This is a genomic window from Bradyrhizobium campsiandrae (genome assembly GCF_014529705.1).
In the GTDB taxonomy this organism is placed as follows: Bacteria; Pseudomonadota; Alphaproteobacteria; order Rhizobiales; family Xanthobacteraceae; genus Bradyrhizobium; species Bradyrhizobium campsiandrae.
In genome coordinates this window covers 1-57,671 of the sequence record NZ_JAANIH010000040.1, presented here as the reverse complement: position 1 = coordinate 57,671, position 57,671 = coordinate 1, and the positions used below count along the sequence as shown (strand labels likewise).

The window sequence follows — 57,671 nt, the reverse complement described above, 5'->3', positions numbered from 1 at the left end:
GCACAAGGCCGAGGATGAAGCCGTTGCGGTCGCGGAGATCATCGCAGGGCAAGCCGGCCACGTGAATTACGACGTGATCCCAGGCGTCGTGTATACCACGCCGGAAGTGTCCTCCGTCGGCAAGACCGAGGAGGAGCTGAAGCAGGCCGGCGTGGCCTATACCGTCGGGAAGTTTCCCTTTACCGCCAACGGCCGCTCCAAGGTCAACCAAACGACGGATGGCTTCGTCAAGATTCTCGCAGATGCGAAGACCGATCGCGTGCTCGGCGTGCACATCATCGGCATCGAGGCCGGCGAAATGATCCATGAGGCCTGCGTCCTCATGGAGTTTGGCGGCAGCGCGGAAGATCTCGCCCGCACCTGCCATGCGCATCCGACCCGCTCGGAGGCCGTCAAGGAAGCCGCGCTTGCAGTCGGCAAGCGGGCCATCCATATGTAGGTTCGCGCCCAGCACCGAATCGGGCGGGAAACACATGCTGCGCCGCCTTCTTCAACCGGTCTGGGTCCTGCTGGCGATCATCTTTCTGATCGAAGCCTGGCTGTGGGACCATCTCGAACCCGTTGTCGCGCGGGTCGTCGCACTGATCCCGCTTGCCCGCTTCAAGGCGTGGCTGGCGGAGCGCGTCGATGCGCTGTCGCCGGCGATGACGCTGATCGTGTTCGCGGTCCCGATCATCCCGCTGTTTCCGCTCAAGCTCGTCGGCCTGTGGCTGCTCACGCATGAATACTGGACCAGCGCGGTCTTCACGATCCTGTTCGCCAAGATGCTCGGCGTCGGCGTCACCGCCTTCGTGTTCGACGTCACGCGCGACAAGTTGCTGGAGATGCACTGGTTCGAGCGGATCTACGATCTCGTGCTGCGTGTGCGCGCCAAGGCAACCGCACTGGTCGAACCGATCAAGCGCCGCATCCGCGAGCTGATCAAGGGCAATCGCGAAGGCTGGTCCGCGCGCACGCTCCGCCTGATCCAGCGCTTCCGCAAGAGCGTGCACGAGGCGCGGTGAGGGCTATCACTAATCTATCACCGTCACCCTGAGGTGGCCGCTTCTTCAGCGGCCCTCGAAGGGCGACGGCCCGGCTGCATCACGGCCGTTCATCCTTCGAGGCTCCCCATGGGACGCGTTGCGTCCCATGCCTCTCACCTCAGGATGACGGATTACGAATTGGTCGCCCCCTACCCGTGCAGATGCAGCAGATGCGGCGCCCAAACGCCGAGCGCGGTCATGACGATGCCGGCGAGCGTCAACAGCCCGCCGATATAGGCGAGCGCGATCATGCCGGTGATGATCGTCGCTGACGCCAGCACGATGCCGATCTGGAAGGCGGCGGAGGCCAGTTCGAAATGATGATATTTCGCGGTCGCCTCGTCGCGCTCATGCTCGGCGTGCTTGGCTTTCTCGGCGAGTTGCTCGGTGCCTTCGCCGGTCTCGGGCTCGGAGCGGTAGCGCGCCGCGGTCTTGGTCCAGTCGTCGATCTGTTTCTGCACCGCCGCCTTGGTGGCGTCGTCGGTGGCCGACCCCAGCGTCAGCTTGCCCTGCTCGGCGGCGGTCTGCACCACGGTGCGGCGAACGCTCTTGGCCTGGAAGAACGCCCACAGATTGGCGGCCTCGACGTTCTTGCTGATCGATTCGGTCTGCGCGCCCTTGCCGAGCGTCTCGGAGATCGCCAGGAACAGCGCCAGCACGGCGATCAAAAGCGCGATCTTCTTGTTCTCGCCGGATGCGTGTTCGGCATGCTCCGCATGCTCCATGCTTTCGTGTGCGCTCATGAAGTCCCTCCTGTCTCGGTGCCGCAACGATTGACCGAACCGTGCGGCTCGCGCAAGTGGTATGCGTGCCAGGCGCGTTCCTGATGACAGCTTGATGTCAGGATTAGGCGAGCCGCTCAGCGCCTCGGATGCGCGCTGGCATAGACTTCCAGCAATCGCTCGGAATCGATGCCGGTATAGATTTGCGTGGTCGACAGCGAGGAATGGCCGAGCAATTCCTGGATCGCGCGCAAATCACCGCCGCGCGAGAGCAGGTGCGTGGCGAACGAGTGCCGCAGCGCGTGCGGCGTGGCGCTGTCGGGCAGGCCCAGCGCGCCGCGCAGCCGCTCCATCGCCAGCTGGATGATGCGCGGGCTCAAGGGCCCGCCGCGCGCGCCGACGAAGATCGGCCCCTCGGGGCGCAGCGCATGCGGGCACATCGCGACATATTCGTCGATCAGCGCCAGCACGTTCTGCAGCACCGGCACCATGCGCGTCTTGTTGCCTTTGCCTGTGACGACCAGCACGTCGCCTTCGCCTGCTTTCGGCACCTCGCGGCGCTTCAGCCCGAGCGCTTCGGAGATGCGCAGGCCCGAGCCATAGAGCAGCGCCATCACGGCGGCGTCACGGACCAGGATCCAGGTCTCGCGCTCCTCGCCGGCGCGCTCGTCGGCATCGGCGAGGCGCTTTGCGGACGCCATCGGCAACGGCTTCGGCAGGCTCTTCGAAACCTTGGGCGCACGGATCGCAGAGAGCGCGCCGACCTTGCCCTTGCCTTCGCGCTCGAGGAAGCGGCCGAACGAGCGCAGGCCCGCGAGCGCGCGCATCAGGGAACGGCCGGCAATGTCGTCGGCGCGGCGCATCGCCATGAAGGCGCGAATGTCGGTGGCCTCGAGCGCGGCGAAGCGTTCCAGCGTGACGCGCTCGCCCCAATGGCCGCACAGGAAATCCAGGCACTGCCTGAGGTCGCGTCCATAGGCCTCCAGCGTCTTCGGCGACAGCCGCCGCTCGGCGCCGAGATGCGACAGCCAGCGCGCCATCTCCTGCGCGATCGAGGGATCGGCGCTGGCGAGCTCGATTTGAGGTACGGCCGCTTTGCTCATGCGCTCTGGACGAGATGATTCCGCACAGTATATCGCATCCCACAGGTTTACTGTTCGCTAAGGTGCCGACGGCGCGCTAGCCTTCAGCCCCGCAAGGTTCCGATTCTCCGCTCATGAATCATACGTCGCGCAGCACCGCCGCCCCCACCAACGCGACCGGCATGGTCGACGTGCTGGTGCCGGTCGCGCTCGACCAGACCTATTCCTACAAGGTGCCTGTGGGCACGGAGCTGAAGGCCGGCGATCTCGTCGGCGTGCCGCTGGGTGCGCGCGAGGTTTTGGCCGTGGTCTGGGGCGAAAACGCCAATCCCGATCCGCGCCTGCACAATCGCCTCAAGGAGGTCAGCGAGAAGCTGGATGTGCCGCCGCTGAAGGGCGAACTGCGTTCGGTCGTCGATTGGGTTGCCAATTACACGTTGAGCCCGCGCGGCATGGTGCTGCGCATGTGCCTGCGCATGGGCGAGAATCTCGGCCCCGAGCGCGTGCGCCCCGGCGTGCGGCTGACGGGCGATCCGCCGCGGCGCCTGACCCCGGCGCGGGCGCGCGTGATCGAGGTGCTGTCGGACCGCCTCCTCCACGGCAAGTCCGAGGCCGCCAAGGAAGCCGGCGTCTCAAGCGGGGTGATCGACGGCCTCGTCGACGAGGGCACGCTCACGGTCGAGCCGATGCCGCAGCCGCCTCCGCCACCTCGCCCCGATCCGGAGTTCGGCCGGCCGGATTTCTCGCCGCTGCAGCGGGCCGGTGTCGATGCGATGCGCGCGCTCGCGGCCAACGGCAGCTTCCACGTTGCGCTGCTCGACGGCGTCACCGGTTCGGGCAAGACCGAGGTCTATTTCGAGGCCGTGGCGGAAACCATCCGCCGCGGCAAACAGTCGCTGATCCTGATGCCGGAGATCGCGCTCACCGGCCAGTTCCTCGACCGCTTCGCGCAGCGCTTCGGCGTGCGCCCGATCGAGTGGCATTCTGAACTGACGCCACGCACCCGCGCCCGCAATTGGGCGGCGATCTCGGAAGGATCAGCGCCGGTCGTGGTCGGCGCGCGCTCGGCGCTGTTTCTCCCTTACGCCAATCTCGGCCTCATCGTCGTCGATGAAGAGCACGACCAGGCCTACAAGCAGGACGAGGGCGTGCACTATCACGCCCGCGACATGGCGGTGGTGCGCGCGCATATCGCAAAAATCCCGATCGTGCTGGCCTCGGCGACCCCCTCGGTCGAATCAGAGGTCAACGCGCGCAAGAACCGCTATCAGCGCATCGCGCTGCCCTCGCGCTTCGGCGGCCAGCACATGCCGCACATCGAGGCGATTGATTTGCGTCGCGAGCCGCCCGCGCGCGGCCGCTACATCTCGCCGCGGCTGGCCGGCGAGATCAAGAAAGCCATCGAGAAGCGCGAGCAGGCGCTGCTGTTCCTCAATCGCCGCGGCTATGCGCCGCTGACGCTGTGCCGTGCCTGCGGCCACCGCTTTGCCTGCACCATCTGCGATGCCTGGCTGGTCGATCATCGCTTTCGTCAGCGCCTCGTCTGCCATCATTGCGGCTTCTCGATGCCGCGCCCGCCGGCCTGCCCGCATTGCGCGGCGGAGGAATCGCTGGTGGCGGTCGGCCCCGGCGTCGAACGCCTGCAGGAGGAGGCGGCCGCGCTATTCCCCGAGGCGCGCACCATGGTGCTGTCGAGCGATCTCATCACCTCGATCGAGACGATGCGCAGTGAGCTCAATGAGATCGCGGAGGGCCGCGTCGACATCATCATCGGCACGCAGCTCGTCGCCAAGGGCCACAATTTCCCGCGGCTCAATCTGGTCGGCGTGGTCGATGCCGATCTCGGCCTCTCCAATGGCGATCCGCGCGCGGCGGAACGCACCTGGCAATTGCTCAATCAGGTGATCGGCCGCGCCGGCCGCGAGCAGGGCCGCGGCGTCGGCTATCTGCAAACGCACCAGCCTGACCACCCTGTCATGAAGGCGCTGATCGCCTGCGACCGCGAAGCCTTCTACGACAGCGAGATCGAGCTGCGCGAGAAGACGCTCTATCCCCCGTTCGGCCGGCTCGCGAGCCTGATCATTTCCGCCGGAGACCGTCCGAGCGCCGAGGGGCTCGGCCGCCGTCTCGTTGCGCTCGCCCCGCGCGACGAGCGCGTCGTCGTGCTGGGCCCGGCCGAAGCGCCGCTCGCCGTCATCAAGGGCCGCTACCGCTTTCGCATTTTGGTGAAGTCGGCACGCGGCTTCGATCTGTCGGATTATTTGCGCAACTGGCTCGCAGTGTGTCCGAAGCCGACGGGTAACCAGAAGCTGGAAGTCGACGTCGATCCGCAGAGCTTTTTGTAAGAGCCGCCACTCTCTCCCCGTCATTGCGAGGAGCCCTTGCGACGAAGCAATCCAGGGTCCCTCCGTGGGAAGATTCTGGATTGCTTCGCGGCGCTCGCAATGACGGCGTGGTGGCAGCGGTGCGCAAGTCAAATCCGTCATCCTGAGGCGTGAGCCTTGCGTCGCGAAGCGGCGCATGGCGAGCCTCGAAGGATGAGCGGCCAAGATGCAGCCGGGCCGTCGTCCTTCGAGGCTCGTCCTGCGTTGCAGGACGAGCACCTCAGGATGACGGTGAGCGGCTGGGGCGCGTTGCATGAAGTCGCGACGACCGAAAGCAAAAAGCCCGCGGTCCCCCAAGACCGCGGGCCTGTTTCACGCGCGCATCAAACTGATGAAAACTGCGCGTGTGAGCTTGAGGCTCGGGAAGCGCCGCTTAAGAGACGACTTCCGCGGTGACGCGGCCGACGCCGGCGCCGGTGAGGCCGATGGCGCGGGCAGCGCCGGTGGAGAGATCGAGCACGCGGCCGCGCACGAACGGGCCACGGTCATTGATGGTGACGATGACGCTCTGGCCGCCATGGGTGACGCGGACCTTGGTGCCGAACGGCAGCGAACGGTGCGCGGCGGTCATGGCGTTCTGGTTGAAGCGCGCACCCGAGGCGGTGCGGCTGCCGGACTCGTTGCCGTAATAGGAGGCCATGCCCGAGAAGGTGTGCCCGGAGCCCGACGACGGCGTCATCGACGCATTGGCGTTGCGCCAATCGGAGGTCGTGTTGGAGGCGTCCTGGCTATGGTGGCGGTGAGAGGCCCGGTGGTGGTGCCGGGATTTGGCGGATGCTTCGGTGGCAGTTCCACCGACGAGGAGAGTTGCAGCGACGAAAGCGATCGCCGTACGCGGCCGGGTCACAGTGCCCAGCGTCTTCAAAGACAGCATTTAGTGGTCCCTACGATAGTATTGCCACATATGTGGCTAATGGAGCCCCCATCAGTTTGTGAGCGGGTTGGCGTTTCGATTCCCAATGAGGCATGAATTGGGCAGTATTTCCGCTATGTGTCGTGCTGAAACATCTTGTGACCTGAATCGATATTCAGCCGATGTTCCGTAATATTTCGCTTTAACGATTTATTAACTGCAGTATTACTTGCGAATACTGTAAAGCGAAGTCATCGCTCGCCCAGTTTAGAATTGGCTAAGTATTCGGCAGGCGCGATCCGCGGGGCCGCGGTCACGCCTCAGCGAGCCGTGTTCATGGCGGCTATGCACTGATGGCAGGAACGAAGGCGCAGGCTACCGCCGTAACAGTCGCGGCAATTCCGTGGCATGGCAGGTTGCCGCTCATGCTGCGCGGGGCCACTCGCGATCTGCGACGAACTGGCGACAGAACCTCGTGCCTTTAATTTGGCGTCATGTTGCACGTGCGCGCCTGCTATGTTAGCAAAGCCGCGATTTTAACGAGCCCGGCACGTCCCGTGCTGGTCGAAAATCGAAGTCCCGCTTGAATTCCAAGGGCTTGGATCGCTAGGCGCCGCTTTGTGGCGACGGTTTTTCCCTTGCGAGTTTGACAGCTAAAAGAGCGCGTCTGTGGCTGCAGAAGATACGTCCGTTTCAGGTGTGTCGGGCCGTTATGCAACGGCCTTGTTTGAACTGGCCCGTGACCAGAAAGTGGTCGACGAGGTCAGGGCCGATCTCGACAAGTTCGAGGCCTTGCTGAACGAAAGCGCCGATCTGAAGCGCCTCGTCCGCAGCCCGGTCTTTGCGGCCGACGCCCAGTCCAAGGCGCTTTCGGCCGTGCTGGACAAGGCCGGCATCGCCGGCATCTCCGCCAATTTCCTCAAAGTGCTGACCGCCAACCGCCGCCTGTTCGCGGTGGCTGATGTCATCCGCGCCTACCGCGCCCTCGTCGCCAAGTTCAAGGGCGAGGCGACCGCTGACGTCACGGTGGCGGAAGCGCTCTCGGACAAGAATCTCGATGCCCTCAAGGTTGCCCTGAAGTCGGTGACCGGCAAGGACGTCGCGCTCAACGTGAAGATCGATCCCTCGATCATCGGCGGCCTCGTCGTGAAGCTGGGCAGCCGCATGATCGATAGTTCGCTTCGCACCAAACTCAATTCGATCAAGCACGCGATGAAAGAGGCAGGCTGATGGACATCCGCGCCGCGGAAATTTCCGCGATCCTCAAGGACCAGATCAAGAATTTCGGCCAGGAAGCTGAAGTCTCCGAGGTCGGACAGGTGCTGTCCGTCGGCGACGGTATCGCCCGCGTCTACGGTCTGGACAACGTCCAGGCCGGTGAAATGGTCGAGTTCGAGAACGGCACCCGCGGCATGGCGCTGAACCTCGAAACCGACAACGTCGGTGTCGTTATTTTCGGTGCCGACCGCGAGATCAAGGAAGGCCAGACCGTCAAGCGCACCCGCGCCATCGTGGACGCGCCGGTCGGCAAGGGCCTGCTCGGCCGCGTCGTCGACGCGCTCGGCAACCCGATCGACGGCAAGGGTCCGATCCAGGCCGAGAAGCGCATGCGCGTCGACGTCAAGGCGCCCGGCATCATTCCGCGCAAGTCGGTGAACGAGCCGATGGCGACCGGCCTCAAGGCGATCGACGCCCTGATCCCGATCGGCCGCGGCCAGCGCGAGCTGATCATCGGCGACCGTCAGACCGGCAAGACCGCGATCGCGCTCGACACCATCCTGAACCAGAAGCCGCTCAACGCGCAGCCCGATGAGAACATCAAGCTGTACTGCGTCTATGTCGCGGTCGGCCAGAAGCGTTCCACCGTCGCGCAATTCGTGAAGGTGCTGGAAGAGCAGGGCGCGCTCGAATACTCGATCGTCGTCGCCGCCACCGCGTCCGACCCGGCGCCGATGCAGTACATCGCGCCGTTCACCGGCTGCACCATGGGCGAGTATTTCCGCGACAACGGCATGCACGCGGTCATCATCTATGACGACCTCTCCAAGCAGGCCGTCGCCTACCGCCAGATGTCGCTTCTGCTGCGCCGCCCGCCGGGCCGCGAAGCCTATCCCGGCGACGTGTTCTATCTGCACTCCCGCCTGCTCGAGCGCGCGGCGAAGCTGAACAAGGACCAGGGCTCGGGCTCGCTGACGGCGCTGCCGGTCATCGAAACCCAGGCCAACGACGTGTCGGCCTACATCCCGACCAACGTCATCTCGATCACCGACGGCCAGATCTTCCTGGAGACCGACCTGTTCTTCCAGGGCATCCGTCCCGCCGTGAACGTCGGTCTGTCGGTGTCGCGCGTCGGCTCGTCCGCGCAGACCAAGGCCACCAAGAAGGTCGCCGGCAAGATCAAGGGTGAGCTCGCGCAGTACCGCGAAATGGCGGCGTTCGCGCAGTTCGGCTCCGACCTCGACGCCTCGACCCAGCGCCTGCTCAACCGCGGCTCGCGCCTGACCGAGCTCCTGAAGCAGCCGCAGTTCTCGCCGCTGAAGATGGAAGAGCAGGTCTGCGTGATCTGGGCCGGCACCAACGGCTATCTCGATCCGCTTCCGATCAACAAGGTGAAGCCGTTCGAGGACGGTCTGCTCTCGCTGCTGCGCGGCAAGAACGTCGACATCCTCAACGCGATCCGCGACAGCCGCGATCTCTCCGACGACGTTGCCGCCAAGCTGAAGACGGTGGTCGAAGGCTTCGCGAAGTCCTTTGCATAAAGCTGCCGTCATGGCCGGGCTTGTCCCGGCCATCCACGTCTATCGGCGTGCGAGGCAGCTACGTGGATGCCCGGGACGAGCCCGGGCATGACGAATGGATAGGGTTGCGGTCAGGCCAAAGGGTCGAACCGCCGGGGTGAACGAAGAATGGCGTCACTTAAAGACATGCGCGTCCGCATCGCCTCGACCAAGGCGACGCAAAAGATCACCAAGGCCATGCAGATGGTCGCGGCCTCGAAGCTGCGCCGCGCGCAGACCGCTGCGGAAGCTGCACGTCCCTATGCCGACAAGATGAGCGCGGTGATCTCCAACATCGCCGCCGCTGCCGCGGGTTCGCCCGGCGCGCCGAAACTGCTGGCCGGCACCGGCCGCGACCAGGTGCATCTGCTGCTGGTCTGCACCGGCGAGCGCGGCCTGTCAGGCGCCTTCAACTCGTCGATCGTGCGCCTCGCCCGCGAGCGCGCGCTGGCGCTGATGGCGCAGGGCAAGGACGTGAAATTCTTCTGTGTCGGCCGCAAGGGTTACGAGCAGCTCCGCCGCCAGTTCGACAAGCAGATCGTCGAGCATCTCGACCTGCGCAGCGTGCGCCAGCTCGGCTTCGTCAATGCCGAGGACATCGCCAAGAAGGTGCTGGCGCGGTTCGACGCCGGCGAGTTCGACGTCTGCACGCTGTTCTACTCGCGCTTCCGCTCGGTGATCGCGCAGATCCCGACCGCCCAGCAGGTCATTCCGCTGGTCGTCGAGGAAGGCGCTGCCGCCAACACGACGTCTTACGAATACGAGCCGGAAGAGGACGAGATCCTGACCCGTCTTCTGCCGCGCAACCTCGCGGTGCAGATCTTCCGCGCGCTGCTCGAGAACAACGCCTCGTTCTACGGCGCGCAGATGAGCGCGATGGACAACGCGACGCGCAACGCCGGTGAAATGATCCGCAAGCAGACGCTGGTCTACAACCGCACGCGTCAGGCGCAGATCACCAAGGAACTGATCGAAATCATCTCGGGTGCCGAGGCCGTCTGATCAAGACGCGTCGGTGCCCATCACACGCAACATCCCGGTCTAGTTGACCGTGGTCTAGAAGTTCGGATCGAAGGAGACATTCAATGGCAGCCCAGTCCGGTCGCGTCACCCAGGTCATCGGCGCCGTCGTCGACGTGCAGTTCGAAGGCCACCTCCCGGCCATTCTCAACTCGCTGGAGACCAAGAACGGCGGCAACCGCCTGGTGCTCGAAGTCGCCCAGCATCTCGGTGAGTCCACGGTCCGCGCCATCGCGATGGACACCACCGAAGGTCTCGTCCGCGGCCAGGAAGTCACCGACACCGGCGCTCCGATCCGCGTGCCCGTCGGCGAAGGCACGCTCGGCCGCATCATCAACGTCATCGGCGAGCCGATCGACGAGGCCGGTCCGGTCAAGACCGAAGGCCTGCGCGCGATCCACCAGGAAGCGCCGACCTACACCGACCAGTCGACGGAAGCTGAAATTCTCGTCACCGGCATCAAGGTCGTCGACCTCTTGGCTCCCTACGCCAAGGGCGGCAAGATCGGCCTGTTCGGCGGCGCCGGCGTCGGCAAGACCGTGCTGATTCAGGAGCTGATCAACAACGTCGCGAAGGCGCACGGCGGCTACTCCGTGTTCGCCGGCGTCGGCGAGCGCACCCGCGAAGGCAACGACCTCTATCACGAGTTCATCGAGTCCAAGGTCAACGCCGATCCGAAGAATCCGGATCCGAGCGTGAAGTCGAAATGCGCGCTGGTGTTCGGCCAGATGAACGAGCCGCCCGGCGCCCGCGCCCGCGTCGCGCTCACGGGCCTGACCATCGCGGAAGATTTCCGCGACAAGGGCCAGGACGTGCTGTTCTTCGTCGACAACATCTTCCGCTTCACCCAGGCCGGCTCGGAAGTGTCGGCGCTCTTGGGCCGCATTCCTTCGGCGGTGGGTTATCAGCCGACGCTCGCGACCGACATGGGCGCGCTGCAGGAGCGCATCACCACCACGCAGAAGGGCTCGATCACCTCGGTGCAGGCCATCTACGTTCCGGCCGACGACTTGACCGACCCGGCGCCGGCGACCTCGTTCGCGCATCTTGACGCGACCACCACGCTGTCGCGCTCGATCGCCGAAAAGGGCATCTACCCGGCGGTCGACCCGCTCGATTCGACCTCGCGCATGCTGTCCCCGCTGGTCGTCGGCGAGGAGCACTACGCGGTCGCCCGTCAGGTCCAGCAGGTGCTGCAGCGCTACAAGGCGCTCCAGGACATCATCGCCATTCTCGGCATGGACGAGCTTTCGGAAGAGGACAAGCTGACCGTGGCCCGCGCCCGCAAGGTCGAGCGCTTCATGTCGCAGCCGTTCCACGTCGCCGAAATCTTCACCGGCTCGCCCGGCAAGTTCGTCGACCTCGCCGACACCATCAAGGGCTTCAAGGGCTTGGTGGAAGGCAAGTATGACCACCTGCCGGAGGCCGCCTTCTACATGGTCGGCACCATCGAAGAGGCGGTCGAGAAGGGCAAGAAGCTGGCGGCGGAAGCTGCTTAACGCGTAACTGCGCTGCGCCGTCACCCTGAGGTGCGAGCGCAGCGAGCCTCGAAGGGTGCTTTTCCTCATCCTTCGAGGGCCGCAAGCGCGGCCACCTCAGGATGACGACCGCCTCGTTCGCACGAAACGGATTTTAGAATGGCCACCTTCCACTTCGATCTCGTCTCTCCGGAGAAGCTCGCATTCTCGGGCGACGTCGACCAGGTCGACATTCCCGGCGTCGAGGGTGATTTCGGCGTGCTGGCGGGACACGCGCCGGTCGTGGCTGCGATCCGGCCCGGCATCCTGACCGTCACCACCGCTGGCAAGCACGAGAAGATCATCGTGCTCGGCGGCCTCGCCGAAGTATCCGAAAAGGGCCTGACGGTGCTCGCCGACGTCGCGACGTCGCTGGCCGAGCTCGACCGTGCTCAGTTCGCCGAGACCATCTCGGAGATGGAAGAAGGGCTGAAGGAGCACGAAGGCTCAGAGCTCGACCAGGCCCTCGCGCGGCTGGATCACTACAAGAGCATCCAGCACGAGCTCAACACCACGGCGATGCATTAAGCCCCGGGGCGTCGCTTCGGGGCTCAAGGCTAAATTCCTGAACAAGTTCAGCGCTCGTCACTGATGTGGCGGGCGCTGAAACTTTGTTGCACCGCGCCGCCGATAGCGGCATTCTGCGCCCGCGAATTGTTCCAGGGCTGGGTGCAGATGAAACGCAAGATCGCGGCGATTTTCGCGGCCGATATTGCCGGTTACTCGAGGCTCGTTGCGGAAGACGAGGAAGAGACGCTGCGGCGCCTCGCCTCCTATCGCGAAGTCATCGACGATTTCATCGCCAAGGCGAACGGCCGCATCTTCAACACCGCCGGCGATGCCGTGCTCGCGGAATTTCCGAGCGCGGTGGACGCGGTGCGCTGCGCGATCGACATCCAGGAGAGCTTGCGAACCCGCAACATGGCCTATCCGCCGAGCCGGCAGATGTCGTTTCGCATCGGCATCACCATCGGCGACGTGGTCGAGCGCAACGGCGATCTACTCGGCGACGGCGTCAACATCGCGGCGAGGCTCGAGGGGCTGGCGGAAGTCGGCGGCATCTGCGTCTCCCGCGCCGTGCACGAGCAGGTCGCCAACAAGCTGTCGGTGCAATTCGCCGATATCGGCGCCCAGGAGGTGAAGAACATTCCGACGCCGGTGCACGCCTATATGGTGGCGATGCGCCGCGAGGACGGCACATACGCGACGCCGCAGCTGAAGAAGGTCGCCAAGGCGGCGCCCGCGCCGAACTGGATGTGGCCGCTGGTGGTCGGCGTGGTCTCTATCGTCGCGATCGGTGTCGGCGGCTTCCTTTATTTCACCAAGCTCGAGACCGCACAGGTCGCCTCCGGCGCGCCGACGTCCACCGCGGCGGCGCCGGCGCCGAGCCCGGTGTCCGTGCCATCACCCGGCCCGACGCCCACGATGGCCGCGAAGGCGCCGGCATCGACGCCGAGTCAAACGGCTGCGGCGACGCCTACGCCCGTTCCGACGCCGCCGGCCGCGTCGAGCGGCAAGTTTCCCGCGGATGCGGTGCCGTTCATCGGCGAACGCCAGCGTTCCTTTCTCAGCGACGTCTATTCGTCCGCCGGAGATTATAAGGCTTACGCCCTGAACATCGGCGGGTTCTACGGCTCCGCGCTCAATCAACCGACCGAAGAGGCCGCGGGCAATGCGGCGCTCGACCAGTGCCAGAAGCGCGCCGACGCCGCGCAATCGCCGCGACGCTGCGAGCTCTATGCGCTCGGCAACAAGGTCGTCTACAGCCATGGCAGCCCGCCAATGCCGCCGCAGCCCTGGTTTCGGCACGACACCGTCACTGAGCGCGCGTTCGTGCCGAAGGATTTTCCGATGCTGCGCGATCAGGCCAGGACCCGGCTCGAAAACATCTTCGCGCCGGCGGCAAAATCACGCGCGGTCGCGCTCGGCCCGGCCGGGCATTATTTCATGACGCTCGGCGCAGCGTCGGTCGACGACGCGGTGCGGCGTTCGCTGGAGTCCTGCGGCGCGATCGCGGGCTCGGCCTGCATGATCGTGGCCGTGGACGACGTCTTCGTCGTGCCGATTCCGACCGTGCTCAGGGCGGTTGGCTTCTTCCACGCCGCCAGCAGTCCCTCGATCGTGGCCGACGCGCGCGACGAGGTCGTGCGCAAGCTCGGCGACGGCACCGGCTGGAATGCGGTCGCCGTCGGCACCTCAGGACGCCCGGGTCTCGGCCTGAAAGCCGCCGACGAGCAGACCGCCGTCAACGGCGCCCTGGCCGACTGCGCCAAGCACGACAGCGACTGCCACGTCATCGCGATCGGCCCGTTCACGGTGGGGCCGGCGAACTGAAAACGGTGCCGGGCTCACACACGACCCCCGGCGAAAATACTCTAACACCTTCAACCCCAGTTCTACTGTGCATGGGGTTGTTTTCGCGCTCTCAACTCGCGAAGCGCACGAACTCGCGCGCCACCGCGCAGTAGACGTCGCGGCGGAACGGCACCACGATGTCGGCGACACGGTCGAGGCGCTCCCAGCGCCAGGCATCGAACTCCGCAGGCTGGCCGTTGCGCGGTGTCAGCGGATCGATCTCGTCGTCATTGCCGGTGAAGCGCAGCGCGAACCATTTCTGCCGCTGGCCGCGAAACTTGGCCAGCCGATGCGTCTGCGGTCCGTCATAGGGCGGGAACTCGTAGGTGAACCAATCGGTCTCGCCGAGATAAGAGGCGCTGACGACGCTGGTCTCCTCCCAAAGCTCGCGCATGGCGGCGTCGCGCAAATTCTCGCCCTCGTCGACGCCGCCCTGCGGCATCTGCCAGTCGAGCCCGGGCAGGATGATCTCGGGGCCGTCGCCCTTGAAGCGATGTCCGATCAGCACGCGGCCTTCGGCATTGAACAGCGCGATGCCGACATTGGGGCGGTAGGGTTTTTCATTCGTCACGCGGAGGTCTCTCGTTGTCAGCCCGGCGACGGCTTAGCACCAAAGCCGGGATGACAATTTGATTTAGTCATCCGCGAGGTCCGAAAATTCCTTCACCACGCGCTCATAGACCGGCCGCTTGAACGGGATGATCAGTCCGGGGAGGTTCTTCATCGGCTCCCAGCGCCAGCTGACGAATTCGGCCTTGTGGCCGCCGCCGCCGGGATTGGCGACGTTGATCTCGCTGTCCTTGCCGGTGAAGCGTACCGCGAACCATTTCTGGCGCTGGCCGCGGTAGCGGCCCTTCCAGGCGCGCCCCGCCACCGTGCGCGGGATGTCGTAAGTGAGCCAGTCCGGGACTTCGCCGAGCCGCTCGATCGAGCGCACGCTGGTCTCTTCATAGAGCTCGCGCTTGGCGGCCTCCCAATTGTCCTCGCCGGGATCGACCCCGCCCTGCGGCATCTGCCAGACATGGCTGTCATCGACATGCTCGATGCCGCCCGCGCGGCGGCCGATGAACACCAGGCCCTTCTGATTGATCAACATCACACCGACGCAGGTTCGGTAGGGCAGATCCTCGTAACGCGCCATTCCGCCGAACCTCTCGCTACTGCCGGCCCGTCATTGGGCGCTCGCGCCCCTGACGTACCAATTCGTTGATTTAGCTGGATTTTGATTTCAGCATCGCTGATGTCAATGGCACCAATAGGATACCCCGGTCGTTCAAGGTCTTGATCCAGGCCCCGATCCGCTCGATCGAGACCGGCAGGGCCGAGGCAGTACCGACGGCGACGCCGCGTTCCCGGGCCGTCGATTCCAGCTTATTCAGGGCGCGGTCGATCTCGGTCGGGGTCGGGACCGCGTCGAGGGCGATGTCGCCCTTGCCGAACGGGACCGCCAGGCTTGCCGCCGCCTGCGGCGCGATGCTGCGCGGCGAGGAGCCGTCGTCGAAGAAGCCGAGCCCCCGCTTGGAGGCCTCGCGGATGATCGGCTGCATCGCCGCGTCCGTCGCGATGAAGCGGGCACCCATGAAATTGGTGATGCCGGCATAGCCCTGCATCCGGCTGAGATGCCAATACAGGCGGTCGGTGTTCTGGTCTGATGTGAGCGAAGTCAGTAGCGTCTGCGGGCCGGGATCGTTGTCGGGGAAGTCGTAGGGCTCCATCGGAATCTGCAGGAAGATCTCATGGCGCTGGGCACGGGCGCGCTCGGCGAGCTTGCCGGGGTCGGCGCCGTAGGGCGTGAAGGCCAGCGTCACGGCGCCCGGCAGCTTCATGATGGCATCCGTGGTCTTGGCGGCGCCGACGCCGAGGCCGCCGATCACGATCGCCACCACCGGCATTTTCGCGGCCTTGGCGCGGTCGGCCTCGGCGGCGTAGACGTTGAACGGTTTCAGATCGCCTGAGACCACCGGGATCATGCCGTAGCGCGACTTCTCCAGCAGCTTCGGGTCGACCCCGGCCACCACGGGCGGGGCTGCGGAAGCCGCCTCGCCCTTGTCGGTGGCCTCGCCCGCGCCGATCACCACGTCGTGGCGCGCGCCGGTCGAGCCGTCGATCATGGTGACGGTCTTCTGGTCGCCGGCCTGCTTCGGCGCCTCCTTGGCCGCGTGCTTGCTCTCGGCGGCGTGCTCTTCGCCGTGGCCGGCGGCCGGCTTCTCCTCGGTCGCCTTGTCGGTGCCTCTGGGATCGCGAATCGCGATCCGTGTCATCGGTTCGCCGCCGAGCGGGTCCTTGTTGAAGATGGCAAAGCCGGCAAAGGCGACCAGGAACAGGCCGAGCAGGACTGCCAGCAGCTGCATGGCCGTGAACGGCAGCCGCAGCCGCCGTTTCCGGCGCGGCTTATCCTGTCCGAGCGGGGCGCTCAGATCATCGGCCGTTTCAGTCATGCGAGATCCCGAATCACTGAAGCCGACGATACCACGCCGAGGTCAAGTGGCGGCAGGCCGGGAGAGGCCGGAGGCACCAGGAGTTCCAAGCAGAAAGGGCGGCTCCAGGAGCCGCCCTTTTCGATATCTCGGATGCTTGCGCCTAGTTCGCTGCTTTGGGCTTGTCGGCGGGCGCAGCCTTGTTGTCGCTGCCCGGCGTCGGCGCCGCGGAGGCGCTGTTCTTGATGCCGTGGAGCAGGTCGTCGGCGAGCTTCAGCGCCTTGTCGTCCTTGGCATCGGGCGGAACGTAGGACTGCGAGCCGGTCTTCTCGTCGCCGTCGTTCTTGAGGTGGCCCCGCAGCGAAGCCTCGCCCTTGGTATCGGTGCGCGACTTCAACTCATCGGGCACGTCCTGCAGCACTTCGATGTCGGGCACGATGCCCTTGGCCTGGATCGACTTGCCCGATGGTGTGTAGTAGCGCGCCGTGGTCAGACGCAGCGCGCCGTTGCCGCTTCCGAGCGGGATGATGGTTTGCACCGAGCCCTTGCCGAACGAGCGCGTGCCGACGATGGTCGCGCGCTTGTGGTCCTGCAGCGCGCCGGCGACGATTTCCGACGCCGAGGCCGAGCCGCCGTTGACGAGCACGATCACCGGCTTGCCCTTGGTGAGATCGCCCGCATGCGCGGTGCGGCGCTGGGTCTCCTCGGCATTGCGGCCGCGGGTCGACACGATCTCGCCCTTCTCCAGGAACGAGTCGGACACGGTGACGGCCTCCTCGAGCAGGCCGCCCGGATTGTTGCGGAGGTCGATGATGTAGCCCTTGAGCTTGTCGCCGATCTGGCCGGAGAGGTTGGCGACCTCCTTCTTCAGGCCTTCGGTGGTCTGCTCGTTGAAGGTGGTGATGCGGATATAGGCGATGTCGTCGGCCTCGACCCGCGCGCGCACCGAGCGGACGCGGATGTTGTCGCGCACGAGCGTGACGTCGATCGGATTGTCCTGGCCCTTGCGGATGATCTTGAGCTTGATCTTGGTGTTGACGGGGCCGCGCATCTTCTCGACCGCCTGGTTCAGGGTCAGGCCCTGCACGGCTTCGTCGTCGAGATTGGTGATGATGTCGTTGGCCATGACGCCGGCGCGCGAGGCGGGGGTATCGTCGATCGGCGAGACCACCTTGATCAGGCCGTCTTCCATCGTCACCTCGATGCCGAGGCCGCCGAACTCGCCGCGGGTCTGCACCTGCATGTCGCGGAAGCTCTTGGCATCCATGTAGCTCGAATGCGGATCGAGACCGGAGAGCATGCCGCTGATGGCGGATTCGATCAGCTTGGTGTCGTCGGGCTTCTCGACATAGTCCGAGCGCACGCGCTCGAAGACGTCGCCGAACAGATTGAGCTGGCGATAGGTGTCAGCGGTCGCGGCTCGCGCGCTGGAGCCCATGAACACCGCGCGCGGCTGCGTCGCGAACAGCGTCAGCGCCGCACCGGTGGCCGCGCTGAGGAGGATAACTGAAGTCTTGCGCATCATCCGCGAACCTTCTCGCCTTCATTTGCGGCCCACCATGGGCCTGGATCGATTGGAGTGCCGTCTTTGCGGAACTCGACATACAGCACAGGTTGACTCGCGTTCGTGGCGAGAATGGAGGCGACTTGAGAGGTCGACCCCATGGTCGCGACCGGCTCCCCCGTGAGCACAAACTGACCGATGTTGACCGAAATGCGCTCCATCCCGGCGATCAGGACATGATACCCGCCACCGGCATTGAGGATCAAGAGTTGTCCATAGCTGCGGAACGGGCCGGCATAGACCACCCAGCCGTCGCACGGCGTCGTGACCTGAGAGCCGGGCTTGGTGGCCAGCGAAATGCCCTTCTGGACCCCGCCGACCCCGTCGGAACCGCCAAAGTCCCTGATCTTGTTACCGTTAACCGGCAAAGGCAGGAGCCCCTTGGCCGAGGCGAACAGGATGGCCGGGCTGGTCCGAGAGCGGTCCTTGAACACGGCCGGGCCCGGCTTGGCGCTGGCGGCCGCTGCGGCCGCCTTTGCTTCGGCCTGCTTTGCGGCCTCGGCCGCCTTCTCAGCCGCCTTGGCCGCGCTTTGCAGGTCCTGCTCCATCTTGGCGATCAGCCCCTGCAGATCGCCGACCTGCTTTGACAGCGTGATGGCGCGTGAATTCTCCGCGTCGAGATCCTTCTCGCGCGAGGCCTGCTGGCGCTGGCGCTCGTCGACGAGGGCCGTGAGCCGGGTCTGGTCGCTGCGGATCTTGTCGCGGTCGGCGGCGAGCTGATCGCGTTCGCTTGCGATGCTCTTGCGCAAGGCCACGAGCTCGCCGAGCTCGCTCGCGATCGTTTCGGCGCGGCCGCGCAATTCCGGCACGACGGCGCCGAGCAGCATGGCGGTGCGCAGCGATTGCAGCGCATCTTCGGGGCGCACCAGCAGCGCCGGCGGCGTCCGCCGTCCGGCGCGCTGCAGCGCCGCCAGCACCTCGACGATGTCGGCGCGGCGCGAATCGAGCGAGCTGCGCGCCTGCTGCTCGCGGCCATTCAGCGTCTTCAGCCGCGCCTCGGCCTCGTCGATCTTGGCTTCGACGGTGCGGACATTGGCCGCGGTATCGATCAATTGCTGATTGAGCTGGGTGCGGTCCTGGCCGAGCGTGGCGATCTCCGCCTTGAGCTTTGCCTGGGCCTCCTCCGCGGCCTTCTGCCGGGCGCGCGCCGCTTCCAGCTCCTGCTCGCGCTGCTTGATGGCGTCGGGTGAGATGGCCGCGGTCTGTGGCGCCGGCGCAATTGCCTGACCTTGCGTCTGAGCTTGCGCGAAGCTTGCGGCAGCGCAGCTCGCCATCAGCAGCAAATTGAGAAACGGCGCTCGCATCTCGTCGCAAAGGTGCTCGTTGTGGCGCGAATCACGCGCGATGATAGGGGTGGCCGGCCAGAATGGTGGCGGCCCGATACAGTTGTTCCAGAAGCATGACGCGGACCATTTGATGCGGCCAGGTCGCAGAGCCGAACGCGATCGCAAGCTTCGCCTTACGGCGCAATTCGGGCGAAAGTCCGTCCGCCCCTCCGATCACGAAGATAGTATGACCGGCGCCCTCGTCGCGCCAGCGCGCGAGATGCCGTGCGAATACGGTGGAGTCGAGGTTTTGTCCGCGTTCATCCATCGCCACCAGGATCGATTTGTCCGGGACATGCGCGGAGATCGCCGCGGCTTCCTCGGTCATCCGCGTCGCGGCGTCGCGCGCGCGGCTCTCGGGAATTTCGTGCATGGTGAGCTCGCGGAATCCGAGCTTGCGGCCGGCATCGTCGAACCGCTCGAAATAGCGGTCGGCAAGCTCCCGTTCGGGGCCCTGCTTCAGCCGGCCCACCGCAATGACAGCAATACGCATGAATCTCTAGGGTCGCGAATCTCTAGGGTCGCGTTTTCAAGGCCGCGCGCGGATCGCGCGCGCACGACGCTAGCATGCGCGTCAGCCGATTCGAAATCGGCTCGAGTGAGCCTAGATCGCCTTCGCCGCCCCTGGGCCCTGCGTGTACAACCTTTCCAGATTGTAGAACTCGCGGACCTCGGGTCTGAACACGTGCACGATCACATCGCCGGAATCGATCAGCACCCAGTCGCAATTGGGCAAGCCCTCGACGTGGATGTTCTTGATGCCGTTTTCCTTCAGGCCCTTGGTGACGTTCTCCGCGATCGCGCCGACATGCCGGTTCACCCGGCCGGTGGTGACGATCATGTAGTCGGAGTATGCCGATTTGCCGCGAAGGTCGATGGTGACCGTCTCTTCCGCCTTCATGTCCTCGAGGCGGGAGAGGATCAGGCTCAGCGTCTTGTCGGCGTCGGGTTGCGCCTTCAAGGCCGCAGCTTTGGTCGATGTTTTACGCGCCGGTTTTGCCTTGGGTAAAACAGACTTGGACAATACAGATGTGGTCAGGGACCATTCCTTTCACTGTATCGCGAACGCCGAATCCGGCGCCCACCGGTTACACTACATCATGTGGGGTTAAGGGTTTCAATATGCCAGAGAGCCCGTAAATCCCCCACATTGCGTCTCACTCCGTACCTTTCCAGCTCCCGTCCGGGTTCCGCAGGCCCGTTGAGGACAGGCGGAGCTTCAGTCCGGTCAGGAACACCCAGGCCGGCGCCGACTGATCCGCAAGCAGAGCTGCCTTATTCTCCGGCAGGCGATAGCGCGCCAGCGCCTTGGCGGCGGGAGAGGCGAGGGCGCGAAAGCTTTGCGGGGGTCGATCGATCACTGCAATCGGCACTTGGCCGGCGATCCGCCGCCAGTCCTGCCAACGATGGAATTGAGCGAGATTGTCGGCGCCCATGATCCAGACAAAGCGCAAGCCAGGGAAGCGGCGGCGCAAGGTGTTGATCGTGTCGATAGTATAGCGGGTCCGAATGACGGATTCGAGACAGCTGACCTCGATCCTGGGGTCGTCAGCAACGTCGCGCGCCGCCTGCATGCGCTCGCCGAGTTCATGCAGATTGCCGTTCTCCTTGAGCGGATTGCCCGGGGTGACCAGCCACCACACGCGATCGAGTTGCAATCGCTTGAGCGCGAAGCGGCTGATCGCGCGATGGGCCTGATGCGGCGGGTTGAACGAGCCGCCGAGCAGGCCGATGCGCATGCCCGGTGTGTGGGGCGGGACCGCTTGCGCCACGAAGCGCGGCACGACGAAGTTGTTGCTCAATGCCCCGCGCCCTGCAACGTTGCTTACGGCCGCGTCTGCCCGGTGCCGTGCACGCGATATTTGAAGCTCGTCAACTGCTCGGCGCCGACGGGGCCGCGAGCGTGGAAGCGGCCGGTGGCGATGCCGATCTCGGCGCCGAAGCCGAACTCGCCGCCATCGGCGAACTGCGTCGAGGCGTTGTGCAGCACGATCGCGGAATCGACCTCGTTCAAGAACTTCTTCGCCGCAGCCTCGTCCGCGCTCACGATCGCATCGGTATGATGCGAGCCATGGTTCTGGATATGCGTGATCGCGCCGTCGACGCCGTCCACCACCTTGGCCGCGATGATCGCGTCGAGATATTCGGTGTCCCAATCGTCTTCGTTGGCAGGCTTTACGCGCGCATCGGTGGCTTGCACCGCTTCATCACCGCGCACCTCGCAGCCGGCCTCGAGCAGCATCTCGACCAGCGGCTTCAGGGTCTTGCCGGCGGCGGCGCGATCGACCAGCAGAGTTTCAGCCGCACCGCAGACGCCGGTGCGGCGCATCTTGGCATTGAGCACGATCTCTTTCGCCATGGCGAGGTCGGCGCCGGCATCGATGTAGACATGGTTGACGCCTTCGAGATGCGCGAAGACCGGCACGCGCGCTTCCTGCTCGACGCGCGCGACGAGGCTCTTGCCGCCGCGCGGCACGATCACGTCGATCGAGCCGTTCAACCCTGAGAGCATCATGCCGACCGCCGCACGGTCGCGCGTCGGCACCAGCGTGATGGCGGCTTCGGGCAGGCCGGCCTCGCGCAGACCCTGCACCAGGCAGTCATGGATGGCGCGGCAGGAGCGGAAACTGTCGGAGCCGCCGCGCAGGATCACGGCATTGCCTGACTTCAGGCAGAGCACGCCGGCATCCGCCGCCACGTTGGGCCGGCTCTCGAAGATCACGCCGACGACGCCGAGCGGCACGCGCACGCGCTCGATGGTCATGCCGTTGGGCCGCTGCCAGCTCTCGGTGACGATGCCGATGGGATCGGCGATGCCGCGCACGATGGCGATGCCTTCGGCCATGCTCTCGACGCGCGCCGGCGTCAGCGTCAGCCGGTCGATGAAGGAGGCGGTCATGGTGCCGGAGGCGCGGGCTTCCCCGACGTCCTCGGCATTGGCGGCGAGAATCGCCGCGACGTTGCTGCGGATCGCCCGCTCCATGGCCTCAAGCGCCCGGTTCTTCTGCTCCGGCGGCGCCAGCGCCAGCACGCGCGCGGCGGCGCGCGCACGGATGGCGAGATCGGACATCAGCGCCTGGAGATCGGCATTGCCGTCTACGGCTTTGAGGGGGGCGGCCATGGGGTCAAAACCTTCTGCTAAGGTGGTGTCCTAGCACGGAAATCCCGCTTTTGCGAAGGGCGGGGAGGGTATGGCAGGGCTTCGGGAGGCGGGTTCGGGATCGGCCATTGGCCCATCTCCGGCGTCATGGCCGGGCTTGACCCGGCCATCCAGGTCTTAGCCGGGCCAAGAAGGACGTGGATGCCCGGGACAAGCCCGGGCATGACGGCAAAGGCCTACCCGCCGACCACTAGATCGTCGCGGTGGATCATCTCGGACCGGCCGCTGATGCCGAGGATGGTCATCACCTCAGGCGAGGAGCGGCCTTTGATCTTTTCCGCGACTTCGGCGTCGTAGGCGATCAGGCCGCGGCCGATCTCGCTGCTGTCGGGGCCGCGGACGATCACGGCGTCGCCACGGGCGAACTGGCCCTCGACCTTGATCACGCCGGCCGGCAGCAGGCTGGCGCCGGCGCGCAGCGCCGTCACGGCGCCGGCGTCGATGGTCAGCGTGCCCTTCGGCTCCAGCGTACCGGCGATCCAGCGTTTTCGCGAGGTGATGGGATTGGCCGGGGTGAGGAACCAGGTGCAGCGGCCGCTGTTCGCGATCGCCTGCAGCGGATGCTCGATCTTGCCTGACGCAATCAGCATATGCGTGCCGCCCGTCGTCGCGATCTTGGCCGCCTCGACCTTGGTGCGCATGCCGCCGCGCGACAGCTCGGACTCGGCATCTCCGGCCACCGCCTCGATTTCCGAGGAGATGCTTTCGACCACCGGAATCAGTTTTGCGTTCGGATTGTTCTTCGGCGGCGCGTCGTAGAGCCCGTCGATGTCGGACAGCAGCACCAGCAGATCTGCGCTCGCCATGGTGGCGACGCGCGCGGCGAGGCGGTCATTGTCGCCGTAGCGGATCTCGGTGGTGGCGACCGTGTCGTTCTCGTTGATCACGGGGATCGCGCGCCACTCCAACAGCTTGCCGATGGTGGACCGCGCATTGAGATAACGGCGTCGCTCCTCGGTGTCCTGGAGCGTCACCAGGATCTGGCCGGCGCCGATATCGTGCGCCCCGAGCACCTCCGACCAGATCCGCGCCAGGGCGATCTGGCCGACGGCGGCCGCGGCCTGGCTTTCCTCCAGCTTCAGCGGCCCGCGCGGCAGTTTGAGCCGGCTGCGGCCGAGCGCGATCGAGCCCGAGGAGACCACCAGGATGTCGCGGCCCTCCTTGTGCAGCTTGGCCATGTCGTCGGCGAGCGCGGCGAGCCAGGACGCTCGCACCTCGCCCCTCTCGGAATCGACCAGCAGCGCGGAGCCGACCTTGACGACGATGCGGCGGAATTGACTGAGTTCGGGGCTGGCCATGGCGCTGCCGGACGGAATTGTGAGGGAAACGGCGGAGCAACAGGCGGCGCCGATGAGGCCTGCTTTTGCAGCAGGACGATGGCCGGCGCAAGGCGGGTAGAATGGTAAACGGCGAAGGTCGGTCTTGTCTTGCGTGGCAGCCCGGTTCTAATGCCGCCAGCCGATATGGGCTGGACGAGGAAACGAATGGATCGCCGCAAATTCATGGCTGGTTGTCTCGGTTTGCCGATACTGGCGCAGGCCAGCGAGGCGCACGCGCAGGCCGGACTGACCAAGATCATCTTCCCGTTCGCGGCGGGGGCCGGTGGCGATACGCTGTGTCGGCTGATCGCACAGGAAATCGCGCCAGCGCTGCAACGGACCGTCGTGGTCGAGAACCGCACCGGCGGCGATGGTCTGATCGGTATCAAATCGGTGAAGGGCGCGAGCCCCGACGGCAGCATGGTGCTGGTGACGACGGGTCCCACCATGTACCTGCTGCCGATGGTGGAGACGACGCCGAGCTTCGACACGGCGAAGGATTTTGTGCCGGTGTCGCTGCTGGCGCGGTTCGAATTCGCCGTGGTGATCGGAGCGGAGATCGATGCCGCAGATTTCAACGGTTTTGTCGCCTGGCTGAAGGCGCATCCGGACAAGACGTCGTTTGGCGTGCCGAGCAATGGCACCATCCCGCATTTCATGGGCTCCAAGCTCGAGAAGGATCTCGGCATTCCGCTGACGCGCGTGCCCTATCGCGGCAGTGCGCCGATCCTCAACGATATCATCGGCGGCCACATTTCTTTTGGGATCACCACGCTGGCGGATGCGCTGCCGCAGCATCGCGCCAAGGGTGTGAAGATCATCGCGGTCTCAAGTGCGGAACGTTCGCCCTTCGCGTCCGAGGTGCCGACGCTGAGGGAGAGCGGTATCGATCTCGTGGCGGACGCCTGGTACGGCATGTGGCTTCCCGCCGGCAGCCCGCCGGAATTCGCCAGCAAGCTCGGTGCGGCCGCGAGCACGGTGCTCGCCAAGCCCGAGGTGAAGGAGAAGCTCACGGCGATCGGATTGATTCCAGTCGGCAGCAGCGCGGATGGACTGACCAAGGAACTCGCCGCGAACATTGCGCTGTGGCAGCCGATCGTGAAGGCGACAGGGTATAAGATCGAGAATTAATCTCCGCTCGCGCTCCAAACTCCGCCGTCATGGCCGGGCTTGTCCCGGCCATCCACGCGTCACGGCGATTGAAGTAAGACGTGGATGCCCGGGACAAGCCCGGGCATGACGAGTTGAGAGAGCCTCGGTCCACTCACTCACATCTTTGCGCGCTGCGCGATGTCATCCTTTATCGCGGCGAGTTCCGCCTCGTCCCAGATGCCGATCAGGATGCCGCCCTTCACCTGGAGCTGGTTGTCGGCATAGTTCGCGATCTTCTCGCGGGACGTGGTGATGTGATCGTTCGGATGGAGTGCCCAGTCGAACAGTTCGGCCTGCAGCCGCGCGATGATGCCGGCGCACTCCGGATCATCGCCCCGATCGACATATTCCTGCGGATCGGTTTCGAGGTCATACAGCATCGGACGGAAGCCGGAGGCGTGGATGTATTTCCAGCGGCCGTCGAACACCATGAACAGGCGGCAGCGCTCGATCGGCTGGTTCAGCTTCAGTCTGACATCCTGCATGGCGTAATCGTATTCGGAGAACGCCACCTTGCGCCAATCGGGCGGCCTCTCGCCGCGCAGCAACGGCAGCAGCGAGCGTCCCTCGAGGATGTGGCCTGGCACCTTGCCCCCGAAATAATCGACGAAGGTCGGCGCGAGATCGATGCCTTCCACCAGCGCATCGCTGCGCGTGCCGCGTGTCGCGTCGGCTTCTTTCGAGGGATCAATGATGATCAACGGAATCTTCGCCGACTGCTCGTGGAACAGGTCCTTCTCGCCCATCCAGTGATCGCCGAGATAGTCGCCGTGATCCGAAGTGAACACGATCATGGTGGTGTCCAGGAGGCCGCGTTCCTCCAGAAACTTCATCAGCACGCCCATCTGGTCGTCGATCTGGGTGATCAGGCCCATATAGGTCGGGATCACCTTTTCCCGCGCTTCATCGCGCGCCATGTTGCGGGAGTAGCGCATGTCCATATAGGCGCCGAACACCGGATGCGGATTCTGCCGCTCGCGCATGGAACGGATCGCCGGAATCATGTCCTCGGTCGAATACATGCTCGCATAGGGCTCTGGCGCGATGTAGGGCCAGTGCGGCTTGATGTAGGACAGATGCAGGCACCACGGCCGGCCGTCGATCTCGGCCTCGCTGATGAAGTCCATCGCGCGCCGCGTCATGTAGGGCGTTTCGGAATGCTCGTCCGGCACGCGCGCGGCCTTGTCGGCATGCACCAGCAGCCAGCCGTTCTGCAAGCTGCCATCTTCGGCCGCGCCTGAATTGGCCCAGTGCTCCCACGGGTTGCTCGCTTCAAAACCTTGGCTGCGCAGATAGTCGTCGTATTTCGGCCTCGGCCGCCCCGAGGGATGCAGGCCGTCGTCGCGCTCATACGGCTCGAAGCCGCATTCGGCGACATGTACGCCGATGACGGATTCCGGCGGGATGCCCAGCGCCTTCATGCCTTCGAGATCAGGGGCCATGTGGGTCTTGCCGACCAGCACGTTGCGCACGCCGATCTTTTTCAGATGATCGCCGAGCGTGGGCTCGCCGACGCGCAACGGCCAGCCATTCCAGTGCGAGCCGTGCGAGCGCATGTAGCGGCCGGTGTAGAACGACATCCGCGACGGACCGCAAATCGGCGACTGCACATAGGCCTTGCTGAACAGCACGCCGCGCTTGGCCATGGCGTCGATGTTCGGCGTCTTCAGCCGGGGATGGCCGGTGCAGCCGAGATAATCATAGCGAAGCTGGTCGCACATGATCCAGAGAACGTTCTTCGCGCGCGCCATGCTTCATCCCTGAAGTTTCTTGATTTGATGATGCTGCGATATTGAGGGAACGAAGACAAGCCAGTGATGCGCGTGCTTGTTCCCGCACATTCACTGTCGTCCCGGCGAAGGCCGGGACCCATAATCACAGAGAGTGGTCGTAGGGCGAGCTGGCAACTCCGAGTCTTCGCAAAACTATTGCTGCGGCGTGTGGGTCCCGGCCTTCGCCGGGACGACCGTGAGGAGAGAGTCTAAGCCGACCACGGCTCCGCTTCGGCCGCGCTCTTGGTCTTGGCCGAGACCGGCGCCTCGCCGATCACATCGACCAGCGCGCGCAGCGCTTCCTTCACGCCCTGGCCGGTCGCGCCTGACAGCAGCAGCGGCGTCTTCTTGGCGGCGCGCTTCAGCCGGTCCTTCTGCTTCTTCAATTCGTCCGGCCCGACCGCATCGATCTTGTTGAGCGCGACGATCTCGATCTTGTCGGTGAGCTGCCCGCCATAGGCGTCGAGCTCCTTGCGCACCGTCTTGTAGGCCTTGCCGGCATGTTCGCAGGTGGCGTCGACCAGATGCAGCAGCACGCGGCAGCGCTCGACATGGCCGAGGAAGCGGTCGCCGAGGCCGGTGCCTTCATGGGCGCCTTCGATCAGGCCGGGAATGTCGGCGAGCACGAATTCGCGGCCGTCGGCATTCACGACACCGAGCTGCGGGTGCAGCGTGGTGAAGGGATAGTCGGCGATCTTCGGCCGCGCCGCGCTGACCTTGGAGAGGAAGGTCGACTTGCCGGCATTGGGCATGCCGACGAGACCGGCGTCGGCGATCAGCTTCAGCCGCAGCCAGATCCAGCGCTCCTCGCCCACCTGGCCGGGATTGGCGTTGCGCGGCGCGCGGTTGGTCGAGGATTTGAAATGCGCGTTGCCGAAGCCGCCATTGCCGCCCTCGGCGAGCACGAATTTCTCGCCAACCTTGGTGAAGTCGTGGATCAGCGTCTCGCGGTCCTCGTCGAAGATCTGCGTGCCGACGGGCACCTTCAGCACGATGTTCTTGCCGTTGGCGCCATGGCGGTCCGAGCCCTGGCCGTTCTCGCCCTTCTGCGCCTTGAAGTGCTGCTGGTAGCGGTAGTCGATCAGCGTGTTGAGGCCGTCGGCGACCTCGATGATCACGTTGCCGCCGCGGCCGCCATTGCCGCCGGAGGGACCGCCGAATTCAATGAACTTCTCGCGGCGGAACGCCACGCAGCCGTTCCCGCCGTCACCGGAGCGGATATAGACCTTTGCTTCGTCGAGGAATTTCATGGGCCATAGGTAGGCCAGCCGGACACCCGCGGCAACCCGGATGATCCCGCAAATCGGCCGAAATTTAAGCGATTTTGGCCCCGTGCTTAACCAGTCGGCCGCCGCCGGATCAGGAATTTCTGCAGGCCTTCCAGCACCAGCTCCTTGCGCTGGTTGAACACGGTGCTGCGAAGCGTCACCGTGCCGGTGGTGCGTCCGGGCACCAGCTCGATGACTTCGAGCGCGGGATAGATCGTATCGTCGGCGAACACGGGTTGGAGGAACCGGCTCGACTGCTCCAAGAAGCCGACCAGCGAATCCTCGACCATGAACGGAAACAGGCCCGCGCCGGGCGCTGTGTGGATCAGGGTCTGAAAACCATGGGCGAGCAGATGCGGCATGCCGCGGCTGCGGCAATATTCCACGTCGTAATGCACCGGGTGGGTGTCGCCGCTCGCGGTCTGGAAGGCCGTGAACACGGCTGTGGTCTGGGTGCGGCTCGGCAGCACGAAGCGTTCGCCGACCACGAAATCCTCAAACCAGCGTTGCGCTGATATCATGCGATGCTGGGCCGGATCGAAATCGGTCATGAATTAAGTTCTTTCTTGGCTCTCTATTCGCGCGCCGCCTATCGCTACCGCGATGCCAAGGGGATGCAAAGGGTGCGACAATCCGTTCAATTCGGCGTGGCGGGCTTGTCGCGCCCGTCCACGTCATTAAAACGGCCGCAAGCGATACTATTCGCCGGCTTCCGACGCTCTCTCCGCTCGTCATTGCGAGCGTAGCGAAGCAATCCAGACTGTCTCCGCGGGGGCAGTCTGGATTGCTTCGTCGCAAGAGCTCCTCGCAATGACGATCTCTCCCAGACTTGTTTCAATGCCCCTCTTCAAGAATCTCTCTGCCTATGACGACCGCTCGGCGCGCCTCGCCGGCATCGGTCTCATGGTGCTGTCGATCTTCATGTTCTCGTTCGGCGACGCCATCGGCAAGTTCCTGGTGGGCAAATATTCGGTGGGGCAGCTGCTGCTCCTGCGCGCCTGCGCCGCGCTGGCGCTGCTGTCGCCGCTGATCTGGAAGCAGCGCCATCAATTCCTGCATCTGGAGAGGCCGCGCCTGCAGCTGTTCCGCGTCGTGCTGTCGACGCTGGAGGTGGCGGCCTTCTTCCTCGCGACCGTCTATCTGCCGCTCGCCGACGTCATCACCTATTATCTCGCCGGCCCGATCTTCGTCACCGCGATGTCGGCGGTCTTTCTCGGCGAGAAGGTCGGCTGGCGGCGCTGGACCGCGATCCTGATCGGCTTCTGCGGCGTTGTGATCGCGCTGCGGCCGTCGGCACAGACGGTGAGCCTGCCGGCGCTGATCGCGCTCGGCGGCAGCCTGTCCTTTGCGACCTTGATGCTGATCACCCGCAGCCTGCGCAAGACGCCCGACATCGTGATGGCGTCCTCGCAGTTCATCGGCACGTTTTCGCTCGGCGCCGTGCTGTCGGCCTATCACTGGGTGCCGCCGACATCAGGCAGCCTGGTGTTGTTCGCGCTCGCGGGCTGCATCTCGGTGACGGCGCTGTTCTGCGTCAACCGGTCGCTCAAGCTCGCGCCGGCGAGCGTGGTGGTGCCCTACCAATATTCGATGATCGTCTGGGCGGTGATCTTCGGTTTCGTCGTGTTCGGCGACGTGCCTGAAATCGCCACCATCGTCGGCGCCGCGATCATCATCGGCGCCGGGTTCTATATCTATCTGCGCGAGCGCGATCTCGGGCGCACCGGCGGAGACGTGACTCCGCCGGTGTAGTGCCTATCGGAGACGCCGCGCGCTGCTCCAGCTCTTCAGCGACGACCACACGCCGCGGGAGAGGCGGAAGCAGTCGACCGGTGTCGATGAGCCCAGCGCCAGGAAGCGGTGCAGCTGGACGCCGCTCCACTGGAACCCGCACTTTTCCAGCACGTTGCGCGAGGCCGGGTTGGTGACGCGCGCGCCGGCATAGAGGTGGTCGTCCTCGAACTCCTCGAAGAAGAAGTCGATGGCGCCGCGCGCGGCCTCGGTGGCGAAGCCCCGGCCCCAATGTTCGACGCCGAGCCAATAGCCGAGCTCGGCATTGTCGGGCGTGGAGCGGTCGATGCCGACCATGCCGACGGGGCCGCTGTCGTGCTCGATCAGGAACACGGTTTCGCTGCCGAGCGCGGCGGTGGCGCGGATGAATGCGACGGCGTCATCAGGCGAATAGGGATGCGGCAGGCGGCGGGTGTTTTCCGCGACACGGCGGTCATTGGCGAGGCGGGCGATGGTCTTGACGTCGGCGAGGGTCGGGCGCCGCAAGGTCAGCCGCTCGGTGGCGACGACGCTGGGTCTCGCCTCGGCTAGGGTCACGCTCGAAAAGTCCTGCAACATGTCCGGCTCCGTCAAAGTCACAAACGAAAAAGGGAGGCCGGTGTCCCTGCCTCCCCTGGAGCCTTCGATCTTGCGATCTCTAAGGACTCCGCCGGTTCGGTCAAGGACCCGGCGGACTCCAAATGATCCACCGTCTATTCAGCGGCCTCTGCGAGCGGGAGCACCGCCACAAAGGTGCGGCCATTGGCTTTGGCCTGGAATTCAACACGACCCTCGATCTTGGCGAACAGAGTGTGGTCGGTGCCCATGCCGACATTAAGGCCGGGATGCCAGGTGGTGCCGCGCTGACGCGCAATGATGTTGCCGGGAATCACGTGCTCCCCGCCGAACACCTTGATGCCAAGGCGCTTGCCCTTTGAATCGCGACCGTTGCGCGATGAACCGCCTGCTTTTTTGTGAGCCATGGCTCGTCTCCGAAATCCTGAGTATCTCTAGATCAATTCCTTGACGGAATCATTTCACGATTTCTCACGCATCAATTCGTGAATTGGCGTGATCAAATCATGCGGCGGCTGCTTCTTCCTTCTCGACCTTCGCCTTCTTCGGGCGCGGGCCCTTGGTCGGCTTGGCGTTGTCGGTCAGGATCTCGCTGACGCGCACCACCGTGATCTCGTCGCGATAGCCGCGCTTGCGGCGCGAATTCTTGCGGCGGCGCTTCTTGAACGCGATGACCTTCGGGCCACGCTTGTGGTCGAGGATCTCGACCGCCACCGACGCGCCGGCCACATTGGGCAGGCCGAGCACGGGCGTGTCGCCACCGACCACCAGAACTTCATTCAGCTGCACGATCGAGCCGACATCGCCTTCGATCTTGCCAACTTCGAGGACATCATCCGGCACGACGCGGTATTGCTTGCCGCCGGTTTTGATGACTGCGAACATCGTTGTTTTCCTTCGTGTTCAATCCCGGCCTCATGACGGATGTCAGGGGCCGGCTTTTTGTCAGTCGCTATGGGTTTATGCGTTTTGCGCGGGCAGGACTTTTCCCCTTAAAGAGGATTATCCCTTTGAAAACCCACGCAAAAACAAGCGGCGCGAGATCAGCCCCGCGCCGGTTGTGCGGACTTATAGCCGCACGGCGCCAGGAGTCAAGGATTTCAGCCGAAAACAGCCCGGATTTGAAGGATTTGGGCCCTTTCCGCATCCCAGCCAAATCTCGTCCCCGCGTTGCAACCAACGGGTTCCCGCCCCGTTGTCCCTACGATTTCGCATTCGGGCAAGGGCTTTCATGGCAACAGACGAACTGGTCAAGACGACGGGCATCGCCCATCACGGCGCCGAGCGGCTGCCGTCGGTGGACATCGACAGCTTCAACATCGAGATCAAGGACGAGGACGGATTTCTCGGCGACCGCGCCAGCAAGGGCGCCTTCCGCGACATCCTCGAGCGCTGGCGCAAGCCGCTGCGCAAGTCGGGCGAGGACCCGTTCGGCAAGGAGCCCTCGGAAAACATCAGCAAGAAGACGCTGGATGCGATCCTGATCAGCGACGACGTCGAAGCCTCGGCCGTGGTGCACAGCGCCATCGAGGAGTTTGCCCAGGAGCTCGCCTACGTCACCCGCCGCTTCCTGAAGACGAAGGCCTGGGCCAAGACCGAGCGCATCGTGGTCGGCGGCGGCTTTCGCGATTCCCGGTTAGGGGAGCTCGCGATCGCGCGCGCCGAGATCATCCTGAAGGCCGAGGACTTCAAGATCGACATGCAGCCGATCCGCCATCATCCTGACGAGGCCGGCCTGATCGGCGCGCTGCATCTGGCGCCGTCCTGGATTTTCGAGGCCTATGACAGCATCCTCGCGGTCGATATCGGCGGCACCAACATCCGCTGCGGCCTCGTCGAGACCGGCTGGAAGAAGGCAAAAGACCTCTCGAAGGCCAAGGTGGTGAAATCGGAGCTGTGGCGTCACGCCGACGACGAGCCGACCCGCGAGGGCGCGGTGAAGCGGCTCACCAAGATGCTGAAGGGGCTGATCACGGCGGCTGACACCGACGGCTTCAAGCTCGCGCCCTTCATCGGCATCGCCTGTCCCGGCGTCATCAACGCGGACGGGTCGATCGAAAAAGGCGCGCAGAACCTGCCGGGCAATTGGGAGAGCAGCAAATTCAACCTGCCAGCGAGCCTGATCGAGGGCATCCCCGCGATCGGCGAGCACGACACCGCGATCCTGATGCACAATGACGGCGTGGTTCAGGGCCTCTCCGAGGTGCCGTTCATGCAGGATGTCGATCGCTGGGGCGTGCTCACCATCGGCACCGGCCTAGGCAATGCGCGCTTCACCAACCGCCACAGGGACAGCGCCAACGGCAAGGACCGGGATTCTGCGGACGGCAAGAAAAAAGCCAAGGAAAACAATAAGGACAATGGTAAAGGCGACAAGGAGTAACCTTGACTGGTTAGGTTAAGGACCGGATTGCGTTGCGGCGCGGCAGCTGCACGCTACGGTCGAATCGTCGCCTCACGCGGGCCTGCGAAGCCGCCCTTCCTGGCCAGCATTTCGATTGAAGCGACACGGGACCGCCAGTGTTTACCGCGTCTGGCGGTCCCACCCCGTTTTCTGAGACATGATGAGATGAACCCGGCTCGCGCCTCGAAATAGGTGCGTTCCCTCCCCCCTTGTGGGCCCGCTTGCGGGGGAGGGTTGGGGAGAGGGTTTCTCCGCAACGGGACACTCCCCCAGAGGAGATAACCCTCACCCGGCGCGCGGGACGATGCTTCGCATCGCCCGGACGCGCCGACCTCTCCCGCAAGCGGGAGAGGTGCACCGAGCCCGCAGCTGATTGGTTCAACCCAACCCATCGCGCTTTAGTCTAGCAGGGCCTTTTCGAACAAAATCGGCCCGGTTCGTGCCAGGAAACCGCGTCAATGCAGGCATCCGCAGTCCCGTTCCCCCGGGAACGGAGGCGTGTAGCTGGTGCGAGGCTGGAAACAACCACCGGATTTTCCCCTTTCGCGCCTTGTCTGGCCCGCCATCCTCGCTTATGAACGCCCTCAACCACAGGGGCCCTGCCTCACTATGGCGCCTTCAGGAGAGGTGGCAGAGTGGTTGAATGCACCGCACTCGAAATGCGGCATAGGTGCAAGCCTATCGGGGGTTCGAATCCCTCCCTCTCCGCCATATCGCCCGAAACCCTCGAAAAACAGCTTAGTCCTTGATTTTCAAGGATTTCTCGGATGACCGCCGGTACACAAGGGCGGTACACAAATGGCTCGCGCATTGGCGATGCCCAGGCGGCATCCGGAGAGTGGCATTTTCTTCCTCAGGAAGCGCGTGCCGGAGCGCTTCAAGGCGCAGGTCGGCAAGTGCGAGATCAAGGTTTCGCTGCACACGCGTGACGCGGCCCTTGCAAGGATTCGCAATCTCGAAGTGATGCTGCATATCGAGCGCCAATGGGCGCAGTTCGATGGCATCGCGCTTAACCAGGACGGAGGAGTCGTCGCCTACGCGCAGATTAAGGGTTACGGAGGTCCAGCTGCTAAACCAGATGCGCCAATCGAATCCTTGAAACCGAAACGACCGCAGAAGGCTGCGACCCTTGCCGAGCGACCACGTCTTCGATTGGTCGACCTATACAAATCCTACATCAAGGAAGCCGAGCTCGCGCCCAGCTCAGTAAAGCGATGGACGCCGGTGATGGGCCGGCTCGTCTCCCATCTCGGTCATGACGATGCGCGCGCGATCTCCCGCGGGGACGTAATCGCCTGGAAGGACACGCTGCTCCGCGAGGGTATCGCCAACATCACGGTCCGAGATGTCTACGTGGCGGCAGTGAAAGCGACGTTGCAGTTTGGTCTCGATCAAGGGGAGCTCGAGGCTAATCCCGCCGTCGGCGTGAAGGTTCGGGTCCGCAAACGAATGCAGACACGCGAGAAGGGCTTCACCGCAGAGGAGGCGACGAAGATCCTGAAAGCCACTCTGCGCAAACCATCCGGAAAGATCAGCATCGAGATGGCGGCGGCGCGGCGGTGGATACCCTGGATCTGTGCTTACACCGGAGCCCGGGTCAACGAGATCACGCCGCTAACTGGTCGCGATTTCTTCGAGCGCGATGGCATTCCTATGATGCGCATCAGAGCCGAGACGAACAAGACACGGAAATTTCGCGAGACCCCGCTTCACCAAGATCTTCTCAGGCAAGGATTGTTTAAATACGCGAAGGCGAGGGGAGCGCGAACACTTTTCTATGATCCCCGCCGTAGTCGTGGCGGTAAGGATTCAAATCCGCATTATAAAAAAGTTGCAGAACGACTCGCGGAATGGGTCCGGTCACTCGGCATCGACGACCCGCGAGTTCAGCCAAATCACGGTTGGAGGCATCGCTTCAGCTCCATCGCAAGATCGATCGCGATGCCGGAAGACGTGCGCAACGTCATCCAAGGCCATGCGGACAGGAAGGTAGCCGACCGCTACGGCGATACATGGCCACGCGTGGCCCGACGCGAGCTCGATAAGATCCCCCGATACCGTGTCTGAAAACGGCGATATGCGGCGTTCTTGCATCGGGTGTAGGCTTCGTCGTCTAATACGGCGATGGGACAGAAACACGAGAGCTGGATCGCGGACGGCGAGAAGTACGCGCTGCTGGGCTTGGGCGTAAAAATTACCGATCCTGCGGTAGGTGAGCTGGATCTGTCGCCCAACTTCCGCGTCATCGGCGGCAATGAGTTCACGATTCCTCCAGAATGGCGCGAATGGTTAGGCAGCATTCGCATCGAAGAAGTGGATGCATGCACGCTCTTCATCGCGTGTAAGCTCAAGTCGTCAACGCCCGACGTTCTCGACGGTGAGAACAACTTGCTCACCCATCGAGCCTGGGCATTTTTCCGCGGCCTGCTTTTGAGTGCACCCTTCGCAACCGCGCATAGGCCAGTCATCTTGACCGGTAGCTGTCGGGATGGAGAGGTCGGGCTTCGGCAACAACAAGATTTGGAAGCTCCGGTCCCAAACGACTTCCGACCCTATCCTGACATAACTCCCGATGAAATTCGGCAAGCGGCAGAGATCGCGATGCGACTCGAGAAGCTTGCTGAAACACGGCAGGGCAGCAATCGATGGAGGTTCAACCGTGTTTTGCATCTGTATACACAGACCCGCACCGAACGGGACCTTTTGGAGCGCATTCACCAATACGCGCGATGTATCGACGGCCTCATTCTTTGCGACCCCGGAAAGTCGGCAAAGCAGTTCAAGAGCCGGAGTGAACTGTTCATTGGCCCCAAACATCACGACTTGATGGGCGAGATCTACGAGGTCCGCAGCGCCGTCGAGCACCTCCACGAAGACCGCTACCTCGACCCCGTAACGAGGCATACTCAGATCGACCTGACCAAGAAGGAAGCCATTATTGAATACATCGCGCGCACGACGTTATCTCGGATAGTTCTGGACGAGACGTTATGGCCTCATTTTACGAGCAAGGCGTCCCTTACTGGTTTCTGGGCTCAGGCCGATGTAAATCGCAAGCTGATCTGGGGAAGTCCTATCGACCCAATGGCCGCGCTTGAAGAGTTTGATGAGCGTTACCTGCCGGGTGTTTGACCCTTTCACGCATTCCTACAAGCGCCGGTAGTTAGGCATTCAGAAACCATTGGAGTCTGGATGAGTTAGCGATCATTCAATAAAGGCCGCAGCATTCGATACGAGAGCGGCCAGATTTAGTTAGAGCTTTCGGCTAAATCTGCGCCGCAAGGAGCGGTGGAATGCGGGGGCCTAAAATCGATAAGGACGGTATCTATTATTACCGTCGAAGGATTCCCGATGATGTACGGGCGGCGCTTCGGGAGCTTGAGGGCTCGGTCGGCGGAAAACAAGACAAGCGCGAAGAGAAGCGACGGCTTGGTCGAGACCCGATCCTCGCGTCCCAGCTTTGGGCCGAGCATGACCGAGCGGTCGAACGTCGGTGGGCGGAGCTGCGTTCTCGGACGACAAGAGCGGGTCTCACTGTTGTCGAGCGGGAAGCGCTGGCCGGTGAGATTTATCGGCTGTGGCTAGATCGACTGCCGGTGTCGGATGCTGGTTCTGGGCCAAAAGCCAGAGCCCTGTTGAGCGAGATTGAGGACTTCGAGCTGGGTGAGCGCCGCGGCATCGCCGCGCCAAGAGGGCCGTCACATGATGATTGGCGATCAATCGATGAGTTCGAGGAAGATGCGTTCGCTGAGGACATCGATCAGCTGCTCGCCAAGCGAGGATTGATACTGTCGGCGATTGAACGCGCCGGCGTAATTGGCGCGGTGTCGCGGGCAACCAAGCATGCTTGCAAGTGGGCGATTAAGCGCTTGGGCGGAGAAGCGCGGCCAGATCGGGAAGCGCTACGATATCCAAAGTGGCCCGATCCTGAGACTGATACTCTGAGCGGACTATTCCGGTCGTGGGCGGCCACCCAAAATCCGCTGCCCGACACTGAGCGAGCGTTCAAGCTTGCCATCGATAAATTCAAGGCGTTCATCCGGCACGAAGAGGTCGCGCGGATTGCCACCAATGATGTAAGGCGCTGGTGTGCTCATCTCAAAATCGTTGAAAAAAAGGGGAGCACTCGCATTAAGAATGGCTATCTCGCGGCTCTTAAGGCGGTCCTCAACTGTGCGGTTCAACAGGGTGCGTTAGAGGTTAGTCCTTGCGCGAACATCGTTGTCAAGGCGAAGCCACGTCCGCGAACCCGCGAAAAGGATCTCACTGATCGCGAAACTTACGCCATCCTTCGTGCGAGCCTCGACCCTCAGGGTTCGGCGGTGTCTGCAACTGTTGCGGCTACCCGTCGCTGGATCCCCTGGATACTCGCGTACACCGGCGCGCGTGTCGCTGAAATCACTAACCTGACGTCCGGTCACATCATCCAAGAAGCTGGTGTTTGGGGATTCAAAATTGAAAAGAGCAAGAACGGGACACCGCGAAAAATCCCCATTCATCGGGATCTTATCGACCAAGGCTTCCTCGACTTCGTGAAATCCCGCGACGGATTACCGCTTTTCTTCGACAGACAGACCGCAAAGACGTCGTCAATCCATAAGACACGCGCGGAAGGTCTTGGCGATTGGGTGCGCCGAGTGACGGGCAATGGACCGAACGTGGTCAGTCCCAACCATGGTTGGCGCCATCGCTTCAAGACCGAATGCCGCCGAGTCATGATGAATCATGATATCGCGGCTTACATCCAAGGTCATACTTTCGAGTCCGTCGGGGATACCTATGGTCACATCCCGCTCGATGTCACCGGACCTTGGATGGACTTGTTCCCGATTTATGACGTCTCCGGAGAGGAGCTTGTGGTCCAGCGAAGCCTGGATCCCAGCATGATGCTGCGCGCATTCACACAACTAGGCTTGGCGGCCTCGATGAACGCTGTGTCCCGAGAACGCGCGGCGTAGAATTCGCTCAGAAAACAAACTTACAAAGTGCACGCGAGAATGCAGATGAATAGTGATGTCGTGATCAATTCGCTCGGCATGCTCGAACAGCTCAAATCCAAGGCGCGGGATGCTCTTGAGGATTGCGAGCGTGATCTCTGGGGTACGCGTCCGTACTCCGAACCAAATTATGAGCAGCCGCTTTTTGCCTTGGAGCGCTATCTGCAAGAGCTCCACGACATGATGCTGGTCGTCCTGGAGGCGGCCGACCTGCGAGACACGCGAGCTTCCTTAGTCAAGGCGTGGCCGGCGTTTTTGCGTAGAAAAGGGGGATTGCAGTACACCGATGATGATCACCAATTGCGAGTGTGCGAAAGTCCGGCTCTGACTTTCATGGACCGGCTGCTCTTCGCGCTTCGAACCAGCATAGGCAAGACGACGTCAGAGGAGGAATTTTGGACGATAAGACGTCTGGAGCATATGTTGGGCGACACGGCAGCCTTGGTCCACCGAAGGAATCCGTCACCTGAACGCGAGCTCGAAGTTCAGGAGATTATGAACGATTACCTTAGTGCTGCATTCCCTGGATTCACACGCCGGCCTCAGGTGAATGGAGCGTTGAAGTCGTTCAAGCCGGATTGCGGCATTCGGGACATTGGCGCGGCAATTGAATTTAAATTCGTTCGCCGTAAAGAAGACGTTGAGGAAGTCACTAGCGGAGTCGTTGAAGATACGGCAGGCTACCGAGGATCGAAAGATTGGGTTCGCTTCTACTCGGTCTTCTACCAATTGCAGCCGTTCATGATGAAAAGCCACTTGGTACACGATCTACACCGGGTCGGCGCATCGACGTGGAAGGCCTTCGTAGTCAACGGCTCAAGCGGGCCCGCGAAAGAGGAACGGCAGACCTCACAAGACGGCGACGGTCCGGAGAAGCAAACTGAACTCGGTGCCGAGGGGCGCGGGTTTGCTTACCTGGCCAAGGTACACGCGCGATCTGAGGTCGACTGACGTTAGCCTAGCGCTGTCTAGGCCACGTTGTGCTGAGTGACTGCCGATGTTCGGCGAGCTACTTCCTTTATTATTCGGTCTGCTAGGCGGTATGCGAACCGACGTCGACGCTCCTGCTCCTCATCTGGGCCCGCGTAGGACGCTTTGCGCAGAAGCTGCAGGGCAACTACGCAAGGATACTCACACGGTGTGAGCTGAACGCTGAATGCCATTTGGCGGACGTATTGTATCGCATCAAGCAGATTGGCGCTTGGCTGTTCCGGCCTCGGCGGGATAGCCGGCGCCATAAGCGCCTCTACCGTGTAAGCTTCTTCCGCAACTTTGATCCAATCGTCACCATTGATAATCCGCGTGTCAATCATCAAGGAAACGTCTAGGGCGGCCGGGTCGACGGTGAGGGGGCCGTCGTCAATGGATGCAAAGTCCAGCATGATTGCTTCATTTCCCGCGACCCGCACGTTTTGTCCATGTAAGTCACCGTGTGTCAATCCAAGCCGATGCTTCATTGGCGGAAGCGAAGCGAGGAGCGATTCCAGCGCTTCAAACTCATAGCAATGTTGGCCAGCTTGCGTACGTCGTCTGCGCAGCCTTGCTTTACGAAATGGCGAGTAGCTAGTTGGTCGAGCAAGGCGCATGCGTTGCAAGATGTTGGCGTCGAGTACGTAATTGGGGGCGTAAAATGCTTGACGGCGCCAACCTCGCAACGCCCCCTCGAACAATGAATGCAATGGAGCTCGACCAGCCCCGCGGTCCACTACTTCTTGGAGCGCTTCCGATTGTTCGATAAAATTGCCAGCGATTACTCCTCTTGTCGGCCCGACGAGGCATCGATCGTGGTCAAGGTTCGGACGTTGATTGAACGGTACGTGCAACGTGGTGCACTCCCGATAATTCGTTAGTTCACGGATAATCTTTTGGGCTTTGTCGAACTTAACAAAAAAGGGCAGAGGAACCGGCCCGACCCGCGAGTTCAATAAGCTCGCGAAGGCGCAATAGACTTTTGCTGAACCCGTAGTTTGCTTCACGAGCTTTACGGATGAACAGTCGCAGAACGCTCGCTTTAGAAGTATGAGTTCTTCGTCTGTAAGGGAATCGGCGCCCGTGATCACCAGTGATTCGCTCACTGGCGGCTCATGTTCGATTCGGGCAATCGTTTCGATAATGGAGGCTTCTTGCCCGCGCAGTTTGACATCGATGATGTCGCGCATTCGCCAAGCCTTGAGAATTTCCGCGACTTTGGGCGAGTCCGCATATGAACAGGTGATAAAGCCCTTGATGCCGTGGCACGCCGCGTCCTTAAGCAAGATGCGCAGTTCATCGGTCAGCCGAGCATCAGCCGCGCGGTCGTCCAGCGCGATAATAATCGCCCGCCCCTGTGTTCGGTGGATTAGCGAGAGCGGGGCACCGAGAACGTCTAGTGTGAGTTCTCTGCTGGCGCATTCCGCGATGCAGATGGGCTCAGGTGTGCCACCAATCCAGAGCAGCCTACTTCTACGTGTAAGGTGCATCGCTCGGGCCGCCAAACGCTGTCGGTGGTTTCGCGAACACGTGCCTGACAGGTCCGGAGAGGTCGAGCACTTCAGTGTCGGTTAGAACGCGGTCCGGGTCATCTCCCCGTCCTTCTGCGATAAGTACATATGCGGCAGGAATTGCTCCAAGGAGACGAAGCTGGATTCCAGTCACTTGCGCTGACGGGACCTCAAGCTTTTGGCCGTTGAGAAGTACGGCATGTTTATCATCGTCGCTCACTAAGCTCTCCTATCGACGATTGAGGACCTCGTCGTCGGAGTAGCAGGTGCCAAGCCGAAGCGAGAGCCTTTGTCTGATGCGCTCGCTTTGCCATCCGCTACCAGCGAGTTGCACGTCCAAAGGACTTCCCAGGGGATGCCATCGATCTGTGCTGCCAGCTCTTCAAAATGCTTATGTGGTGCCCCTTCTGGAGGAAGAATGCTGGACACCCTCCGTTTCAGCTCGTCATCCTTCCATCGCGGGGATTCAAAGCCGTCGCACCAAATGAGATCGTCCCTCCATAAAATGAAGTGAGCTCTGCAGCCGCTTTCGCGCCAGACCGACGGGTAGAGTGTCATTCCCCCATCTCGCTCGAACAGCCTCCACGCCGGGCCGGTGCGAGGATCGAGGTTGACGCTAATAACTTCGCCACACCCGTCAGGACACCTGATAGCGATTGACCTGAGACCTCCCCTCCAGACGAGCGCAGCGTCGCCAGCGTTCGGGATGATATCTACGGCGTCGGAATGCCGTTCAGCTCGCCCGCGCATTGTTATCGTTTTAGCTCTACCCATTGCGCCTCACGGGCAGAGGTTGGGTGTCGCCGGCGCCGGCCGCCGAATTGGGGCCGCAAAACACGCAGTTCGGATCCTTTTGGGCAACCACAGAAGCCAAGCGCTGGCGATTGCCGTCGTAGACCAGATAGCGGGCAGGCGCGTCCAGGCCGGTAATAATGGATAGAAACATGGTCACCGCGGCCGATGCTACCGTCGAATTGATGCTTATAACAGCGGGTTGCACCACCCCTGAGCGGCCCAGAAAGTAGGGGTCGGCCTTTTCCTGCTCCACAGTCATCATTTCCTCGCGGACTTGTCGGGAGTCCAGCTGGCCCAGACACCACAAGCACGGCTCTTGAGCCGTCAAGCCCTTCACATGTCCAGCGAAACGCACGGCAGCCCCTGTCGCATCGATCGCGACGCCCATATCGATCGCGGGAATGCCGTACTGGTAGCTGACCTGATTGATTAAGTGACGGCTTGCGTGAGAATCGGTGCAGCAGAAGATGAAATCGACAGCAGTCAGCTCCTTGGCGATCGCTTCGTCCACGACGTCGGCTACCAAGCTCTGAACTGTAGCGTCGGGCCGCAACGAATGGATGAGTCGTTGTGCGACCGCGACCTTCGCGTTTCCGATATCGCGCGGAGTGGCACCCACGGTCCTGTTCAAGTTGGTGCGCTCCACGGTATCGGGATCGATTAGCAGGAAGTTCCTGACCCCCAGATAGGCGAGCTGTTGGGTGACGACTGAGCCAGTGCCGCCAGTGCCAACCACAGCAACGCGAAGCCGCTCCAGCTTGACCTGGCCGTCCGAACCAAAAGCTCGGATCTGTCTGTCATAATCAGTCCCAGCGTCGTCTTGACCCACGGTTACGATCTCCTGCGAGCCCAATACGCGCGCTGCGTGCGATTCCTTCGCAAACAGCAATGCGCAATGAGGGACTGAAGGGCTGCGCCTATTCGCATATTCCGCCAATGCCACCTCGGCATTGTCGTCAACCGGCGAGAAGGTAGCAGACGCAGTCTGGTGCGGATGCGTATGGCAGTATACCAGCGACCAGCCTTTCAGGCTCGCCTTCTTCTCAATCGGGAGGCCAAAAGTGGGGTTTAGCCGAATTGAGACCGCTGTCCTCACCTCGTACTGGTCGTCTGGCACGACATGCATTTCGCGAACCGCCAAGCGCCAGTCCTCGCCCAATTTATCCGGTTCGCACAGCAGGATCGCGGCTGATTCCAGCGTGGTGTGCCAAATGTCATGGCGTAAGCGCTCGAAGTCACCGGGGCCAAAGACCAACTGGATCATTGCGGCTGCCTGAAACGGTCCAGGATGATAGACACGTAAGTCATCAGGTCATCCCGATTGGGATTCCAGTTGTTCTGCGCTTCGACGACGTGCCACGAGAACCAGCGACCGACGATCTGAGTTTCCGGAATATTGGTCACGTTGCTCGCCTGCGGCGGAACGCCTGAGGAGAGTACCAATCCCTGATCCGCCCAGAAGCAATCCGGCGCGGGGCCCGGATAGCCGACTGGCACCAAGAAATGGATCGCGGTGCGCGCTGCTGACCAGCCAGCGGGTAACGCTACGTCCGGAATGCTCAACAATCCTGCGCCCGAAGGTAGCGGTTGCAAGGATGCGGTGGGATAGCGTTCCCGGACCCTCTCAAATTGACGTTGCGTAACCTGCGAGAGCATTAGCCGGCTCCGAAGGTCGTCGGCGGTTTAGAAAAGAAATGCTTAGCAGGATGTGCTTCATCGACTTCCAGAGATACGGTCTGGTTATCGTTGATGGCTTGGTCCTCGTGGCCACCCTGGCCCTCTTCAATTAAGACATGGGTTAGGTCGAACGACGTGTCGACGGCCTTGATCATCGCCTTTATCTGGGCGCCCGTGGCGCTTGCCGTCGGCGAGACGATTTTGTGCTTCATATAGTAGAAGAAGTGACGTTCGCGCTCCAGCTCCAACTTGATGTTGCTCGCGTCGCCCGCAATTGAACCGATCGTCGCGCTCGGATCGACCAGCGGTCGGCGGCCGTGGAAGAGGACGTAAGTGAGCAGCTGCCCCTTATCGTCCACACCTTCCTTGAGGCTGAAGGCGGCAAGCACCCTGCTCTTCAGGGCGCCAACGATCTCGTCCCGATTTGCGGCATGGTCTTCGAGTTTGTCCCCAGTCGGAGGGTACTCGACCGAGATGTTGATCTTAGCACCGTGGCTCATCAGCCTGGTCTCCTTTGTCTGGCGCTGTTCAGCGCCCGGTGATGGGAACATGGCAGGTTTTGCGCTCAAGTCAATAAAATCTGTTACGCAATAGGTAACGACTTTATAAAAAAATGTTTGTGGTCAGTAGTGTTCCTCCCTTGCGGAAGCTCCGGGAAAGTGTTTCCTATTGCTAAACGAATCACCGGGGCTATCTTGTTGATAATGTTCGGAAGCGCTGCCGAGCAGCGTCTTTTCTCTTCTGCAGAGCTGCTTGACCGGCGCTTTGGGCCCAAGCTTTCAAACAATATAAAGATGCGGCTGCTGCTGCTTAGGGCCGCAACGAACCTGGCAATGGTTCCGACTTGCCAGCCGTACAGCTTAAAAAAGCTTCCCCACGGCGAATACACGCTGGATCTGCTGCCTCCGAAAATTCTCCGCTTTACGGCGGATGCTGGCCGATCTTCGCAACAATCCAAGATCAAAGCCGTGAAGATCCTAGGCGTCGAATGACGCCAAAGACAGCAAACGGGAGAAATTAATGGCGCAAGAGCAGCACATATTCGAGCCAGACTATGCTGTCCGTCCAGGTGCTTTTCTGGAAGAGAGCTTGGAGGCGATGGGAATCTCGGCGAGAGAACTTGCTCGCCGATGCGGACGATCAGCAAAGCTGATCGTGGAAATACTCTCAGGCAAAGCGCCGGTTGAGCCAGAGACCGCATTGCAGTTCGAAAAAGTGACGGACGTAAGTGCAGCGATTTGGCTCAACTTGGAATCCGAGTACAGACTTCATCTTGCGCGTCAGTCCGAAGATCGCAAGCTGTCCGACAGCTTCGCTTGGGCTAGGGAGTTTCCTCTTCGAGAAATGCAAGAAAGAGGCATCATCGAACAGTCAAAGGACAATGCCGACACAGTACGGAAATTGCTCAAGTTCTTTGGGGTAGCTGGAATAGATGCGTGTGAGGCATCGTTCGCGTCCTATTCCATTGCTTTTCGTCATTCGCCCTCCTTCCAAACTGACAATAAGTCTTTGTATTCGTGGCTTCGCCTTGGAGAGATCCAGGCAGAGGCGATAGTGTGCAAAGATTATGATCGCGCGACATTCTTGAAATCGCTTTCCAAGATCAGAACCTTGACGTCGAAGAGCGTTGATGAGGTCTTGCCTGAAATCGAGAGTATTTGCGCGCGTGCTGGCGTAGCTTTTGTATTAACGCGTCCAATCGGAAAAATGTCGCTAAGCGGCATCTCTCGCTGGCTTTCCCCCCGAAAGGCTTTGATCCAGCAGACGATGCGGCACAAAGCCAACGACCACTTCTGGTTCACCTTCTTCCATGAGGCAGCGCACATCATTCTTCATAGCCGAAAGATGGTTTTCGTAGTTAAGCCAGATACAGCAGACGAGGACGAAGCCAACAAATGGGCGGCCGAGTTTTTGATCCCCGCGGCTGAGTTAGCGAAGTTCGTTCGCGCCGGAGACTTCTCTGAAGAGGCAGTTTTGGATTTCGCGGGCGTGCAAGGGATCGCTGCGGGCATTGTCGTAGGGCAGTTACAAAAGAGAGATCATCTCACCTATAGGCAATTGAACCATCTCAAGCAGCGGTTCGAGTGGGGGGAGTGACGCCGGCCATTTGAGATGGTTGGGCTGGCGCCCAGGAGCGGATTGCGAAGACTTTGCTGATTCCGTGAAGATCGCGCCATTTCCCGTTGTCTAGGGAGCGAGATCTTTCAACAGAGGAGTTACTTACTTCTCGAGGTGTTGTATTACCGTATCCGTAGTTCGCTTCGTATGCGAAAAAAGCTCTATTTAGGCGCTATTTGCATATGTCAGAGCGGATTGTCACGTTCGCATATTGTAGAATGGACAAAAATAGCCTATTTTAGCATATGATGCTAGATGCGCGTTCCAGCCTTGTAAGCTACCTTGATGACCTTCAGGCGGAGGGGCGGATTACGTTCACGCGGGACGAAGCCGTAGGTGCTCTCGGAATTACGGAGGGAGCTTTCTTAAAGAGCTCCGCACGGCTGCAGAAGCGTCACAAGCTGTTTAATCCACGCCAAGGCTTCTACGTTGTGGTGCCGCCGCAGTTCTTATCTTGGCAGGCTCCTCCGCCGGCTTGGTACATCGATCAGCTCATGCAGCACGAAGGCAGACCATATTACGTGGGCCTGCTGAAGGCCGCGGAGCTTCACGGTGCGACCCATCACGCCGTTATGGAATTTCAGATCGTAACGGATCGGCAAATACGAAGAATCCGAGCGGGACGATCTTGGATCACATTCCACTTCCGCAAAGACATGAAGCCTATTCTAGCCGGAATAGACGAGCGTAAAACCGATACCGGCAAAATGAAGCTATCGTCTCCAGAGCTCACCGCTCTAGACTTAGTTCGCTACATCCACGTGGCTGGCGGGATGGATGCCGTTGCAACGATCCTGAGAGATCTAGGCAACAAAGTCGACGGACATAGGCTCGCCGACCTAGCACCGCACTTTGACCGGGCATGTGTACAACGTCTCGGCTATTTGCTTGATCGACTAGGCCATAACGAACGAGCAAAAGCGATCTACGACCAGTTGCACGAAACTAATTTCGTGCCATGGGTGGCTTTAGAGCCAATGAGGCGCGATGGTGTGGCGACCCCATCAGCTGCGCCGGCGGAGCGCAATGAGCGTTGGCGGGTTTTAGTCCAACGCGAACCCGAGGTCGATGAATGATTCCCAACCAGAACATCGTCGCGTGGTCAAAAGTGGCTCCTTGGGCGGAGCTCCGGCAGGTAGAGCAGGACCTCATTATTGCGCGTGCGCTAGTTCTACTCTTCGGCGATCCCTTCTTGTGCGAAGAATTGCGATTTCGTGGAGGTACCGCCCTTAACAAATTGCACTTTCCTAAGCCCCTTCGCTACTCCGAGGATATCGATCTCGCGCGCACGAAAGAGGGGGCTTCGAAACCTATATGGGACCACATCCACGACGTGCTGGATCCTTGGCTTGGAGAGCCTGAATATTTTCGCAGTAAGACCGCTCCGGCGCTCCGCTACACTGTTGCCGCGGAAGATGGCTCTGCGAATATCCGTCTCAAGATTGAGGTAAACGAAGTCGAGATCGTAGCTCTCGACCCTCCAAAATCGCTTCCTTTCAAGGTGGACAATCCTTGGTTCTCTGGCGCTGCCAATATTCCAACGTTTTCAACTGAGGAGATTTTGTCAACGAAGCTCCGTGCACTCCTCCAGCGCAACAAGGGACGCGATCTCGTAGATCTTGCGCATGCCTTGGATGTATTCCCTGATCTCAATGCGCAACGAACGGTCGATATGTTTGTCGAGTACACTAAGCAAAAGCCTATCCCGCGTTGGGAAGCGGAGAAGCGGATGTTCGAGAAGATCGATCATCGCGGCTTTCTCTCGGATGTTCGCCCACTATTGACGGCGGAAGAACAGGAGAGCTTTGACGACGTTGCTGCCAAGCGGGCATTCAAGCGCGTGTTCGACGGGTTCATCAGCAAGATTCCTGGCAAGGCCTGGGCTACAACGCCGGAGCTGCTCAAGAAGCACGGATTGGACACCTAGGGGCGTACGTAGAGCTTTTTGAGCGCACCTAGGCCCGCAGGTCAATGAAGTGCCCCCGCAACCAGGCGCCGAAGTAATCCATAAGGGCTGCAATGTCGGATACGTAAGTGATGACAGTCCGCAGTATCAGCCCGAAATCTGAGGTGCGTTCCCGGACAAGTCGTTCCAATACGAGGCCAGTCACAGCTTCCCGATAAGAGTGTGTCGATTGGCGATCCCAAATATGCCGCAAGAACTCAATGACAACGCGGATGTGAGAGGCGGGATCTGCCACAGCACCGCCTATCATCTTTGAGACCTGCTTGGAATAATAGCCCGGACATTCACCGGCCTCTGCATCAATGGTGGAGGCGCGGATGAGAGCGGCGCTCGAGATTCCGAGATAGCTGTGCCCGGCACCAATCAGGTGTGCGGTCCATTTTACATAAGTATCGAAGTCGATCTTCTTTTTCTCGCATGCAACCATGAAAACCGGTTGCAGCCACGTACTTCTATCAAAGCCGAAGACCCTGCCGAAGTCTCGGGTGGGAAGATCGTCCGATACAAACAGCAGCTGCTTCTGCATAGAGAGAATGAGGCTATCGAAGATTGCCACGGGGCTTTCGCGAAGATTATCCCGCAGGGCTCCTGGGATGTTCTCTGGTACAATCAGAGGGCATATGGTTGCGTTAGTTCGAACCCAACTAATAGCCCCATCGATATCATTCAGCCAAGATTGAACGACGTCAGGGGACGCCTCTGTGACCGCGATCTTTCCACCGTTGTACTGGGCGCTCCTGACGCCGCTCGTTGAAGAAAGATTTATGCGCTCGCGCCGCGCTTGGAGTTGATCCATAGTTCTACGCGCGACATAGATCTCGCCGCACGTTTCCCTCAACGCATCGAGTGAGCCGAGGCGCCAACATGTCCACAGCGCGAGAATATCGAGAACGCAGCCAGATCCACGGTTAGACGCAATCGATCTAACGGCGGCACGCCTCTCATCCTGTGCGCCGTGTGCGACCTTTAAGGTCAGCTCCTGAGCAGCCAGCCCCTCGGCGGCGTCAATTATGTCGCTTCCGACCTTGTGGGCCAAAATAGCCAGCGGCACTGGCGCATTGCGGTAGATTTCTTGCTCCTGCTCTATCCAGTCGTGTCTGGCTTTTAGCTCCTCAATAAGGGGAGCCAAGCCATCTGGCGTGGACACATCAACCGAGACAGATCTGATCGCGCCCGTGCTCGGAAATCGAACCTCATGCTTTGAAAGCACAAACTGGTATCTGGCTATATATTTATGCCTGATCGCACGGATCGTGCCAGATTTGCCGCTTCTCGGATCGGTAAACGTGTCCTCCACGCCGAGCCCCGTGATCGCTTGGATCAAAAGATGCTCCGGCTCCCAGGCATCGATGTCGAGACGCCGCAAGAGATTGTCAGGCTCGACTATGAGAAACTGGTGTTCATGATCCTCGTATTCAATGTCTACAGCTGCGTTGTTGCCAACAACCTTGCAATCCCAAGGCCTTTCGCCAGCTTCCGCCGTCGTCCCTTCTCTGGTTATGAGACCAGAAAAACAAAGCCATGCCTGAGACCTTTCCTTGTTCTCTAGAAAGAGGCGATAGGCGTACGCCACCGCGCGATCCATATGGCCGAAGTGCCCGAGGAGAGAAGCAACGCGGAATTTGTCGCCCAACGTGCGGAAGTTGAGGCGCTCGATTGGACGCTCAAGTTCGGGCAATAGTCCATTGATGTCGTCGGATCGGAGCAACAGCTCGATCCTAAGCAGCCTGGCGGGAGGATTGTCCGGGTGCTCGGCCAACAAGATGTCGATCGCGCGTCTACATTCGACCAAATCACCCATGTTCCAAGAATGAGTGGCCGATAGCCAAAGAATATCGGGATCTTGCGCGACTGACCGGTCGGCAGTTGCTAGTGCTTTTCGAAATGCCTCGTCGCGACGAGCGTCAACGAGACACTCGAGAAAGAGACGAGTAGCCGGATTTAGGAAACCTAGATCCGCAAAAGGCTCAAGAAGTTTGGCCGCATCGGCGGGAAGCCCTTGATTGCGCATCTCCTCAGCAAGTAGGTAGCGCGACAGACTATTGGCCAGAGCAAAGTCTGCTTCGGCCAATTTGCGCAGCCGGTCGTGCCTTTCTTCTTCGTCTGTACCGAGCCGTGCATCTCGACGGAGCTGGAGCAGCTCTGCAAGCAACCTCCCCTCGGGGAGGCTCCTCAAACCCTCCATGGCGATGTTTACACGCTCGTAATCGCCAACCTTGAGCGCCAAGTCACCCAGAATCCTCCATTTATGCTCTGCCAGCTCCGGAGAGCCAGTCTCGTCTACGCTTTCGACGTGTTTGACCGCCTCTTTTGCGTCTCGCCGAGCGACCATCTCTGCGGCGAGCAATTGGTTTTCTGGATCCGGATCGTTACGTAAGGTTGTCTCGGCATCTTCGAAGCGGTCTTGCGCCGCTTGGGACAAGGCCAGAAGCCGCTTTAGCTGAGGGTTGCCCGGCAAAAAGGGCAACGCGCGAGTGAGGAGAGACTCGCAGTCCGCTTGGCGGCCCGACAGTCTGAGCAGCACAGCCGCGTTATTAACGTAAGCGAGCAGGTCGTACTGGTCCGCAAAAGCGTTCGTCAGGCAACTTTCTGCCATCTCCAGCATGTTCGTAGCGGCTAGAGCGATGTCCTCACGCGTTACGGCCCCTGGTTTTCCGACAAAAGCTTCCTGTCCCAATGCTAAGTCAAGCACAGCGATCGCATCGACTCGCTTGAACTCCGGCTCGTTCAAATGGTTGCGGGCAAGCGCTCGCGTCCTGCTGGCCCATCCAGGGGAATTCCGCTTTCGCAGAAATTCCAGAAGGCCCATGTCCGCATGAACAGTGCCGACGAGATCGGGAGGGATCAAACTCTCAGGATCGCCGTCCCAGGACGATCGAGCAGCTGCCTGCAGTAGATAAGAGATGGCCTGATCGGATCGAGGCGTCGAGGCAAGAGCGGCCCTCGCCAGGACCATTCCTTCGTCGTATCGACCTTGTATTGTTCTGGCCAGCGCAAGGTTGGCTACCGCATTACAATCGGTAGGCCGAATTTCATAGGCTTTCTCAAAATGGGTAGCCGCTTCTTCGTGTCGACCCAGCCCAAGCGCGATTGATCCCAGATTAGTCTCCATCCGAAAGCGCGCCCACGGCTTGCCAGAGAGATCCTCTTTGGCTTGGATGTCGAGGAGCCCCTGCTTAGCGGGCAAAAACAGGTTATTGTCGCGAAACAGATCACGCAAAACGTCAATCTTGGCATGAAGCGCAGGATCTTCAACGCTGTTCGAAGGCGCCTTGACGTCGGCGGGCAAGGCTGGACGATCTTGCAATTGAAGGCGAGCGGCGAGGCCCTCTATGATTGACGAAACGGCGTCGGGATGGAGCTTAGTTGCTGACTGAACTGCCGATGTCGCGACCGCGCTGGGAAAAAAGAATGCATAGGCTTTCGGATGTTGAGCAATCTTCAGCTCAAGGTCTGACCAAGAATAAAGCGCGACTTTGAGATCATATCCCTCCGCCCGCAACTCGCGTTCAACCTCGACAGCAGCGTCCGTTGCCTTGGTATCGCTAGGGCAAGTGGTTGCGAATATGATCTCCTTGAGGCCAGCCTCGATTTCGAGTGTAGCTCGACAGTCCGCGAGAAGTTTCTTCTTTTTGAGAGGCTTTGAATAGCAGCGACACTGAATGCCAACGTAGTGATCGGGATTTCCATCGCGGCGGCCGAGAACATCGATCCCAAGCTGCTTTTGACCGTTTCGGCCGTATTCCTGCGCGTGAGGATCTCGTAGCTCGGACTGAAATAAAATCACGCAGCCGCGCTGAAGCGCCTGCCAATCCTTTGGAATTGGGATTTGCTGTGCTGCTCGGATACTAAAGTCTGGGCCAGGGTAAAGTGCCTGCCCGTCATTGAGATCTGGTTGCGCGGGATTGCCTTGCCGTGTGTCAGTCATCGCATTCAGGCTTCATAAGCCGCATCGCGGCTTTGATTCATGTTTCGTTCGATAAACCAATTTGCGGCGAGCATGAACTCGCCACAAACCCGCAAACAGGCCGAAACCGTTTTACGCAGTAGCTAACAATGTTCTCGCCGGGAGTCTGGCCTTTATTGCACTAGCAGCAGTCAATAGATTTGGTGCTTCAGCGATCAAGCACAGCGCCTCTCTATTTGGCTTTAATGTGCTCTAGCGGCCAATGAAGCGTCGTTCGCGCAACGCCATTGTCGTAGCCCCCGAAATCAACACGAGCTCCGAATTGGCTAACGTAAGCATTGCAACGCGCGAACGCATTTGGCCACGCGTGCAAATTGGCCATACCCATGTGCTTTGTTTCAAGCAGAACCGCAACCCCATCGGCATCGGTCGTCGTCCGAATTCCGACGCTTGCGCCTGAAGGAACGGCGTTGATCACTTCGGCAACGGTTGTCTGAAGAGCGGCCTTAAAGGCATACCCGTCAGCTAAAACCAGGTGGTCTTCACTTGGATCGACGAATATCGTGTATCCGTTCTTTCTCGAAGAGACAGTAAAGTTGTTGGCAATTTCTTTGGCGACCGAGTTAGGATAAAAAGGAGCTGCTACTTGTACATGCATATCCGCGTCTGCGACCGCAATCATTCCACCCAGAACATTCTTAAGATGGTTCGAGTTAGTGATGATCGCGGAAAGATAGTCTTTATCTGACCCCTTCAGACTAGTGCTTGCACTTAGCATGTGAGCAATTGCCGCGATCGATCTGACCGGCGTCATGACGTCAGGTGTCATCTCCTGCATCATGCAGGCAAGACCAAGACCATAGGAAGCAGAAGATCCAGAATACTGAGGAGACCGAGCGGAAGTTTTTAAGGCAGCAGTCTTGGCTCTAAGATCCGATAGTTCGCTAGATAGCGCACGCTCTCTCTTCTTCAACTCGTCAATCTTACGCTTGTAAGCTGTGACGTCGAAAGCAAGCCAATAGGTGTGATTGCCGTCTTCCTTCTCAATCAGCCGTCGCGTGCACCCGTCGATACTTGTGATCTCATTGAGCTCAAAATCAGAGTTCTGAATTTTGGCCGCGAGAATTTCGCGCAGGGCCGTCACCGGCATCTTCTGCAGCTGATCGACGGTGGCCTCCACTATCGATGCGAACGCAGCGTTGCATTTCACGAGGCCGTCCATCGAACTGACGATTGCCAAGGCACAATCTGGCTCGGTCCAAACAAACGGTGGCGTCTCGTCCAGGGCCGGTATGGGTGGCTTTCCGTGATCAGAAAGAACTTTCCGACCCTCGTCTGTAATACGAATCGTTGCTTCACGACCGATGGGAATCCGATCAATTAACCTCGCCGCGGCGAGCTTCGAAAGGACGTGAGAGAAATTGGAGTCTCTCAGACCGATCTCTTTCAAAAGTTCGGCGCGCGAGCTCTCCCCCTTACGCTTCTGCAGCAGGTTGAGAACCGATCGATGGTGCTTTCCGAGCTTGATCTTTTCAAACTCGTCGGCCGCGTTGCCAGATTTTTCCAAGAAATCCGCAAGCGTCGTCAGCCTCTCGGCTATTGTCGATTTGCGCACCCGCAAAAGCTGCCGCACGCGCAGGATGAGGTCCGCCCAACGATCAAGATGGGGCCCTTTGTCTCCACTCGCGACGAACGTCCAGACCGCGTTCCGGAATGCCGAGTAAACAGCTTCGTCCGTGGATGCAGTGTCTTCGGAGGCCCTGGATAGGGCTGCGACGGTATCTCGTAACCGCGGGAAAATTTCGTCAGGATTGGCTTGGGCGGTTGAAATCCCGTCCAGTAGCCGGTCCAGCTCGGTCGCTCCTGTTGCATAAGCCATTGTTATTACTCGATTTATCGAGGGGTAGCGTAATATAATGGTTGATACTTGAAGACGCTTTAATATGGGTACTCGTTCCGGACGTCCAGATGTAAAGTATCTTCAAATATTGTAAATCTCCCATGGATTTCGCTTCTCCAGGTCTTTGACCTGAATTGTCACGTCGTCGCACCTCGCTAGGACATAGCCTAAGGGCAGGTCACCCGTGGCGCCCTCCGAATAGAATTGCTGCACAACGAGGGTTCGCGTCTTCTGCTTGTCCATGTATTCCGCAGACCTTCTGACGTGGCCTGACATTGTTCGCTCGTTCCCGCATGAGGGGACCAGCACATAGTCCACATCGAGATCGGCGTAGGGCGGATCTTCGCTGGTGTTGCAAAAATCCAGGCAGATGCCGAATGCGAAGATCGCATCCGGCAGCACCAGGATCTGAAGCTCGTCGCCAAGCTGGATTGACTCGACCTCTTTTCCGTCACTGTACTGCAAGAGCTTCCGGTGCTGAGCGATCTCCTCTCCGTATCCGTTGAGAATCGAGCAGATGTTGAACCGCTGCTGGCCTACCTCGGCATGGCGAGAACCGGCCACCAGCAAGCTCAGATCGCAAACCCATTCACCCGTTCCGATACCGTTGCAGATCTCAAGCAGCGTACTGCTCGTTATCGTCAGCTCCGGATAGACAATGCCGTGGCAATCCGAGCTTGATGCGACAGCAATGTGCCCTCGAATGGTGGCAATTTGGTCTGGGATACTCACGTCCCTTATGAAGAAGCCATCGGCATCGTGACCGACGTCAAACGTCATGTCTGCAAAGAGACCCGCCCCGAACGAGAGCTCTTTCCGCGCCGCAGCACGTTTCCGCCCGCGCGGATCGTCGGGCAACAAGAGCTTGACGCGGTAACCCTTAATCTCGCGCGGAAAGACCCTGGACGAGACAAGCCCTCGCCTACGGAAAGATTGCTTCGTCGCGGCGGTGCGGTGCCGCGGGTTCCTTAGGAGGATAAATGCTTCCGCTTCCCCGTACCTAGCTAGACATTGGTTCTCGTGGCGCACCGGCTCGTCGCCGGAGATTTCGTGAAGAGCTGCTTCTAGCGCCCTTATTCTGACCGCAAGAGCATAGAGGAGCTTAGTTCGCTCGGCGACTGATCCAACAGCCAGCGGTAGATTGGTGAAGAGCTCCTTAGCGGTGATGTCCCCGCCCGCTTTTGCCAAGTCCTCTTCCTTGAATTGTCGGAACAGGTCGCGGATCGATCCTGGAGATTGGTCGACGGTTAGCCATAACGCGTAAAGGGCGTTTCTCGTCGAGACGACATCTTCTCCGAACGACAGTTCAGCAAAAGCGATGGCCTGTTTTACGTCCGCTAGCCACTGTGCTTCTAGCAATTTGATATTTGACATCTAAACACGATAAGTTGTGTCGGGTCACGCCGGCAACCCGACCATGGTATTCATGGACAAAACGTCGTGCAAGGATTCGCGTCAAGAGGAGTTTCAAGCTGAGGTCAAGGATTCAACGCCTTTGCTATCGCGCTACGAAACTTCTCCTGCCAGAGCGACCGCGGCGCGAGCAAACACTGATCTTTATATTGCACGCAATTTGACGGTCGGCCCGAATCGTGACCGATCATCGTCTACTCCAGACAGAGATTGTCCATGCCGATTGCCGCCAACAGTATTGTCGCAGCCCTCGATAGCCGTCAGGTCGTACGAATTGAGGCAGTCCATCGCGGCTTCCTCTACCAGCATCTCTACACCGCTGCTTGTTTGTTCGGTGCAGCAAGAGTCGGTGCAACTAAAGTCGTAGTGGAGCATGACGAGGATGTCGAACTGCTAACCGCTGATCGACAAGTCTATCTCCAGATAAAGACCCGACAAGCCTCACTGGTGTTCAGCGATATTGACGATGCGGTGGACCGTTTCGCTGCGATACGGAAAGAGCACGAAGCCGGGCGCCGAAAGGGGCGTCCTTTCTTCGCAATTGTTGCAAACGTCTCGCCCGGTCCTCAGTTAAAAAGGCGATTTGCTGAGCCAGCGTGGCCAACGGATGTCGCAGTCATTTGGCCTGGCGGTCCCCCAGCGGTTGACAGCGGGCTTCCGGCTCCACAAGCCGACGTCAATTCCATGTTCGCAGCCTGCTGTGATCTCGCTCAATCGCTGCCATTCGCGATGCTGGCCCCGGAGACGCTTGTTTGGAAGCTTGCTGGGAGAATCATGCACGCTGCGGCGGGTCTCGCGCCGCACGCCGATCATAGCTTCGAGACGGCAGAGCTGCCGGGCGTTTTTGAGCAACTGGTCATTCAACTGCAGGATTTTCCTGCTCCCCCATTACGCTATCGTCCGCAGGACAATGAACCGCCGCTGATTTCCCCCGCTCGCGTCCGGCTAATCACCGGATTTTCCGGCGCAGGGAAGACTTCGTGGGTTTCTCAGACCGCACTTCATGCCACAGATGTCTTGGCGTATTTCAATGCAACTGAAGTCCCCAGCACGGCTCTTGTCTCGACCGTGGCGCGGGAGCTTGCAGCGCGCCTGTTCTCTAAGTCTGGCGGAAAGCTTGGAGAAATACTGTTTCCGGGCGCAACCAGCCCGCAGATACTATTCGCTATCAGCAAGAATCTGAGCGACAGTGATCTGCGCGCAACTGTCGTGATCGACAATGTTCATCGGGTCTCCCATGAAGATGTTCGTTCCTTAATCGAGCTGGCGCCCCACCTTCATTTTGTCTTGCTCGCGCAACCTGGGCCCGCAGTGGGAGCATTGCAGGCGACTCTCAATATCGTTCCCGAAAGTCTGGGCGGGTGGACGAATGAAACCATCGCCTCCGAAGGATCGTTTCTTGGATGCAGAGGGGACTACTCCGCATACCAAAGATTGCAGGTGCTGACTGCGGGCCTGCCGTTGTACGTCCAGAACGCGCTTCAAATTTCCGCAAATCATTATGACGGAGATGTCGCTCGGTTTTGTGACGAGCTGGAGGGGCGGACGCATGTCGTGGAAACTGCGCAAGAGCTGATCTTGTCGCGTGTCTTTGAGCAATTTGGAGATAGCGATCGTCGTGCGATCGGCGCTCTGAGCCTATTCGATGTGCCTCTGAGTCGATCCGAGGCTGTAACAGTCTTGAGCGACGCCTATAGCTTCAGCGAACGCAGTACGGCAACGCTCTTGCGAAAATTGCAGGCCGCTGGTGCCGCGCAAGTTTTTGGCGTTGACAACTTCAAAGTACACGACGCGATGAGACTGCTTGGGCGCTCCTACTTGGATGACCTTGGACCCGAGGAGCTTCGTGGAGCTCAACTAGCCATCAAGAATCTGCTCGTCGATCAGCTGCCTAAAAAGAACTCAATGCAGCGTGTTTCACTGATGCTCCGTATGTTCGCAGCTCTCGGAGACACAGAGCCGCTGATCGACATGGCGACGGACGAGTTGTTTCATGAGCTCGGCTATATGACAGAGATTGCCGCCTATCTAGAAAACCTCGCTGGATCCGCCGAGACGAAAGCCGTCGACCGCTTCTGGGCGCTGGACGGGTTGGCTTTCGCAGATTTCAAGAAGGGAGACCTCGCGCTTCTCGATCAGCGGCTCTCATTGATGGAGGAATTGATAGAAGGTAACAACTTGGGATCGCGAGAACGGCTGTCGCTCGCCATGAAGCGGGTCAACAACTATGCGAGAAACGGCGATTCAAGACGAGCTCACGAGGCGATGGAACATGTCATCAACACCGTCCCGGATGAGCCAGATTACCTGCGTATCGCCAAATACAATTTCGCTCGCGCCTTCTTTTCTCTAAAGGACTACTCGGGCTGTTCAAACATCACTAGCGCTCTGATTCCTGAGTATTTTGATCTGCTCGGAATTACTCCGGAGATGGTAATCGGAAACAATCCGGACAAACTAATGCCGCTGCTAAAGGACCGGGAAAGCCAGGCGGACGATCTCAAGCATTTAGCGGATACGCTTGATCTTCATGCTATGGCTCTCAATCGGATGGGAACGTTCTCTGGCCTTTCTCGCATTCACGCCATGAAGTTCTACTCCATGGCGAACGCGCTAGATTCCTTCGTTCGCGTTGGACAAGATCTTGCTGACGAATTTCTAAGCCGGTTTGACTACGATGGCGCCCTGGACGTGTTTGAGCGCAATTTGCTCCCGGCCATCCGCAGCAAGAACTTGATGGGGCATGTCATTCCGGTTCGGAGCCACTACGCAGTTGCGCTTGCTTATGCCGGGAAGTTCGCTGCCGCTGACACGGAGATGGCTCGTCTTATTCCCTACGAGCAGGGCCTCTCGCCGCAAGGCCGCAATGAGCTGCAAGCCCAGCGTGAAATAATCGCCGGTCTCAAATTGAAGGCGCCGCCTCCGCAGTGGCAATTTCCTCGTCCGACTGCAAAATATCCGGTTAATGCTAAGTGCTTCTGCGGGTCCGGCAAAAAATACAAAAAATGCCACGGACGCCAAGTGTAGAGTTACGCCATGCAATCGTCCTCAAACGACGCAAGATGCACCGGCGTCCTGAGCGGTTTGCCAGACTTGGCGCGCTTCCGCTCCCTATTTGGCTCAGAACGCGCGACTCGCAATTGTGACATCGTTTCGCAAGCTGATCAATTCGTATGCAGGGACAGAGCGTTATTCGCTTGAGATGACATCAGTAACTCTCGCCCAGTAAAAGACGTCACCGAGGTAGCGCATTGCTTGAATAGTGCCGACTTTAACTTGCGTTTTTGGCGTAAGCTGAGAAACCACGGAGCCATAGTATGCCTTGCCATCTTCGATTTCTGGGCATCGAGATCGAACATTTATGGCTGCTGCTTGGGGAGAAATACGCAATGGCTTATCGAAAAGCGTGAAAGTTCGTTCGGTTTCCCCGGCTGCTCGTTGCTGAACTTGCGAAAGGATGTCCCGGCCAAATGGGGCATCCGGATATCTCAATTGCTTCCTCGCCAATGCGGACCGCTTACCAAGGAAGATGCAGAGCCCAGTTGCCTGTCCAACAAGTTTTGCTAGATCGGAGCGAGCGGCCTCCGTCACGGGCCCTCCTTGATCACCCTTTATCCATTCGGTAAATTTTTGGATCGGAAGAGCCAACGCCTTCTTTGAAATTCCTCCTGTAACTTCCCTCATAACGACAATGGCCACAACGGCTCCCGTCTCGTCGAGCACGGGAGATCCGCTTTCGGTGGGCACAAGCTCGCCCTCGAGCTGTACGAGCTCAGGATCTACGTCATCTGTACGCATACGACGAAGACCGCCTGATTGACGGATGCGCGTAAGCGAGGCTTTTCTCCCATTTGATTGATGGGTTTCCGCTCGGTTTGTGCTCTGCGATTCTTGGCTGTTGAGGCAGCCAGGAGGAGACTGACGGATGGAACTATCGGGCGAGGAGTCCGAAGCTG

The 57,671-nt window shown here is 60.8% G+C and carries 49 protein-coding genes and 1 tRNA gene (1 of these 50 running past the window's edge); 22 read left to right on the top strand and 28 right to left on the bottom strand.

Going from position 1 to position 57,671, the window contains the following annotated elements:
- On the top strand, window positions 1-439 hold the 3' portion of the coding sequence (gene lpdA, locus G8O24_RS26575; RefSeq protein ID WP_188104559.1) for a dihydrolipoyl dehydrogenase. 962 nt of this gene lie to the left of the window's left edge; 439 of the gene's 1,401 nt are visible here — the last part of the coding sequence; its start codon lies beyond the left edge, outside the window; it ends in the stop codon at window positions 437-439.
- Between the two features lie 34 nt (window positions 440-473).
- Window positions 474-1,004 (top strand): hypothetical protein, encoded by a 531-nt coding sequence (locus tag G8O24_RS26570; RefSeq protein WP_188104557.1) that lies wholly within the window; start codon window positions 474-476, stop codon window positions 1,002-1,004.
- A 170-nt stretch (window positions 1,005-1,174) separates the two neighbouring features.
- On the opposite strand, the gene G8O24_RS26565 is transcribed toward G8O24_RS26570, so the two are convergent.
- Both G8O24_RS26565 and G8O24_RS26560 read right to left on the bottom strand, forming a co-directional pair.
- On the bottom strand, window positions 1,175-1,768 hold the full coding sequence (locus tag G8O24_RS26565) for a DUF4337 domain-containing protein (RefSeq protein WP_188104555.1): 594 nt from the start codon (window positions 1,766-1,768) through the stop codon (window positions 1,175-1,177).
- A 116-nt stretch (window positions 1,769-1,884) separates the two neighbouring features.
- On the bottom strand, window positions 1,885-2,850 hold the full coding sequence (locus G8O24_RS26560) for a tyrosine recombinase XerC (protein ID WP_188104553.1): 966 nt from the start codon (window positions 2,848-2,850) through the stop codon (window positions 1,885-1,887).
- 113 nt (window positions 2,851-2,963) lie between these two features.
- Here G8O24_RS26560 and G8O24_RS26555 point away from each other — a divergent pair, with 113 nt between their 5' ends.
- Window positions 2,964-5,174 carry a primosomal protein N' gene (locus G8O24_RS26555; RefSeq protein WP_188104551.1) on the top strand — a complete coding sequence of 737 codons (2,211 nt, stop codon included), beginning with the start codon at window positions 2,964-2,966 and terminating at the stop codon, window positions 5,172-5,174.
- Between the two features lie 412 nt (window positions 5,175-5,586).
- On the opposite strand, the gene G8O24_RS26550 is transcribed toward G8O24_RS26555, so the two are convergent.
- Entirely contained in the window at window positions 5,587-6,087 is a 501-nt protein-coding gene (locus G8O24_RS26550) for a septal ring lytic transglycosylase RlpA family protein (RefSeq protein ID WP_188104549.1), read from the bottom strand.
- A gap of 648 nt (window positions 6,088-6,735) precedes the next feature.
- On the opposite strand from G8O24_RS26550, the gene G8O24_RS26545 reads away from it, so the two are divergent.
- From G8O24_RS26545 to G8O24_RS26520, 6 genes are all read left to right on the top strand, one after another.
- Window positions 6,736-7,296 (top strand): F0F1 ATP synthase subunit delta, encoded by a 561-nt coding sequence (locus tag G8O24_RS26545; RefSeq protein WP_188104547.1) that lies wholly within the window; start codon window positions 6,736-6,738, stop codon window positions 7,294-7,296.
- Window positions 7,296-8,825, top strand: a complete 1,530-nt coding sequence (gene atpA, locus G8O24_RS26540; protein ID WP_188104546.1) for a F0F1 ATP synthase subunit alpha — start codon at window positions 7,296-7,298, stop codon at window positions 8,823-8,825. Before G8O24_RS26545 ends, atpA begins: the two co-directional genes overlap by 1 nt.
- Window positions 8,826-8,972: 147 nt before the next feature.
- Entirely contained in the window at window positions 8,973-9,845 is an 873-nt protein-coding gene (locus G8O24_RS26535; RefSeq protein WP_188104543.1) for a F0F1 ATP synthase subunit gamma, read from the top strand.
- A gap of 83 nt (window positions 9,846-9,928) precedes the next feature.
- Window positions 9,929-11,362 (top strand): F0F1 ATP synthase subunit beta, encoded by a 1,434-nt coding sequence (gene atpD / locus G8O24_RS26530; protein ID WP_188104542.1) that lies wholly within the window; start codon window positions 9,929-9,931, stop codon window positions 11,360-11,362.
- 138 nt (window positions 11,363-11,500) lie between these two features.
- Entirely contained in the window at window positions 11,501-11,908 is a 408-nt protein-coding gene (locus G8O24_RS26525) for a F0F1 ATP synthase subunit epsilon (RefSeq protein WP_188104540.1), read from the top strand.
- A 147-nt stretch (window positions 11,909-12,055) separates the two neighbouring features.
- The gene (locus G8O24_RS26520; RefSeq protein WP_188104538.1) at window positions 12,056-13,714 is read left to right on the top strand and encodes an adenylate/guanylate cyclase domain-containing protein; all 1,659 of its coding nucleotides are present in this window, start codon (window positions 12,056-12,058) and stop codon (window positions 13,712-13,714) included.
- Window positions 13,715-13,805: 91 nt separating this feature from the next.
- On the opposite strand, the gene G8O24_RS26515 is transcribed toward G8O24_RS26520, so the two are convergent.
- From G8O24_RS26515 to proB, 10 genes are all read right to left on the bottom strand, one after another.
- Entirely contained in the window at window positions 13,806-14,306 is a 501-nt protein-coding gene (locus tag G8O24_RS26515) for an RNA pyrophosphohydrolase (protein WP_188104537.1), read from the bottom strand.
- Window positions 14,307-14,369: 63 nt separating this feature from the next.
- Window positions 14,370-14,876 (bottom strand): RNA pyrophosphohydrolase, encoded by a 507-nt coding sequence (locus G8O24_RS26510; protein WP_188104535.1) that lies wholly within the window; start codon window positions 14,874-14,876, stop codon window positions 14,370-14,372.
- Window positions 14,877-14,946: 70 nt separating this feature from the next.
- Window positions 14,947-16,173: a divergent polysaccharide deacetylase family protein gene (locus tag G8O24_RS26505; RefSeq protein WP_188104533.1), complete on the bottom strand. Its 1,227-nt coding sequence runs from the start codon at window positions 16,171-16,173 to the stop codon at window positions 14,947-14,949.
- Between the two features lie 142 nt (window positions 16,174-16,315).
- A complete protein-coding gene (locus G8O24_RS26500; protein ID WP_188104531.1) occupies window positions 16,316-17,677 on the bottom strand; it encodes a S41 family peptidase in 1,362 nt (453 codons plus the stop codon).
- A complete protein-coding gene (locus tag G8O24_RS26495; RefSeq protein WP_188104529.1) occupies window positions 17,674-19,020 on the bottom strand; it encodes a murein hydrolase activator EnvC family protein in 1,347 nt (448 codons plus the stop codon). The genes G8O24_RS26500 and G8O24_RS26495 overlap by 4 nt, the downstream gene beginning before the upstream one ends.
- Window positions 19,021-19,051: 31 nt before the next feature.
- Window positions 19,052-19,534 (bottom strand): 23S rRNA (pseudouridine(1915)-N(3))-methyltransferase RlmH, encoded by a 483-nt coding sequence (rlmH, locus tag G8O24_RS26490; RefSeq protein WP_188104527.1) that lies wholly within the window; start codon window positions 19,532-19,534, stop codon window positions 19,052-19,054.
- Window positions 19,535-19,645: 111 nt separating this feature from the next.
- Window positions 19,646-20,002, bottom strand: coding sequence for a ribosome silencing factor (gene rsfS, locus G8O24_RS26485; protein ID WP_100236408.1), 357 nt, complete (start codon window positions 20,000-20,002; stop codon window positions 19,646-19,648).
- A 196-nt stretch (window positions 20,003-20,198) separates the two neighbouring features.
- Window positions 20,199-20,843, bottom strand: coding sequence for a nicotinate-nucleotide adenylyltransferase (locus tag G8O24_RS26480; RefSeq protein WP_188104525.1), 645 nt, complete (start codon window positions 20,841-20,843; stop codon window positions 20,199-20,201).
- Between the two features lie 23 nt (window positions 20,844-20,866).
- Window positions 20,867-22,162, bottom strand: a complete 1,296-nt coding sequence (locus tag G8O24_RS26475; protein ID WP_188104523.1) for a glutamate-5-semialdehyde dehydrogenase — start codon at window positions 22,160-22,162, stop codon at window positions 20,867-20,869.
- 215 nt (window positions 22,163-22,377) lie between these two features.
- The gene (proB, locus tag G8O24_RS26470; RefSeq protein ID WP_188104521.1) at window positions 22,378-23,499 is read right to left on the bottom strand and encodes a glutamate 5-kinase; all 1,122 of its coding nucleotides are present in this window, start codon (window positions 23,497-23,499) and stop codon (window positions 22,378-22,380) included.
- Between the two features lie 186 nt (window positions 23,500-23,685).
- Here proB and G8O24_RS26465 point away from each other — a divergent pair, with 186 nt between their 5' ends.
- A complete protein-coding gene (locus tag G8O24_RS26465; RefSeq protein ID WP_188104519.1) occupies window positions 23,686-24,651 on the top strand; it encodes a Bug family tripartite tricarboxylate transporter substrate binding protein in 966 nt (321 codons plus the stop codon).
- A gap of 137 nt (window positions 24,652-24,788) precedes the next feature.
- Here G8O24_RS26465 and G8O24_RS26460 read toward each other — a convergent pair whose 3' ends face one another.
- From G8O24_RS26460 to G8O24_RS26450, 3 genes are all read right to left on the bottom strand, one after another.
- Complete coding sequence (locus G8O24_RS26460) at window positions 24,789-26,423, bottom strand: alkaline phosphatase family protein (RefSeq protein ID WP_188104517.1); 1,635 nt, start codon at window positions 26,421-26,423, stop codon at window positions 24,789-24,791.
- A gap of 230 nt (window positions 26,424-26,653) precedes the next feature.
- Window positions 26,654-27,694 (bottom strand): GTPase ObgE, encoded by a 1,041-nt coding sequence (gene obgE, locus G8O24_RS26455; protein ID WP_188104514.1) that lies wholly within the window; start codon window positions 27,692-27,694, stop codon window positions 26,654-26,656.
- 86 nt (window positions 27,695-27,780) lie between these two features.
- On the bottom strand, window positions 27,781-28,263 hold the full coding sequence (locus G8O24_RS26450; RefSeq protein ID WP_188104513.1) for a MaoC family dehydratase: 483 nt from the start codon (window positions 28,261-28,263) through the stop codon (window positions 27,781-27,783).
- Between the two features lie 286 nt (window positions 28,264-28,549).
- Between G8O24_RS26450 and G8O24_RS26445 the strand changes: the two genes are divergently transcribed.
- Window positions 28,550-29,464 (top strand): DMT family transporter, encoded by a 915-nt coding sequence (locus G8O24_RS26445; RefSeq protein WP_188104511.1) that lies wholly within the window; start codon window positions 28,550-28,552, stop codon window positions 29,462-29,464.
- 3 nt (window positions 29,465-29,467) lie between these two features.
- On the opposite strand, the gene G8O24_RS26440 is transcribed toward G8O24_RS26445, so the two are convergent.
- From G8O24_RS26440 to rplU, 3 genes are all read right to left on the bottom strand, one after another.
- Entirely contained in the window at window positions 29,468-30,061 is a 594-nt protein-coding gene (locus G8O24_RS26440) for a GNAT family N-acetyltransferase (RefSeq protein ID WP_188104509.1), read from the bottom strand.
- Between the two features lie 134 nt (window positions 30,062-30,195).
- Entirely contained in the window at window positions 30,196-30,465 is a 270-nt protein-coding gene (gene rpmA, locus G8O24_RS26435; RefSeq protein ID WP_057740814.1) for a 50S ribosomal protein L27, read from the bottom strand.
- A gap of 97 nt (window positions 30,466-30,562) precedes the next feature.
- Window positions 30,563-30,943 (bottom strand): 50S ribosomal protein L21, encoded by a 381-nt coding sequence (gene rplU, locus G8O24_RS26430; protein WP_188104507.1) that lies wholly within the window; start codon window positions 30,941-30,943, stop codon window positions 30,563-30,565.
- A 346-nt stretch (window positions 30,944-31,289) separates the two neighbouring features.
- On the opposite strand from rplU, the gene G8O24_RS26425 reads away from it, so the two are divergent.
- From G8O24_RS26425 to G8O24_RS26400, 6 genes are all read left to right on the top strand, one after another.
- Entirely contained in the window at window positions 31,290-32,441 is a 1,152-nt protein-coding gene (locus G8O24_RS26425) for an ROK family protein (protein WP_188104505.1), read from the top strand.
- Between the two features lie 642 nt (window positions 32,442-33,083).
- Window positions 33,084-33,173, top strand: a tRNA-Ser gene (locus G8O24_RS26420).
- Between the two features lie 87 nt (window positions 33,174-33,260).
- Window positions 33,261-34,529 carry a DUF6538 domain-containing protein gene (locus G8O24_RS26415; protein WP_188104503.1) on the top strand — a complete coding sequence of 423 codons (1,269 nt, stop codon included), beginning with the start codon at window positions 33,261-33,263 and terminating at the stop codon, window positions 34,527-34,529.
- A gap of 57 nt (window positions 34,530-34,586) precedes the next feature.
- Window positions 34,587-35,594 (top strand): hypothetical protein, encoded by a 1,008-nt coding sequence (locus tag G8O24_RS26410; RefSeq protein ID WP_188104501.1) that lies wholly within the window; start codon window positions 34,587-34,589, stop codon window positions 35,592-35,594.
- A gap of 161 nt (window positions 35,595-35,755) precedes the next feature.
- Window positions 35,756-37,420 (top strand): site-specific integrase, encoded by a 1,665-nt coding sequence (locus G8O24_RS26405; protein WP_188104499.1) that lies wholly within the window; start codon window positions 35,756-35,758, stop codon window positions 37,418-37,420.
- Between the two features lie 45 nt (window positions 37,421-37,465).
- Entirely contained in the window at window positions 37,466-38,410 is a 945-nt protein-coding gene (locus G8O24_RS26400; protein WP_188104497.1) for a hypothetical protein, read from the top strand.
- Between the two features lie 17 nt (window positions 38,411-38,427).
- On the opposite strand, the gene G8O24_RS26395 is transcribed toward G8O24_RS26400, so the two are convergent.
- From G8O24_RS26395 to G8O24_RS26380, 5 genes are all read right to left on the bottom strand, one after another.
- Complete coding sequence (locus G8O24_RS26395; RefSeq protein WP_188104495.1) at window positions 38,428-39,918, bottom strand: phosphotransferase; 1,491 nt, start codon at window positions 39,916-39,918, stop codon at window positions 38,428-38,430.
- A 240-nt stretch (window positions 39,919-40,158) separates the two neighbouring features.
- Window positions 40,159-40,689 (bottom strand): ubiquitination-like system serine protease family protein, encoded by a 531-nt coding sequence (locus tag G8O24_RS45670; RefSeq protein ID WP_368736616.1) that lies wholly within the window; start codon window positions 40,687-40,689, stop codon window positions 40,159-40,161.
- Between the two features lie 16 nt (window positions 40,690-40,705).
- A complete protein-coding gene (locus G8O24_RS26390) occupies window positions 40,706-41,998 on the bottom strand; it encodes a HesA/MoeB/ThiF family protein (RefSeq protein ID WP_188104493.1) in 1,293 nt (430 codons plus the stop codon).
- A complete protein-coding gene (locus G8O24_RS26385; protein WP_188104492.1) occupies window positions 41,995-42,390 on the bottom strand; it encodes an E2/UBC family protein in 396 nt (131 codons plus the stop codon). Before G8O24_RS26385 ends, G8O24_RS26390 begins: the two co-directional genes overlap by 4 nt.
- On the bottom strand, window positions 42,390-42,911 hold the full coding sequence (locus tag G8O24_RS26380; protein ID WP_188104490.1) for a hypothetical protein: 522 nt from the start codon (window positions 42,909-42,911) through the stop codon (window positions 42,390-42,392). Before G8O24_RS26380 ends, G8O24_RS26385 begins: the two co-directional genes overlap by 1 nt.
- 159 nt (window positions 42,912-43,070) lie before the next feature.
- On the opposite strand from G8O24_RS26380, the gene G8O24_RS26375 reads away from it, so the two are divergent.
- The 4 genes from G8O24_RS26375 (at window position 43,071) to G8O24_RS26360 (ending at window position 46,456) form a co-directional block, all read left to right on the top strand.
- Window positions 43,071-43,403 (top strand): hypothetical protein, encoded by a 333-nt coding sequence (locus G8O24_RS26375; protein WP_188104488.1) that lies wholly within the window; start codon window positions 43,071-43,073, stop codon window positions 43,401-43,403.
- A gap of 28 nt (window positions 43,404-43,431) precedes the next feature.
- Window positions 43,432-44,508 (top strand): HigA family addiction module antitoxin, encoded by a 1,077-nt coding sequence (locus G8O24_RS26370; RefSeq protein WP_188104486.1) that lies wholly within the window; start codon window positions 43,432-43,434, stop codon window positions 44,506-44,508.
- 269 nt (window positions 44,509-44,777) lie between these two features.
- Window positions 44,778-45,605, top strand: a complete 828-nt coding sequence (locus G8O24_RS26365; protein WP_306666321.1) for a type IV toxin-antitoxin system AbiEi family antitoxin domain-containing protein — start codon at window positions 44,778-44,780, stop codon at window positions 45,603-45,605.
- Window positions 45,602-46,456: a nucleotidyl transferase AbiEii/AbiGii toxin family protein gene (locus G8O24_RS26360; protein ID WP_188104483.1), complete on the top strand. Its 855-nt coding sequence runs from the start codon at window positions 45,602-45,604 to the stop codon at window positions 46,454-46,456. Before G8O24_RS26365 ends, G8O24_RS26360 begins: the two co-directional genes overlap by 4 nt.
- Before the next feature lie 28 nt (window positions 46,457-46,484).
- On the opposite strand, the gene G8O24_RS26355 is transcribed toward G8O24_RS26360, so the two are convergent.
- From G8O24_RS26355 to G8O24_RS26345, 3 genes are all read right to left on the bottom strand, one after another.
- Entirely contained in the window at window positions 46,485-50,423 is a 3,939-nt protein-coding gene (locus G8O24_RS26355) for a PIN domain-containing protein (protein ID WP_188104481.1), read from the bottom strand.
- Between the two features lie 211 nt (window positions 50,424-50,634).
- On the bottom strand, window positions 50,635-52,281 hold the full coding sequence (locus G8O24_RS26350; RefSeq protein ID WP_188104479.1) for a winged helix DNA-binding protein: 1,647 nt from the start codon (window positions 52,279-52,281) through the stop codon (window positions 50,635-50,637).
- A gap of 102 nt (window positions 52,282-52,383) precedes the next feature.
- Window positions 52,384-53,676, bottom strand: coding sequence for a carbon-nitrogen hydrolase family protein (locus G8O24_RS26345; protein WP_188104477.1), 1,293 nt, complete (start codon window positions 53,674-53,676; stop codon window positions 52,384-52,386).
- A 255-nt stretch (window positions 53,677-53,931) separates the two neighbouring features.
- Between G8O24_RS26345 and G8O24_RS26340 the strand changes: the two genes are divergently transcribed.
- The gene (locus G8O24_RS26340) at window positions 53,932-56,742 is read left to right on the top strand and encodes an SEC-C metal-binding domain-containing protein (protein WP_188104475.1); all 2,811 of its coding nucleotides are present in this window, start codon (window positions 53,932-53,934) and stop codon (window positions 56,740-56,742) included.
- A 162-nt stretch (window positions 56,743-56,904) separates the two neighbouring features.
- On the opposite strand, the gene G8O24_RS26335 is transcribed toward G8O24_RS26340, so the two are convergent.
- A partial coding sequence (locus G8O24_RS26335; protein WP_210324910.1) for a S1 family serine peptidase occupies window positions 56,905-57,671 on the bottom strand: 767 nt, incomplete at its 5' end.

Coding starts and splice junctions, on each gene's coding strand:
- G8O24_RS26570 (WP_188104557.1), top strand. CDS start 474: ATGCTGCGCCGCCTTCTTCAACCGGTCTGGGTCCTGCTGGCGATCATC.
- G8O24_RS26565 (WP_188104555.1), bottom strand. CDS start 1,768: ATGAGCGCACACGAAAGCATGGAGCATGCGGAGCATGCCGAACACGCA.
- G8O24_RS26560 (WP_188104553.1), bottom strand. CDS start 2,850: ATGAGCAAAGCGGCCGTACCTCAAATCGAGCTCGCCAGCGCCGATCCC.
- G8O24_RS26555 (WP_188104551.1), top strand. CDS start 2,964: ATGAATCATACGTCGCGCAGCACCGCCGCCCCCACCAACGCGACCGGC.
- G8O24_RS26550 (WP_188104549.1), bottom strand. CDS start 6,087: ATGCTGTCTTTGAAGACGCTGGGCACTGTGACCCGGCCGCGTACGGCG.
- atpA (WP_188104546.1), top strand. CDS start 7,296: ATGGACATCCGCGCCGCGGAAATTTCCGCGATCCTCAAGGACCAGATC.
- G8O24_RS26535 (WP_188104543.1), top strand. CDS start 8,973: ATGGCGTCACTTAAAGACATGCGCGTCCGCATCGCCTCGACCAAGGCG.
- atpD (WP_188104542.1), top strand. CDS start 9,929: ATGGCAGCCCAGTCCGGTCGCGTCACCCAGGTCATCGGCGCCGTCGTC.
- G8O24_RS26525 (WP_188104540.1), top strand. CDS start 11,501: ATGGCCACCTTCCACTTCGATCTCGTCTCTCCGGAGAAGCTCGCATTC.
- G8O24_RS26520 (WP_188104538.1), top strand. CDS start 12,056: ATGAAACGCAAGATCGCGGCGATTTTCGCGGCCGATATTGCCGGTTAC.
- G8O24_RS26510 (WP_188104535.1), bottom strand. CDS start 14,876: ATGGCGCGTTACGAGGATCTGCCCTACCGAACCTGCGTCGGTGTGATG.
- G8O24_RS26505 (WP_188104533.1), bottom strand. CDS start 16,173: ATGACTGAAACGGCCGATGATCTGAGCGCCCCGCTCGGACAGGATAAG.
- G8O24_RS26500 (WP_188104531.1), bottom strand. CDS start 17,677: ATGATGCGCAAGACTTCAGTTATCCTCCTCAGCGCGGCCACCGGTGCG.
- G8O24_RS26495 (WP_188104529.1), bottom strand. CDS start 19,020: ATGCGAGCGCCGTTTCTCAATTTGCTGCTGATGGCGAGCTGCGCTGCC.
- rlmH (WP_188104527.1), bottom strand. CDS start 19,534: ATGCGTATTGCTGTCATTGCGGTGGGCCGGCTGAAGCAGGGCCCCGAA.
- G8O24_RS26475 (WP_188104523.1), bottom strand. CDS start 22,162: ATGGCCGCCCCCCTCAAAGCCGTAGACGGCAATGCCGATCTCCAGGCG.
- proB (WP_188104521.1), bottom strand. CDS start 23,499: ATGGCCAGCCCCGAACTCAGTCAATTCCGCCGCATCGTCGTCAAGGTC.
- G8O24_RS26465 (WP_188104519.1), top strand. CDS start 23,686: ATGGATCGCCGCAAATTCATGGCTGGTTGTCTCGGTTTGCCGATACTG.
- G8O24_RS26460 (WP_188104517.1), bottom strand. CDS start 26,423: ATGGCGCGCGCGAAGAACGTTCTCTGGATCATGTGCGACCAGCTTCGC.
- obgE (WP_188104514.1), bottom strand. CDS start 27,694: ATGAAATTCCTCGACGAAGCAAAGGTCTATATCCGCTCCGGTGACGGC.
- G8O24_RS26450 (WP_188104513.1), bottom strand. CDS start 28,263: ATGACCGATTTCGATCCGGCCCAGCATCGCATGATATCAGCGCAACGC.
- G8O24_RS26445 (WP_188104511.1), top strand. CDS start 28,550: ATGCCCCTCTTCAAGAATCTCTCTGCCTATGACGACCGCTCGGCGCGC.
- G8O24_RS26440 (WP_188104509.1), bottom strand. CDS start 30,061: ATGTTGCAGGACTTTTCGAGCGTGACCCTAGCCGAGGCGAGACCCAGC.
- rpmA (WP_057740814.1), bottom strand. CDS start 30,465: ATGGCTCACAAAAAAGCAGGCGGTTCATCGCGCAACGGTCGCGATTCA.
- rplU (WP_188104507.1), bottom strand. CDS start 30,943: ATGTTCGCAGTCATCAAAACCGGCGGCAAGCAATACCGCGTCGTGCCG.
- G8O24_RS26425 (WP_188104505.1), top strand. CDS start 31,290: ATGGCAACAGACGAACTGGTCAAGACGACGGGCATCGCCCATCACGGC.
- G8O24_RS26415 (WP_188104503.1), top strand. CDS start 33,261: ATGGCTCGCGCATTGGCGATGCCCAGGCGGCATCCGGAGAGTGGCATT.
- G8O24_RS26410 (WP_188104501.1), top strand. CDS start 34,587: ATGGGACAGAAACACGAGAGCTGGATCGCGGACGGCGAGAAGTACGCG.
- G8O24_RS26405 (WP_188104499.1), top strand. CDS start 35,756: ATGCGGGGGCCTAAAATCGATAAGGACGGTATCTATTATTACCGTCGA.
- G8O24_RS26400 (WP_188104497.1), top strand. CDS start 37,466: ATGAATAGTGATGTCGTGATCAATTCGCTCGGCATGCTCGAACAGCTC.
- G8O24_RS26395 (WP_188104495.1), bottom strand. CDS start 39,918: ATGCACCTTACACGTAGAAGTAGGCTGCTCTGGATTGGTGGCACACCT.
- G8O24_RS45670 (WP_368736616.1), bottom strand. CDS start 40,689: ATGCGCGGGCGAGCTGAACGGCATTCCGACGCCGTAGATATCATCCCG.
- G8O24_RS26390 (WP_188104493.1), bottom strand. CDS start 41,998: ATGATCCAGTTGGTCTTTGGCCCCGGTGACTTCGAGCGCTTACGCCAT.
- G8O24_RS26385 (WP_188104492.1), bottom strand. CDS start 42,390: ATGCTCTCGCAGGTTACGCAACGTCAATTTGAGAGGGTCCGGGAACGC.
- G8O24_RS26380 (WP_188104490.1), bottom strand. CDS start 42,911: ATGAGCCACGGTGCTAAGATCAACATCTCGGTCGAGTACCCTCCGACT.
- G8O24_RS26370 (WP_188104486.1), top strand. CDS start 43,432: ATGGCGCAAGAGCAGCACATATTCGAGCCAGACTATGCTGTCCGTCCA.
- G8O24_RS26365 (WP_306666321.1), top strand. CDS start 44,778: ATGCTAGATGCGCGTTCCAGCCTTGTAAGCTACCTTGATGACCTTCAG.
- G8O24_RS26360 (WP_188104483.1), top strand. CDS start 45,602: ATGATTCCCAACCAGAACATCGTCGCGTGGTCAAAAGTGGCTCCTTGG.
- G8O24_RS26355 (WP_188104481.1), bottom strand. CDS start 50,423: ATGACTGACACACGGCAAGGCAATCCCGCGCAACCAGATCTCAATGAC.
- G8O24_RS26350 (WP_188104479.1), bottom strand. CDS start 52,281: ATGGCTTATGCAACAGGAGCGACCGAGCTGGACCGGCTACTGGACGGG.
- G8O24_RS26345 (WP_188104477.1), bottom strand. CDS start 53,676: ATGTCAAATATCAAATTGCTAGAAGCACAGTGGCTAGCGGACGTAAAA.
- G8O24_RS26340 (WP_188104475.1), top strand. CDS start 53,932: ATGCCGATTGCCGCCAACAGTATTGTCGCAGCCCTCGATAGCCGTCAG.